Annotated in this window: 46 protein-coding genes; 24 read left to right on the top strand and 22 right to left on the bottom strand. The window is 44.8% G+C overall.

Going from position 1 to position 53,688, the window contains the following annotated elements; genetic code table 11:
• Positions 1–219: 219 nt before the first annotated feature.
• The gene (locus AYK67_RS01805) at positions 220–1,137 is read right to left on the bottom strand and encodes a DMT family transporter (RefSeq protein ID WP_173645091.1); all 918 of its coding nucleotides are present in this window, start codon (positions 1,135–1,137) and stop codon (positions 220–222) included.
• 281 nt (positions 1,138–1,418) lie between these two features.
• On the opposite strand from AYK67_RS01805, the gene AYK67_RS01800 reads away from it, so the two are divergent.
• Positions 1,419–3,599, top strand: coding sequence for a malate synthase G (locus tag AYK67_RS01800; RefSeq protein ID WP_068081500.1), 2,181 nt, complete (start codon positions 1,419–1,421; stop codon positions 3,597–3,599).
• A gap of 57 nt (positions 3,600–3,656) precedes the next feature.
• Here the strand turns inward: AYK67_RS01800 and AYK67_RS01795 are convergent, their stop codons facing one another.
• The 3 genes from AYK67_RS01795 to AYK67_RS01785 all read right to left on the bottom strand — a co-directional run bounded on the left by AYK67_RS01795 (position 3,657) and on the right by AYK67_RS01785 (position 6,706).
• Entirely contained in the window at positions 3,657–4,373 is a 717-nt protein-coding gene (locus AYK67_RS01795) for a DUF1906 domain-containing protein (RefSeq protein WP_068081497.1), read from the bottom strand.
• 102 nt (positions 4,374–4,475) lie between these two features.
• Complete coding sequence (locus AYK67_RS01790) at positions 4,476–5,981, bottom strand: ATP-binding protein (protein WP_068081494.1); 1,506 nt, start codon at positions 5,979–5,981, stop codon at positions 4,476–4,478.
• Complete coding sequence (locus AYK67_RS01785; protein ID WP_068081492.1) at positions 5,978–6,706, bottom strand: response regulator; 729 nt, start codon at positions 6,704–6,706, stop codon at positions 5,978–5,980. The genes AYK67_RS01790 and AYK67_RS01785 overlap by 4 nt, the downstream gene beginning before the upstream one ends.
• Before the next feature lie 269 nt (positions 6,707–6,975).
• Here AYK67_RS01785 and AYK67_RS01780 point away from each other — a divergent pair, with 269 nt between their 5' ends.
• Complete coding sequence (locus tag AYK67_RS01780; protein WP_068081489.1) at positions 6,976–7,848, top strand: EF-hand domain-containing protein; 873 nt, start codon at positions 6,976–6,978, stop codon at positions 7,846–7,848.
• Between the two features lie 89 nt (positions 7,849–7,937).
• Here the strand turns inward: AYK67_RS01780 and AYK67_RS01775 are convergent, their stop codons facing one another.
• Together AYK67_RS01775 and AYK67_RS01770 are read right to left on the bottom strand one after the other, a co-directional pair.
• Positions 7,938–9,746: an adenylate/guanylate cyclase domain-containing protein gene (locus AYK67_RS01775; RefSeq protein WP_068081486.1), complete on the bottom strand. Its 1,809-nt coding sequence runs from the start codon at positions 9,744–9,746 to the stop codon at positions 7,938–7,940.
• Between the two features lie 128 nt (positions 9,747–9,874).
• A complete protein-coding gene (locus tag AYK67_RS01770) occupies positions 9,875–11,464 on the bottom strand; it encodes a SulP family inorganic anion transporter (protein ID WP_068081483.1) in 1,590 nt (529 codons plus the stop codon).
• A 385-nt stretch (positions 11,465–11,849) separates the two neighbouring features.
• Between AYK67_RS01770 and AYK67_RS01765 the strand changes: the two genes are divergently transcribed.
• Positions 11,850–13,079, top strand: a complete 1,230-nt coding sequence (locus AYK67_RS01765; RefSeq protein WP_068081480.1) for an aminotransferase — start codon at positions 11,850–11,852, stop codon at positions 13,077–13,079.
• A gap of 41 nt (positions 13,080–13,120) precedes the next feature.
• On the top strand, positions 13,121–14,143 hold the full coding sequence (locus AYK67_RS01760; RefSeq protein WP_068081475.1) for an asparaginase: 1,023 nt from the start codon (positions 13,121–13,123) through the stop codon (positions 14,141–14,143).
• Here AYK67_RS01760 and meaB read toward each other — a convergent pair.
• The 3 genes from meaB to AYK67_RS01745 all read right to left on the bottom strand — a co-directional run bounded on the left by meaB (position 14,135) and on the right by AYK67_RS01745 (position 16,403).
• Positions 14,135–15,160, bottom strand: a complete 1,026-nt coding sequence (gene meaB, locus AYK67_RS01755; protein WP_420800591.1) for a methylmalonyl Co-A mutase-associated GTPase MeaB — start codon at positions 15,158–15,160, stop codon at positions 14,135–14,137. The two genes, AYK67_RS01760 and meaB, sit on opposite strands and share 9 nt — an antisense overlap.
• Positions 15,161–15,255: 95 nt before the next feature.
• Positions 15,256–15,822: a DUF1131 family protein gene (locus AYK67_RS01750; protein WP_162265066.1), complete on the bottom strand. Its 567-nt coding sequence runs from the start codon at positions 15,820–15,822 to the stop codon at positions 15,256–15,258.
• 260 nt (positions 15,823–16,082) lie between these two features.
• Complete coding sequence (locus tag AYK67_RS01745) at positions 16,083–16,403, bottom strand: heavy metal-binding domain-containing protein (RefSeq protein ID WP_068081469.1); 321 nt, start codon at positions 16,401–16,403, stop codon at positions 16,083–16,085.
• Between the two features lie 229 nt (positions 16,404–16,632).
• On the opposite strand from AYK67_RS01745, the gene AYK67_RS01740 reads away from it, so the two are divergent.
• The 3 genes from AYK67_RS01740 (at position 16,633) to AYK67_RS17035 (ending at position 21,376) form a co-directional block, all read left to right on the top strand.
• Positions 16,633–17,181, top strand: coding sequence for a TetR/AcrR family transcriptional regulator (locus AYK67_RS01740; protein ID WP_068081466.1), 549 nt, complete (start codon positions 16,633–16,635; stop codon positions 17,179–17,181).
• 385 nt (positions 17,182–17,566) lie between these two features.
• Complete coding sequence (locus AYK67_RS01735; RefSeq protein WP_068081463.1) at positions 17,567–19,933, top strand: S8 family peptidase; 2,367 nt, start codon at positions 17,567–17,569, stop codon at positions 19,931–19,933.
• A 546-nt stretch (positions 19,934–20,479) separates the two neighbouring features.
• Entirely contained in the window at positions 20,480–21,376 is an 897-nt protein-coding gene (locus AYK67_RS17035; RefSeq protein ID WP_156453020.1) for a hypothetical protein, read from the top strand.
• A gap of 59 nt (positions 21,377–21,435) precedes the next feature.
• Here AYK67_RS17035 and AYK67_RS01720 read toward each other — a convergent pair whose 3' ends face one another.
• The 3 genes from AYK67_RS01720 to AYK67_RS01710 form a co-directional block, all read right to left on the bottom strand.
• A complete protein-coding gene (locus AYK67_RS01720) occupies positions 21,436–22,587 on the bottom strand; it encodes an ISAs1 family transposase (protein ID WP_244266860.1) in 1,152 nt (383 codons plus the stop codon).
• A 363-nt stretch (positions 22,588–22,950) separates the two neighbouring features.
• Positions 22,951–25,107, bottom strand: coding sequence for a methylmalonyl-CoA mutase (scpA, locus tag AYK67_RS01715; RefSeq protein ID WP_068081456.1), 2,157 nt, complete (start codon positions 25,105–25,107; stop codon positions 22,951–22,953).
• Complete coding sequence (locus tag AYK67_RS01710; RefSeq protein ID WP_068081453.1) at positions 25,107–27,107, bottom strand: methylmalonyl-CoA mutase family protein; 2,001 nt, start codon at positions 27,105–27,107, stop codon at positions 25,107–25,109. Before AYK67_RS01710 ends, scpA begins: the two co-directional genes overlap by 1 nt.
• A gap of 470 nt (positions 27,108–27,577) precedes the next feature.
• Here AYK67_RS01710 and AYK67_RS17505 point away from each other — a divergent pair, with 470 nt between their 5' ends.
• A complete protein-coding gene (locus AYK67_RS17505) occupies positions 27,578–28,279 on the top strand; it encodes a response regulator transcription factor (RefSeq protein ID WP_068081450.1) in 702 nt (233 codons plus the stop codon).
• A gap of 297 nt (positions 28,280–28,576) precedes the next feature.
• On the opposite strand, the gene AYK67_RS01700 is transcribed toward AYK67_RS17505, so the two are convergent.
• On the bottom strand, positions 28,577–28,966 hold the full coding sequence (locus AYK67_RS01700) for a DUF2780 domain-containing protein (protein WP_068081447.1): 390 nt from the start codon (positions 28,964–28,966) through the stop codon (positions 28,577–28,579).
• Positions 28,967–29,538: 572 nt separating this feature from the next.
• Between AYK67_RS01700 and AYK67_RS01695 the strand changes: the two genes are divergently transcribed.
• On the top strand, positions 29,539–30,927 hold the full coding sequence (locus AYK67_RS01695; RefSeq protein ID WP_068081443.1) for a dipeptidase: 1,389 nt from the start codon (positions 29,539–29,541) through the stop codon (positions 30,925–30,927).
• Positions 30,928–31,031: 104 nt separating this feature from the next.
• Complete coding sequence (locus tag AYK67_RS01690) at positions 31,032–31,613, top strand: LOG family protein (RefSeq protein WP_156453019.1); 582 nt, start codon at positions 31,032–31,034, stop codon at positions 31,611–31,613.
• Here AYK67_RS01690 and AYK67_RS01685 read toward each other — a convergent pair.
• Entirely contained in the window at positions 31,610–32,551 is a 942-nt protein-coding gene (locus AYK67_RS01685; protein WP_068081438.1) for a DMT family transporter, read from the bottom strand. The two genes, AYK67_RS01690 and AYK67_RS01685, sit on opposite strands and share 4 nt — an antisense overlap.
• Before the next feature lie 266 nt (positions 32,552–32,817).
• Positions 32,818–33,477, bottom strand: a complete 660-nt coding sequence (locus AYK67_RS01680; RefSeq protein ID WP_068081505.1) for a haloacid dehalogenase type II — start codon at positions 33,475–33,477, stop codon at positions 32,818–32,820.
• Between the two features lie 396 nt (positions 33,478–33,873).
• Between AYK67_RS01680 and AYK67_RS01675 the strand changes: the two genes are divergently transcribed.
• Together AYK67_RS01675 and AYK67_RS01670 are read left to right on the top strand one after the other, a co-directional pair.
• The gene (locus AYK67_RS01675; RefSeq protein ID WP_068081435.1) at positions 33,874–34,731 is read left to right on the top strand and encodes a branched-chain amino acid aminotransferase; all 858 of its coding nucleotides are present in this window, start codon (positions 33,874–33,876) and stop codon (positions 34,729–34,731) included.
• Between the two features lie 342 nt (positions 34,732–35,073).
• Positions 35,074–35,673, top strand: a complete 600-nt coding sequence (locus AYK67_RS01670) for a superoxide dismutase (protein WP_068081433.1) — start codon at positions 35,074–35,076, stop codon at positions 35,671–35,673.
• Positions 35,674–35,722: 49 nt separating this feature from the next.
• Here the strand turns inward: AYK67_RS01670 and AYK67_RS01665 are convergent, their stop codons facing one another.
• From AYK67_RS01665 to msrB, 5 genes are all read right to left on the bottom strand, one after another.
• Complete coding sequence (locus AYK67_RS01665; RefSeq protein ID WP_068081430.1) at positions 35,723–36,352, bottom strand: hypothetical protein; 630 nt, start codon at positions 36,350–36,352, stop codon at positions 35,723–35,725.
• Positions 36,353–36,411: 59 nt separating this feature from the next.
• Entirely contained in the window at positions 36,412–36,771 is a 360-nt protein-coding gene (locus tag AYK67_RS01660; protein WP_068081427.1) for a hypothetical protein, read from the bottom strand.
• A gap of 106 nt (positions 36,772–36,877) precedes the next feature.
• Positions 36,878–37,252, bottom strand: coding sequence for a hypothetical protein (locus tag AYK67_RS17405; RefSeq protein WP_208976188.1), 375 nt, complete (start codon positions 37,250–37,252; stop codon positions 36,878–36,880).
• Between the two features lie 247 nt (positions 37,253–37,499).
• A complete protein-coding gene (locus AYK67_RS01650; RefSeq protein WP_156453018.1) occupies positions 37,500–39,605 on the bottom strand; it encodes a S9 family peptidase in 2,106 nt (701 codons plus the stop codon).
• A gap of 197 nt (positions 39,606–39,802) precedes the next feature.
• A complete protein-coding gene (gene msrB / locus AYK67_RS01645; RefSeq protein WP_068081421.1) occupies positions 39,803–40,216 on the bottom strand; it encodes a peptide-methionine (R)-S-oxide reductase MsrB in 414 nt (137 codons plus the stop codon).
• 259 nt (positions 40,217–40,475) lie between these two features.
• Here msrB and AYK67_RS01640 point away from each other — a divergent pair, with 259 nt between their 5' ends.
• The 10 genes from AYK67_RS01640 to AYK67_RS01595 all read left to right on the top strand — a co-directional run bounded on the left by AYK67_RS01640 (position 40,476) and on the right by AYK67_RS01595 (position 49,235).
• The gene (locus tag AYK67_RS01640; RefSeq protein ID WP_068081418.1) at positions 40,476–42,848 is read left to right on the top strand and encodes a putative monovalent cation/H+ antiporter subunit A; all 2,373 of its coding nucleotides are present in this window, start codon (positions 40,476–40,478) and stop codon (positions 42,846–42,848) included.
• Complete coding sequence (locus tag AYK67_RS01635) at positions 42,845–43,264, top strand: Na+/H+ antiporter subunit B (protein WP_068081415.1); 420 nt, start codon at positions 42,845–42,847, stop codon at positions 43,262–43,264. The genes AYK67_RS01640 and AYK67_RS01635 overlap by 4 nt, the downstream gene beginning before the upstream one ends.
• The gene (locus tag AYK67_RS01630) at positions 43,264–43,641 is read left to right on the top strand and encodes a Na+/H+ antiporter subunit C (protein ID WP_068081412.1); all 378 of its coding nucleotides are present in this window, start codon (positions 43,264–43,266) and stop codon (positions 43,639–43,641) included. Before AYK67_RS01635 ends, AYK67_RS01630 begins: the two co-directional genes overlap by 1 nt.
• Positions 43,642–43,644: 3 nt before the next feature.
• Positions 43,645–45,222 carry a Na+/H+ antiporter subunit D gene (locus AYK67_RS01625; RefSeq protein ID WP_068081409.1) on the top strand — a complete coding sequence of 526 codons (1,578 nt, stop codon included), beginning with the start codon at positions 43,645–43,647 and terminating at the stop codon, positions 45,220–45,222.
• A complete protein-coding gene (locus AYK67_RS01620) occupies positions 45,219–45,701 on the top strand; it encodes a Na+/H+ antiporter subunit E (protein WP_068081406.1) in 483 nt (160 codons plus the stop codon). Before AYK67_RS01625 ends, AYK67_RS01620 begins: the two co-directional genes overlap by 4 nt.
• Complete coding sequence (locus AYK67_RS01615) at positions 45,698–46,057, top strand: cation:proton antiporter (RefSeq protein WP_068081401.1); 360 nt, start codon at positions 45,698–45,700, stop codon at positions 46,055–46,057. The genes AYK67_RS01620 and AYK67_RS01615 overlap by 4 nt, the downstream gene beginning before the upstream one ends.
• On the top strand, positions 46,054–46,410 hold the full coding sequence (gene mnhG, locus AYK67_RS01610) for a monovalent cation/H(+) antiporter subunit G (protein WP_068081398.1): 357 nt from the start codon (positions 46,054–46,056) through the stop codon (positions 46,408–46,410). The genes AYK67_RS01615 and mnhG overlap by 4 nt, the downstream gene beginning before the upstream one ends.
• A 793-nt stretch (positions 46,411–47,203) precedes the next feature.
• Positions 47,204–47,620, top strand: a complete 417-nt coding sequence (locus tag AYK67_RS01605; protein ID WP_068081396.1) for a Ros/MucR family transcriptional regulator — start codon at positions 47,204–47,206, stop codon at positions 47,618–47,620.
• 389 nt (positions 47,621–48,009) lie between these two features.
• Positions 48,010–48,462: a helix-turn-helix domain-containing protein gene (locus tag AYK67_RS01600; protein ID WP_068081393.1), complete on the top strand. Its 453-nt coding sequence runs from the start codon at positions 48,010–48,012 to the stop codon at positions 48,460–48,462.
• Positions 48,459–49,235 carry a DUF6456 domain-containing protein gene (locus AYK67_RS01595; protein ID WP_068081390.1) on the top strand — a complete coding sequence of 259 codons (777 nt, stop codon included), beginning with the start codon at positions 48,459–48,461 and terminating at the stop codon, positions 49,233–49,235. The genes AYK67_RS01600 and AYK67_RS01595 overlap by 4 nt, the downstream gene beginning before the upstream one ends.
• A 45-nt stretch (positions 49,236–49,280) precedes the next feature.
• Here the strand turns inward: AYK67_RS01595 and AYK67_RS01590 are convergent, their stop codons facing one another.
• Positions 49,281–49,709, bottom strand: coding sequence for a SufE family protein (locus tag AYK67_RS01590; protein ID WP_068081387.1), 429 nt, complete (start codon positions 49,707–49,709; stop codon positions 49,281–49,283).
• 81 nt (positions 49,710–49,790) lie between these two features.
• On the bottom strand, positions 49,791–50,324 hold the full coding sequence (locus AYK67_RS01585) for a DUF5330 domain-containing protein (RefSeq protein ID WP_068081384.1): 534 nt from the start codon (positions 50,322–50,324) through the stop codon (positions 49,791–49,793).
• Positions 50,325–50,695: 371 nt separating this feature from the next.
• On the opposite strand from AYK67_RS01585, the gene AYK67_RS01580 reads away from it, so the two are divergent.
• Together AYK67_RS01580 and AYK67_RS01575 are read left to right on the top strand one after the other, a co-directional pair.
• Positions 50,696–52,462 (top strand): sensor histidine kinase, encoded by a 1,767-nt coding sequence (locus AYK67_RS01580; protein ID WP_156453017.1) that lies wholly within the window; start codon positions 50,696–50,698, stop codon positions 52,460–52,462.
• 177 nt (positions 52,463–52,639) lie between these two features.
• On the top strand, positions 52,640–53,494 hold the full coding sequence (locus AYK67_RS01575) for a peptidoglycan-binding domain-containing protein (RefSeq protein WP_068081378.1): 855 nt from the start codon (positions 52,640–52,642) through the stop codon (positions 53,492–53,494).
• Positions 53,495–53,688 lie beyond the last annotated feature (194 nt).

Genomic DNA, 53,688 nt, shown 5'->3' with positions numbered 1-53,688 from the left:
GATGAAATCGGAATACGCATCCAGCCCGTGTTCCTGATTTGGTCCAGAAATCTCTACCTCCCGACCGGGGGAAAATTGGGGAGCACATCACATAAGGCGAGAATGCAAATGAGGCTAACATAAACTAAGGGCGCATCTTTTACTACTCTTGCTACCAAGTCTTGGCAATCGCTTTAAGAACGTAAACGAGAAACAGTTTAATTGTTTAAAGTAACCTGACTATAAACGACGCTGCTTTTTGGGTGCGCTAGCTCTTTCAGATACCCATATGCCCCCTAATACCAATGCCAAAGCAAACCCATGGTATAACTCAAAATTCTCGCCCAATAAAACAACCGCAAGTAAGGCACTGAAAATGGGAATGAGGTTAACAAAAACACCAGCACGCCCTGGTCCAATAAGCTCAACGCCACGCATAAAGAATACCTGAGATAAAAATGAGGGGAATAAAGCAATATATATGCATATGAGCCACCCAACCACATTGGGCCACTGCAAAGCGCCAGCAGCACTTTCCCATATTAAAAACGGTATTGAAACCAATGCAGCAATAGTGGATGTCACAGTAAAGAAAACAAGACCGGGGACTTTCGGCCGCTCCCTAAGGGCAAGTGTGTAACCACTATAAAAAACGCAGGCCAACAGCATAAAGCCATCCCCTGCATTAAATTCCAAATTGGCAATTGTGGCCAGATCACCGTTACTTGCAACTGCCAAAACGCCGGTAATCGTAAGCAAAACCCCCACAAATTGTTGCAGGCTTACCGGTGTTTTAAAAACCATAAGTGCACCAATTAGCACCATCATTGGTATTGAACCTTGTAAAATCCCAATGTTGACTGCGGTGGTTTGATGGGCAGCAAAATATAAAAGCGCGTTAAATCCTGTAAACCCGAATGCCGCCATAACAACAATCATCGAGAGTTGGGGGCGCATATCAGCCCAGTGTTTAACGACAGCGCGGCCGTTAATTGTCCACATAAGGGCGCAAACGAGTGACCATCTAATAAAGACAATTGCCATAGGCGAAACGTCACCAACAGCAATTTTGCCTGCAATAGTGTTGCCACTCCAAAATAGCGTGGTCAGACTTAAAAGAAGAATGGGGCGGCTATAAAAACCGGATGGTCTGCTCATAAAAGGTCCATGCTATTATTAAAACAAATGAATTTGAGCCACACGTTATTGAGGCTTATTGTGAGAAGTGTCGAAAGCCCCTTAGTTTGTCAATGAATTTTTTAAAACAGCACGAAAACGACAGCCAAAATTTCATTAGTACAGATAATGGTAATGTATGATTTGGCCAAAACCCCATGAGCTAATTATCTTTTTGTTATACTTGCTTTTTAAAATCATATAATCAAGGATTACCCAAACAAGGCAGGGCACTTTTCGCAAAATACTAATTTGGAGCTTCAATGAAAACCAGTGTTACGGTTGCCGGTATGCAAATTGATGCAAACTTTCATGACTTTGTCGAAAGTAGGCTTTTAAAAAATGCGCAAATAAAGAGTGATTTCTTTTGGCAATCGCTTAATGAAATCCATCGGGATCTCTCACCAATAAACCGACAACTGCTGGAAAAAAGAAGCGAGCTTCAAGGTCAACTAGACGCTTTCTATCAACAAAACACTAGCCCAACACCGCAAGATCAAGCAGAGTTTTTAAATGAAATTGGCTATTTATCACCGAATGGCGGTGATTTTACTATTGATCCGGCCAATGTTGACCCCGAGATTGCGCGTTCCGCTGCGCCCCAACTCGTTGTACCTGTAACCAACGCAAGGTATTTACTGAACGCTGCCAATGCCCGCTGGGGTTCGCTATATGATGCTCTTTACGGAAGCGATGCATTAGGCAGCCTGCCACCAAAAGGGGACTATGATAGCGAGCGCGGCAAGGCGGTTATTACCTATTGCCGCAATTTACTAGATACACACATACCGCTCGATAATGGTAGCTGGCACGACGTTACCGAACTAAGCGTGTTTGGGGCCTCCCTTGCCTTAATGCAAGGCGATGAGCAAATGGCAGGCCTAGAGAATACCCTACAGTTTGTCGGCTATTTCGGTAATACTGAAAACCCTGATCGTATTCTGCTCGAAAAAAATGGTTTGCACATCGAACTGGTTATAGATCGCAAGCATACAATTGGCAGAATCGATCTTGCTGGTATAGCTGATATTCAAATTGAATCGGCGCTAACCACGATAGTTGATTTCGAAGATTCGGTAGCAGTTGTAGATGCAAATGAAAAATTACAAGCCTACGCCAATTGGCTAGGGGTGATGGACGGCACACTACAAGCTGAGTTCGAAAAAACAGGTAAAACGATAAAACGTAGCTTAGCGCAAGATCGCCACTATATCGACGCGCAAGGTGAGCCGCTTGTTATTTCAGGCCGTTCTTTGTTACTTGTCCGTAATATGGGTATTACATCAACAACACCATTGGTTCGTGACGAGAATGGTGAAGAATACTATGAAGGTATTCTGGATGCTGTAATAACCAGCTTGATAGCATTACAGAACCAACATTCTGACGGTCTTGGAAAAACTCAAAAGTCCAACTCGCAAGGACAATCCATTTACATCGTTAAGCCTAAATTACACGGCGCGGATGAAGTGGTATTTGTTGACACGCTTTTTGATCGTGTTGAAAAAATGTTGTCTTTGGCAACCGGCACCATAAAACTTGGCCTGATGGACGAGGAGCGGCGTACTTCACTCAACCTGAAAGAGTGTATCCGCGCAGCCAAGGACAGAATCTGTTTTATCAATACCGGTTTTCTTGACCGCACTGGCGATGAAATACACAGCGCAATGCAATTCGGCCCCTTAGTGGCAAAGGATAAGATGCGCCATGAAAAGTGGTATCAAGCCTATGAGGAAAACAATGTAAGAGTTGGCCTCGAAACAGGTTTTTCCGGTGTGGCGCAAATCGGTAAAGGGATGTGGCCTAAACCCGATAGTATGAAGGCAATGTTGCAAGAAAAGCAAGCACAGGTACTTGCGGGGGCAAGCACCGCTTGGGTACCTTCCCCAACAGCTGCTACATTACACGCGCTGCACTATTTGGAACATAACACCAAAGCAATTCAGGAAAGCCTGGAAAAAGATCAAGGTAAATCAACGCAGTATGACCTTATAACATTACCGGTCATCAGTGATCGTCCCACTCCCGAGGAGATTGAAACAGAGTTGTTCCGCAATGCGCAAAGTATATTGGGCTATGTTGTACGCTGGGTGGATCAAGGTATTGGGTGCTCGAAAATTCCTGATCTGGATGGAACCGGATTGATGGAGGATAGGGCAACACTGCGTATTTCAGCACAAAGCCTAGCAAATTGGTTGTTGCACGGCCTTTGTACGCAAGATCAAATAGAAGCAGCTTTTTTGCAAGCAGCACATTTGGTCGATCAACAAAACATCGATGAAGTCAATTACAGTCCGATCGCTTCAAATCCGCAATCAAATGTTGCCTATCAAACAGCATTAAAATTGGTGCTGAATGGGGCTCAATCGGCCAATGACTATACCGAAAGTGAGTTGTTTGCTGGCCGCAGGCAACGCAAACAGCAGCTGCAAAGCGTCACATAATTGCCAGCTTTTTTACAGGGTCCGCCAACTCCAAAAAAGCTGGCGGGTCTTTAGATGCTAAAAAATCTCGGAGAGCTGTGCCACATCAAGTCGCAATAAGTCCCTGTCAGTTGTGGCCACACTAAACGCACCGTAATACCCATTCCGAGTATTGATCAAATCCGGATCATACTCCAACCCATTGAGATTTTTGGCTGATTGTTGGGCTAGATTCCATTTCAGACTGTTATAAAAAGCATCGTATCCTTGAAATTTGGTGGATTGGGATAGCCAGCTGAATTGGACCAATTCGTCATTCAGAGCGTTGTTGCAAATCAGACCGCTCCCGTAAATACCAGTAGAATAAGGATTACCCCCCGTTTCAAAGGTCGCATTCACACCTTCAAGGTAGGGCTTGATATAGTTATCATAGTCGGATTGGCTGGCATCGTAATCAACGGCAAAATAGATAGCGGATCCCTGCGGTTGGCCAACCCCATGTGCCAAGGTGAGTGCTGTCGTTGCTGCTGACTGACCCGCTTCATAGCTAAAGCTTGAAGGGCTGTTGTTGCTATCTTGGTAGACGACAAAAATCTTAAGACCGGCAGTGCTAAGGTCCAACGCCTCTTGGCGTGTCAGTACCTTCCAACTGCTTTTTGAGTAATAACGCCCAACCGAGCGAAAACCTGCTTGAGCAATGGCTAATGCATAGGCGCTCGTGTTTTGCGCCGTGTCCAAACCATAAACGTTACCTTCAATTTGCGAAGCATTGATGTGTGTTTGTAAAAGGCTCATTCTGGCCTCCTGTATCATGAGTAGACACAGGAGCCGACGCTCCGTTTATAACGCTGTGATCTATGTAATACCAACATAGTTAGGGCAGGGTTTTACAGCTCATTACATTGGTAGAGTTATTTTAACAATCAGCCCTGTCATGTCGCCATCGTTATCATCTGCATTTTTAAGCTCAATGGTGCCACCATGGGCGTGTACAATTGAGCGGCAAATAGAAAGGCCAAGGCCAATACCACCCGTTTCTTCGTTTCGCGATTCTTCCAACCGAACGAACGGCTCAAAAACGTCGCACAACCTATTTTCTGGAATTCCCGGCCCGTCATCACACACGCGAATAACGGCGTTACTACCAACTCTTTCTAAGTGAACGGCAGCTCGAGAACCATAACGAAGCGAATTATCAATCAAGTTACGAAGGGCACGTTTGAAAGCATTGGGGCGTAGTGCACAAACAACGCCGCTATCAACATTTTCTTCAACACGCGCCCCCATTTCCAGATAGTCGTAGCATATACTTGAAATGAGATCACTTAAGCTGACTTTTCTCAGCGCTTCAGATTGGGATTCATCTCTGGCAAAGCGTAAGGTTGCCTCAACCATGCTCTGCATTTCGTCAAGAGTTGCAATCATTTTCGCTCGATCTTCTGCATCCTCGACAAATTCAGCACGTATACGCAGTGAAGTGATAGGTGTACGTAAATCATGACTAATGGCAGCCAGCAATTTAGTTCGATCATTGATAAACCGCGTCAAACGCTCTTGCATCTGGTTGAACGCATTTGTCGCAAAGCGAAGTTCTTTGGGGCCACGTAATGGTATCGGTTCGCTGTTTTCACCGCGTCCAAGCTCTTCGGCGCGTTGAGCCAACACCTGTAGCGGTTTTGTAACCCACATCACAAAAAGGCTCACGACAACAATCAACAAGCCCCCTAGAACAACAAGGGGTAATAGAACCGTCTGAAAGGGCAACGCGGGAGGAATAAAGCTGCTTTGAACATTCAGCCAGTTGCCGTCTTTCAGTTGTATACTGGCATCCAGACAGCCGCCATTTCGTTGTATTGAGTGTAGTTTTTCACGTGCCCTCTGTATTTTCGAAGCATGATGCGAGAATTCGTTTCGCTTGCCATCACGCTCCAGCCGTTCATTATGGCGCCGTTTCTCCCGCCTCTCTTCTTTACTCAAATGGTCATCATCTTCATCCCGGCGGGAGGAAAAGTGTTTCCAATCTTTGTCGTTCAATGTTGAAATTCTAGCATGCACAATACGCCGCTCATCCAGCGCTTTACGTAAGTAACGCGAGATGGATCGCTCGATATCACTGTCTTCCGACTTGGAAATAGTTGCATGACGATCAATGGAAAAACTACTGCTACTATTTGAAATTGTATCAAGAATAGGCTGCTGATAGTCTTTGGGAACACTCTCAAGTAGGCGAATAACCGAAGCAGTACGCCATATGGCATTATCCCTTGCTTGGCCAATAAGCGCACTTCGTCGTTCACCGCTCAGCAGATGAATGCTAACCAGCATTGAGATAAAAAGCGTGATAACCAATAGGGAAATCAGCTGTCCGGCCATTCCCGAAAACCAGCCTTTCAAGCGTTTCATTTCGAACCATCACCTACTTTAGCTGCAAATGTATAACCTCCACCCCACACAGTGACGATTAATTTGGGATCTTTAGGGTTACGTTCCACCTTACGTCTCAGTCTGGATATCTGGTTATCGATAGAACGGTCAAACACAGCCGGTGACCGGCCGCTTGTTAAGTCTAGCAGTTGATCTCGAGAGAGAACGATCCCGGGGCGTTTCAAAAGGGTCAACAGCAATTGATACTCCCCACTGGAAAGGGGGACCTGAACCCCATCAGGGTTTGTTAGTTCCCTTTGGGCAACCTTTAATACCCAGCCGTCAAAAGTAAGCAATTCCTGTGCAGTGGCGTCGCGTTGCTTTGGTACATGGCTGGTCCGTCGAAGTACTGCTTTAATGCGTGCTAAAAGCTCTCTAGGATTAAATGGCTTGGTAACATAATCGTCGGCACCCATTTCTAGGCCGACTATTCTATCTGTATCCTCAGCCATGGCTGTAAGAAGTATAACAGGTGCCCGGCCTGTCTCCACAAGGTGCCGACAGAGTGATAAACCATCCTCGCCTGGCATCATTACATCCAGTACAACCAAATCGATAGCTGCAGCTTTAAGGACCTTTCGTGCCTGGGCCGCACTGTCGGCCACGCTTGTACGAAGGCCGTTCTTTTCAAGGTAACGTGCTAGAGATTCTCGGATATCACGATTATCATCGGTTATCAGAATATGAGCGCTGCTTTCTGTCATTTATTTAGCTCAATAGTTAGATTTTTGCCTAGATAACCAGATGATAGCCAATTTACCAAACGATTACTCTCAAAGCTTCAAGTCAGTTTAGGATTGATAACTGCATTTGGGAATGAGCCGCCAAAGATAAAGTGTAACAAACTGTATCACAGCCCGCTCTTGCCATAAAATCTAACAAAAACAGTCATTCCTTGCCATTCTTATGCGACACCTCATAGCTAGTTTATTCCTATCAACACAGCGCAGAATGAAGTTGAAAGGAATTTATGATGAAAACTCTTAAAGTCGCCGGACATTCAGCAGCCCTCATTGCCCTGTTACTTACAGGGGTAACTGCAGCCAATGCAAAACCGTTTTGGGGAGGCCAAAAAAATGGTGCATCCGCACGTCCTCAAAGCCAAATGATGCAGCAGATGGATTTAAATAAAGACGGATTGGTAACAAAAAGCGAGGCCGCAGAAGCACAGGCTAAGCTATTTGCTCAAATGGATAAAGACAATAACAGTGAAATTACCTTGGCAGAGTTTAAAGCTTCGCCAATGCATAACAAGGCCCCACGACTTGTACGTACATTCCAGCGCTTGGATTTGGATGGAAATGGCAAAATAACAGAAGCTGAGGCTATCAAGGTAATGAATAGTATTTCATACGGTATGGAACGCCGTATGGGACAAAAAAATTATAAAAACCGCGACTCTAAGGGGTATCGGCAGAATTATGATGGCAAAGGCTTTTCTGGTCGTGGCTCCGGGCCTGTCGGCGTCATGGGTATGATGGCAGAAATTGATAGTGACCGGAATGGTAAACTATCCGAGGCTGAAATTCAGGCATTTACGAAGCCACTGTTTGCGAACGGTGATCTCGATTTGAACGCCTTCAAACAAGTAACCGCAAAGTATACGGAGCCTATGCAGGTTAAACGCTTCCAGTCTATGGATGATGATGGCAACTTGGTCATTCCAAAGGAAGAGTTCACTACTCAACATCAAGCAATGTTCAATCGATTAGACCGCAATAGCGATGGCGTTATTTCTTCAGCGGATCGCCAACGCAAAAACTACGATCGTAAGGACAGAAAAGGGAAACACCACTCTAAAGACCGCCACCATTCCCGTAAAGATTGTGGTTGGAACAGAGACTAATACCGCTCAAGTGCAACCAAATGCGATAGGTAGCCTCTGGCTACCTATCGTGGCTTATAACTTATAGCAACATGGCTAAAACTATAAACTCAAATCGAGTTTTCTGGAGCGTGAACAGTGAGGCGGTAAACATCAATCGCCTCATTTTTTCCGTGCAGCCTGTACGCGCCGAGGCTTTCTAACTGGACCGTATTGTCAAGTTGCTCAGCAATTGTGCCAGATAATAAAATAACAATCACCTCATTTAGGGCGACTTCTTTACCAAGCGATTCCAGCCGCGAGGCAATGTTAACTGTATCGCCGATTACCGTGTAATTCCTGCGCTCTGAAGTGCCGATATCCCCCACAACGAGCGGACCAAGATGTATGCCCACGCGTACGCGCACCGGCTCTAAACCTTTCTCTGCACGAAGGATGTTATCTTTATGCAGTGCTGTTGCAATATCTTGTGCCGCTCTTACCGCATGTGCTGAAGGGTTTTCCATTGTTTCTGGAGCCCCCCAAAATGCCATCACACTATCACCGATAAACTTGTCAATAGTGCCTTGGTTGGCGCTTATTGCAGAGCCGATAAGTTCAAGGTGATGATTGATAAACTCTGCGGTTTCTTCCGCATTCATTTTCTCAGATAGACTGGTGAATCCGGCTATATCTGTAAACATAACGGCCAACTGGCGATTTTCCGATTGTGCTCCAATGCGCCTTTCACGAATGAGGCGGGATACCAACTCAACCGGGACATAACGGCCAAAAGACTGAAGCCCACGCAACATTCTGTTAAAGGAAAGGGCAAGCTGGTCAATCTCGGAAAATGAACTGCGCGGCAGTGGACGTACCTCGCGAATATCAAATTTGGATACCTGAGTGACACCGTTCACGGCTCTTCGTACGGGCACAGATATAAAATAGGCCAGGATTACTGCAAAAAGCACACTGGCAAACAGCAGACCAATACCCAGACCAACATTTTGTAGTAGTGCATTTTCACGTTCTTCGACAAGAGCGCTGGGCATCGACCATGCAACGCGGTAGTCCAATGACTTATAAAAATGTTGCGTCGGACCTACAGTGAATAGATAGGATTTTCCTTGATTTTTGATCTGGTAAACGTTGATCTTTTGGTGATCTAAAACATAAAGAGGGTTTTGTTGCTGTATCGCGGAGAGTTGGTCTCGTGCCGGTGCCAATGCTGTAACCGCACGTTCCCCCCACTGATCTAATAGTAATTCTGGGTGTGCTAAAATGCGGTTGTGGCTATCTACCAAAAACACGGTCATTTCATCACTGGAAAGCTCTTGCATCAAGCGGGATAACTCTTTGAGTGAAAGAGAGAAAATCATCATGGTTTTTGGCTGGCTGCCATCAAATACAGGGTAAAGATACTGGATATAACGCCCACCCCATTGTTGTAAATCTTGCATTCCAGTCCATTGGGGATCTTGGGCATGTTGAAGTAGTTTGAGGGCAGCCGAATAAGGGCGCGATTCCCAGCTTCTAAAGGATTTTGCAATTGGTTCGCCGGTGGACTGTGATCTAGTAATTTCGATGACATCTCCTCCATAGGACACAAAGGAGATCTTTGTTAAATAGGGTGTTGCAGCCGTCATCCCGGAAGCATAAGCATCAACTTCCTTAGCGTTTTTTAAATCAATTGCACCGCTTATTATCGCTCTTTCAGTATAAGCCGCTTGATATTCAATCCCTTGAATGGCCTTGTTGATTTCTCTTTGCAGGTGATTAAGTCGTGAATTGGCCAGCACATTCATAGTCAAACGCAAATTACTATGCGCATTTCTGTTGTTTAAAGCAAGAAAGGCAAGGCTTGTTACGATAATTAACCCGATTACCAAAAGGCTTAGAACTGTAACCAGTGGCAGTCGGAAACGCGGTAACTTCATGAAGAGGCTCTTGAATCGATAATCTGAATCCAGAACACTGATAGTACAATTATGAGTATAATAAGAGTAAAAAAATAGGCAGAACCTTTTAAAGGTTCTGCCTGTAAAGCGTTAACAACTGACTGCAACTAGGTGTTTTTCGCAGCAGCTGGTACATCAATATCGCCATGATAGTCGACAGCAATACCGTAGTTCGGGTCTTCCATCACGGTAACCTCCACCAGATCTCCGGCGCGTTTTAACAGGCGTTTACAGTCCGGGGTAAGGTGACGAAGATGCAAGGTTTTGCCTTGCTGCTCATAGCGGGTTGCCAAAGCATCAATCGCCTCGAGTGCGGAGTGGTCCACCACACGTGAGTTGATGAAGTCAACAATGACATCATCAGGGTCGCTAATTGGGTCAAAGATTTCTTGGAAACCTGAAGCGGATCCGAAAAACAGCGGACCTTCCAACCGGTAGATCTTATGCCCTTCCGAGTTAATAGTTGTTTGCGCGTTAATACGCTTGGATGCATTCCATGCATAAGCCAATGCCGAAACAATAACGCCAACAACCACAGCAACTGCCAAGTCTGAATAGACTGTAACGCCGGTTACGAGTGCAATCACAACAGCGTCAGTGCGCGGTATTTTGTGCAAGATTTTGAATGTATTCCAAGCAAATGTTCCAACAACCACCATGAACATAACCCCGACAAGAGCCGCGAGCGGTATTTGCTCGATGAGTGGGGAAGCAAATAAAATGAAACACAGCAGGAATAACGCTGCAGCAATGCCGGCAAGGCGCGTACGGCCACCTGATTTTACGTTAATCATTGATTGGCCGATCATGGCACAACCACCCATACCTCCGAAGAAGCCTGTGACAACATTTGCAGCACCTTGCGCCAGACATTCACGAGAGGCCCCACCACGCTTGCCGGTCATTTCGGAAACGAGGTTTAAGGTCAAAAGACTTTCGATCAAGCCGATGGCAGCGAGGATCAATGAGTATGGGAAAATGATCTTTAGTGTTTCCAGATCAAATGGGACTTGGGGAATATGAAATTCTGGCAGTCCACCAGCAACAGAAGCCATATCGCCAACACTACGCACATCAAGGCCCAAACCGATGACAACAGCAGATACAACCAAAATCCCGGCTAATGGTGCTGGTACAATATTGGTTAGTTTTGGCAGTAGCCAGATAACAACCATTGTAAGTGCTACCAGACCAAGCATCAGCATCATATCGGCTCCTTGAAGCCATTGAGATGCCCCACTTGCTGGATCAATGATTTTAAACTGCCCAAGCTGTGCAAGAAAAATAACAATTGCGAGGCCATTCACAAACCCCAGCATAACCGGGTGTGGGACCATGCGAATGAATTTGCCCCAACGCAACAGGCCAAATGCGACTTGTAAAAGTCCCATCAAAACGACTGTCGCAAAAAGATATTCAACGCCATGGGTAACCACAAGTGAAACCATAACCACAGCGAGAGCACCGGTGGCACCAGAAATCATACCCGGGCGGCCACCAAAAACAGCGGTGATCAAGCCAACGATGAAAGCAGCATAAAGGCCAACCAGCGGGTCAACATGGGCTACAAAAGCAAAAGCAACAGCCTCGGGAACCAATGCCAGGGCAACGGTCAGGCCAGATAGTACTTCAGTTTTAATAGTTGCGGCTGAAAAGCCGTCTTTTGGGCGCGCAACGGCGTCTCCGGAAGAATGCAAGTGGCATCTCCTGTTTCTTACAGTGTTAAATTGCAGGCAAAATAACTGCTTTATATGTAGCTCAAATGAAGCAGAATTCTTGTATAAGGAAGCCTTATTTAGTTGCGTTCTTATATCAGACTTACCTAGAAACGATATGCATTTTTTACATAAATGCTATGCAACAATGTGGGGAAACCCGTGCATCGCATAAGCTTGAGGTTTTTAAACGGGAATTTGCAGTAATACACTAGACTATTAGTCAGGAATTACCGCATATTCGAGTTGTTAGCCGTGGAAAAGTTATCACTAAGAAATATTCATTGGCCTCCAACATGTTTGGGCCGCATTTTTGATTATTAAGCGCTATTGAGTTGCATTACCGTTTTGCTGGAGTGATTTGTCGATGAAGCCTATGAACCCCGTTTTTGCCGAGGCTAAAACCACTATATTTGAGCAAATTACCCGCCTTGCAATCGCGCATGATGCAATCAATTTGGGGCAGGGCTTTCCAGAGGAAGACGGCCCCTATGAACTGCGGGAAATTGCATCAAAAGCAATATTGAAAGCTTCTAACCAATATCCTCCGATGCTCGGAATCAAAGAATTGCGCTCGGCAGTGAGTGAGCACATGTCGCGGTTCTATGATTTAAACTTTGATCCTGATTGCGAGGTTCTGGTGACATCAGGCGCAACGGAGGCTCTGGCCGATACTTTATTAGCGCTGATCGAACCAGGCGATGAGGTCATACTTATCGAACCTCTTTATGATTGTTATCTTCCCCTTGTATTTCGCGCAGGCGGTATTCCCAAACGTGTTCGATTGTCGCCGCCCAATTGGCAGTTATCGGAAAATGATTTGGCAGCTGCATTTAGCGAGAACACAAAAGCAGTATTATTAAACAATCCTATGAATCCTTCAGCTAAAGTGTTCACAAAACAAGAGCTGGAATTGATAGCAAAGCTGGCGATTGAAAATGATTGCTATGTTATTTGCGATGAAGTTTATGAGCATATTGTTTTTGAGGATAAAAAACACATACCGTTGATTTCACTCAAAGGCATGGCTGATCGCACAGTAAAAATCGGTTCTGCGGGTAAAACGTTTTCAATGACCGGCTGGAAAATCGGATATGTGGTTGCAGAAAAAAACATATTGTCGACCATTTCAAAGGCACATCAGTTTGTAACTTTCACATCGCCACCAGCTTTGCAGCACGCAGTTGCCGCGGGACTGTCATTGCCCGACAAATTCTACCATAGCTTAAGCGAGGATATGCAGTGCAAACGTGATTTATTGGCGAGTGGTCTACAAAAGCTGGGCTTTATTGTGGATGTTTGTGAAGGTAGTTACTTCCTCAATTGTGACATTGAGCAACTCCTGCCACACGTTATCGAAAAAAATGCCGCACGGAGCGAACAAAGCAGCCAAGACCTACAATTTATTATGGCGATGATAACTCAAGCCGGTGTGGCTGCTGTACCTCTTTCGGCTTTTTATATTAGTAATGCACCGCAAACCCACATACGCTTTTGCTTTTGTAAGTCAGAAGAAACATTGAATGCAGCTCTCGAGCGCTTGCGTCAATGGTTGACAAGCCATACGCAATGGGCGCATGCGGTACATTCACAGTAGAATTCAATAATAGCATACAATCATCAGGAAAGTTTCGGGCAATGAGCAATCCCGTTTTAGTGGACGTTACAAGAGGTAATATTATCGAGAGTAGGCACACGGGTGCCATTTCAATAATGGATGAAAGCGGGTCATCAGTTTTCAGTATTGGTAACGTGCAACAACGGGTTTTTCCTCGTTCGGCAATTAAAGCGCTGCAAGCAATACCATTGGTTGAAAGCGGTGCTGCTGAGGCTTTAGATTTTGATGATGCAGAACTTGCGCTTGCCTGTGCCTCACATAATGGCGAGTCGGTACATGTAAATACCGCGCGGGTCATGTTGATGAAAGCCGGTTTAAGTGAAGAAGATTTAATGTGCGGGTCTCATTGGCCACGCCACTTGGACGATTCAATCGAGCTGGCAAAAACGGATAGTAGCCCATGCCCGCTGCATAACAATTGCTCGGGTAAGCATGCCGGTTTTTTAGGATTGGCAAAGGTGGTTGGTGTTCCGACTGCGAACTATATTGATTACGATCACCCAATACAGCAAGAAATCAGAAATATTCTGGAAGACCTTACAGGTGCAAAGCTGAGTCAGGAACAAGCAGGTATTGATGGTTGCTCCATTCCGACCTATGCGATTGAGCTCGACAAATTGGCCTTCGCATTTGCAAAGTTTGGGACTGGTGAAAATATGGCGCAAGAACGGGGGCAAGCCTGCGAGACCCTGTACGAAGCTTGTGTCAATGAACCGTATATGGTCGCTGGTAAAGAGCGCTTTTGCACCAGCATCATGGATATATTTCAAGGGCGGGTCTTTGTAAAAGTGGGAGCGGAAGGCGTGTTTTGCGCTTCACTTCCAGAGCTGGGTTACGGTATTGCTTTAAAATGCGACGATGGCACAACCCGCGGGGCCGAAGTGATGATGGCAACTGTCCTGAAGAAGCTGTTGCAGCTCAACAAAAGCGAATACAAACAACTTATGCCTTGGGCTACACAACCTCTAAAGAACCGCCGCGCCATTCATGTTGGTGATATCACCGCAAGTGAGGGATTACTTGCAGAGCTAAAGTCAAAATAGCTGTTCCTTTTTTGAACTGAAAAATGCTGCGGCCAACTTGCTGGCTGCAGCAGTAGCAGGCAACTCTCCAGCATACACAGAGGTTTTCAGCTTCGGTATAAGTGATTGAATGCTTGGATCGCCCTGTAAAGCGCTCATAACTTTATCTTGTAATAGGCTCCACATCCAATCGATTTGTTGTTGGCTACGCTTCTTGTCAAACACACCTTCTTTCACCATCACGGCTCGAAACTGCTCGATTTCATCCCACAGAGCATCAAGCCCGATGTTCTTTAATCCTGATATCAAGAGAGTTTTAGCGTTCCAGTGTGGAGATCGCGGGCTCATGATGTTCAGTGCAGCGCGATACTCAGATGCCGCAGCACGAGCCCGTACCTCGTTATCACCATCAGCTTTATTTACAGCAATCAAATCGGCAATCTCCAGAACGCCTTTTTTGATGCCCTGTAAATCATCTCCGGCACCCGGCAGCATAAGAACCAAAAAGAAATCAACCATTTGCGCAACAGTTGTTTCAGATTGTCCGATACCAACTGTTTCGACGATGATAATATCATAACCGGCGGCTTCGCATAATAGCATCGTTTCTCTGGTTTTTGCAGCAACGCCCCCTAATGTACCTGCAGTTGGAGAAGGACGTATGAATGCGTTCTCATCATAGCTCAATCGCTCCATACGTGTTTTATCACCCAAAATAGAACCGCCATGGCGCGTGGAAGAGGGGTCTACAGCCAAAACGGCAACCTTGTGACCCATAGCGGTTAAATTGCTGCCAAAGCTATCAATTGTTGTCGATTTACCCACCCCGGGTACGCCGGTAATCCCCAGGCGAAGTGAGTTGCCGGTTTTTGCCATCAAGTGCGCCAGCAGAGCTTCGGCTTGCTGGCGATGCGCGGCCTTTTTAGACTCAACCAATGTAATTGCCCGTGCTAGAGCCGCACGGTTGCCTTTGGTAAGGTTCGTTGCCAATAAAGCGGTTTGCGCGTTCATTTCCACGGTAATATCTGAAAGATCCATTGGCCTGCCTATACCTCAAAACAATACTTAAACTAGCTGTTTATGATAGATAGCAAGGCAAGCCAAGTTAGGCATTAGAATGGAGCCTGAACCACCTAGGAGTTCTTGACTTTGTCTTTATGTTGGAGGGGCTGGTTGTCATCTTTAGGAACAGGTGGAGACCAGACAATTTTCTTTAAAGTTGATTTCTTTAAAACGTTTTTATTAGGTAGAAAATCTGGATTGCCGTCATAACCGGGAGCTGTAAAGACTAGCTTGATATTCTCATTGGTTTTAACTTTACAAATGAGTAAACGAAACCAGAGGTTTAATCCCGCTTTACATTGATTAACCTGCATTTTCGTAGATTGAAAAGAATCGCCGATTTTCTCACCATTAGGGCCAACAACCTTAGGGCCAATACCTTGAATGCTGTTAATTTGAGTTTTTCCGATAACCAGCAGTTCTTGTTGCCCTTCACGATCAATAAGACTTAGGGCATTGACGCTATGAAGTGGTAAAGTGGTGCGGGTCTTTTCTACCTTGCTGACACTAGGTATCTTACTGAATTGTTCTAGTTGGTAGGGTGTTTGTGCAGTAATATCACCAACATGGTTACTGCCAATTACAAACCCTGAGTTTTTTGGGGGCGGTGTTGCTTCCAAATCCCCTTTGTCAACCATAGGTAAACAACCGCTGATACTAACAAGGATTATGGAGGGAAGGAGCATGCAAGCTAATCTGCGCAAAGTCATTGGCATATTCTTCTTATTGTTAAACAACAGTTTAAATCTTGCACTTATATAAACGAAATTCAATTCCAGAGCCTATTGATAATTACTTTTTTTGGAATAAGAACAAATCTAATAGTCGGCTCTCGGTAGAAAAATCAGCCCATCTTGAATAAATAAGGGCGCTTTTGCACCCTTACTTTGAGTAGGTTTTAGCTATAAGTGACCGCCGTACCTGCTGCAGTGACCATGAGCATAGAGCCACCTTGGCCTACTGTTTCATAGTCGATATCAACCCCGACAATTGCATTCGCACCCAACTGCTGGGCTCTTTCTTGCATCTCGTTTATTGCGATTGTGCGAGCGCGCTCAAGCTCTTCCTCATATGCCCCCGATCTGCCACCAACAATATCGCGAATACTGGCAAAAAGGTCTTTAAAAACATTGGCACCCAAAATAGCTTCACCAACGACAAGCCCTTTGTAACTGGTGATTTTATGACCCTCTAAACTATTTGTTGTTGTAATAAGCATGGTAAACGTCCTTCCAAATAATTGCTTTCAACGGTAGATAATAGGTAGGAAGCCCTGCCTATTTTAAAACCCCGACTTTGAAGCGAAATTATCCGTTATACCACTTAGAATAATAAAATACCGTTTGGTAACCTGTAAAACAATGAGGCAGCTATTGAACTTGCAATTAAAAACACCCATTAATTATGGTATGTGCAATGCACAGTTGTTGCGTGTCTAGGAATAAGTTGTGCCCAAAATTGTCGATCATGATGCCTACAGAATGGAGTTAACCCAAAAGGCAATGCTTGTTTTTCGCCATACAGGCTTTGCTGCAATTGGCATGCGCGAGATTGCAAAGGAACTTGGGGTTTCAAAAAGTTCACTCTATCATTATTTTCCCAGTAAAACCGAAATTTTTGTTTCAGTTTGTAAGTACATCTCTAGCTCTAGGCAGAAATATGTTCAGGAAAAATTTGCAGGTAGACGATTGGATTTTGAAGAAAAGAAAAAGGCATACTTTGAAATATTAATAGATATTGATAGTATATTTCGTAGCCATATAGCTCTATTGCACGACTATATGCGCGAGATAGGAAGTGAAGCCATTTCAAATGATAAAAACATTAAAGATATTCGGGGTTCATATTTATCAATGATTAGCTACCTATTTGGCAAAGAAAAAGCAGAGGCAATACTTTGCTCTATGCTCGGTGGCATGCTATTACGCGCTTTTGGTTCACAATCTCCAAGTATTGAACAGTTGGTACAGCTTGCAGTGGATATCCAAAAGGATTAGGTCTGCAACTTTTCTCCACAATTTAAAAAATAAATATAGTTGGATAGTTATCTTAGGGTCTCCTAATAGACACAATGTACTAATCCTAGTGATTTGTACTTAGAGAAATATAACTGTAGTTTGATTCCTGCTAAATCAAATATTGTTATTAGTCTATTACTTTGGAGTAATGATATTACTATACGAGTTTAAGATGTTTTCACTAGTAAATATCAGTATAGTATATAGTTTTTAGTAAAATTTATTTAAGTTAAATCCGATTAATTTCGGTGCATTTATATGTTATACTTATATGCATAATAGTTGAGTAAACTAAGTTCTTAAAATATTCAAAGTTATAAGTTATATTTTTTATGATTATACATTAGTTGTTGATGGGTTAAACATGAATAAATATTTAATATCTATTTCACTACTGGCTCTTGCTGCTTGCGGTGGCGGCAGTGGCGGCAGTGGCGGCGGAAGTGGTTCTAGTAATAATAGCAAACAGCCGGGAATTTTATATAGCTCCAATGGAACATATGAATATGTAGATAAATTTGATATAGATAAAGTTAGAAAAATTTATGATGACAAAGAGTTTACCTTAGCAATAAAACTAGGTCGCGATTATTATGATCTTAAAAAAGATTCAATAATACATCACATGGATGATATTAATGTAGCATTTGCCTATTCCGTAGGTTTATCAGGTAAAAATCAAATAATAACTATTATAGATAGCTACTTTAATAATAATAACATAGATTTGCTTACGAAGAAAATATATGGTGTTGTAGAAACCAATAGTACCTATTACCACGGTTCAAATGTGGCAGTTGTCGCTGCTGGTGCAAAAAATGGTAAAGGATCACATGGTGTTGCGTATAACTCTGATTTATATTTTATCAAACATGGCGATATCTATGACCTAGATAACAAGATACGAGATGCAGCAAGAAAAGGCTCTGTCGTACAAAATAACTCTTGGGGGATAACAGATGAATTAGGTAATTACCTGTATCGAGGTGAGGTTGATACTTACTTAAATCACTTCACATTAGAAGAAGTGCTCGGTCAGCATATATACGGATTTCCTAAACGAAATATTGCCGCAATTGAAATTAACAATTACTTTAATGCATTAAAAGAATTTAGTAAGCAAGGAGTTATCGTTTTTGCAATTTCTAACAATAACGATGAAACTGAATCAACAATAGAAACTGTTTTACCTGAGTATATATCTGAATTACAAGGTAAGTTTATTTCCGTCGGAAACTTTACTCCCTACGATGATAATGGAGTAAGTAAACTCTCAAGAGCTTCTTCTAAGTGTTTTGACTCAGCTAAGTACTGCCTTGGGGCTACTGGGTTGATGTTCGTAGCTGGTAACGTTGAAAATGATGAAACCAATGTTGGAGGTACCTCCTTTGCAGCACCGCAAGTCTCTGGTGGTGTCGCATTACTCGCCGAAGCTTTTCCTTCGTTAAAACCGAAAGAACTGGTCGATCGTCTGCTCGCATCCGCAAACAATAGGTTTGGTAATTTTGTCAAGGAAGGTCACGTAGACTTTGGAAATGGGGTTACCCACGATTACAGCCGCGAATTCGGCCATGGTATGATGGATTTGCGGGCAGCATTGCTGCCAATAGGTAAAGTAGGCACACCGCAAACAGGCAAGGCGCGCGGTTCAGTCAAAGAGCTATCTCAATCAGTAATGACAGTAGGTCAAGCATACGGTGCCAGCTTAAACAATGCATTAGCGCGAAAGAAAATCGCAGTTTTCGATAGCTTGGGTACGGACTTTAAGTTACAAGCCAATACCTTGTTAAGCCTGAAACAAGATGGCACCACAAAGTTAGCAGGTAAGCTCGGCAGTTTCAAAACAACTAACTTGAATGAGAATTCATCACCAAAAACAGCAAGCTTTGCTTTTTCTTCAAATTCAGCGCCGCTTGAAGTTGGTGCATGGAAGGTAGGCTTTGGAACAACGCAAGAACTTGCTTCTAGTTTTGGTCTTGCTGCGCAACAAAATAGTGTTCTTGCAGAAAATACCTCGGCATTCTCTCTTGCACCAAATGGTATTGCTATGGGAGCAACGCAAAGCTTATCGAATGGTGACACGTTTGCAATGCTCTCTTTTGCAGATGCATCCATAACGAACCGCGAAGTATATGGCCTAAGCGCTGTACGTAACTTCTCGTTTGCTAACGACCTTTCATTCAATATTGGTCTTACAGCAATGCGCGAACAAGGAGCGGTGCTCGGACTATCATTTACAGATACACAGACCGAGCAGGAACAATTCTCAAGCTTGACATCCATGTTGAATATGGGCGTGAGTGCACCTGTCGCTGGAGCAAAGATGTTTGCATCAGCTGAGCTTGGCTTGAGCCGTGGCCATGCCGCGGGGCTGGTAACAGATATGGATGAAACGCTGTTTACCGGTTTTTCTGTGGGAGCAACCTGGCAAGACTTGCTGATGAATAACGATAGTTTCTCTCTTTCAATCAGTCAGCCAATGCGGGTTGAAAGCGGTCAGGCAACTATGCGGGTTGCCACAGGGCGAGATAAGCAGGAAAATGTCATTTTTGAAGAGCTTGAACTGGATTTGGCACCAGAAGCTAGGCAATTTGACTTTGGCGTAGACTACAATACGCAAATAACAGCCGGTACCAGCTTGCGGTTTGGTACAGCAGTGGCTGTTAATGAAGGCCATGAAAAGGGCAAGTTAGGTGCCACAGCGCTAGCGCGTATCACGCATCATTTTTAAGTTTACTTACGAAAGGGCCAGTGGGGAATACTCTCTGGCTCACATTGAAGTTTGTACTCTGCTACTAGATGTGTGGTTTTGATACCAGATAACTTGAGTTAGCAATCAAGCTACTACATTTCTAGATTAATATAGAGCCCTATTAGGGGGTAGGTTCTGAAACCATGATAAAATATAATATTTGGTGTAATAATATTGGCGATCTATTATGACATGCTAGAAAAGCATTTAAGCTTTTTACCTCCTCGGCTCAGATGATAGTTTTATGGGGAGGCTATTGAGGAATTTAAAAAAGGCGGGCAAAAGGTATATAAATAGTCAACGAAAACTAGCAACTTTTCGATAGGGCTTTAAATTGAAGCGTATTGTGTACGACTCTTTTTCATTGGGTCGAGAAGATTTTGATGATGCGACGAAGCATGAAGGGCAAATTAAAGTTAGGCTTGCTCATAGTAAAGGGCGTAGTTATTTAATACCTGATGTACTATTTGCTCCAAATGTAAAACGCTACACATACCAAGTTTTTTCGGGGCTCCTATAATTGCCATGTCTGAGAGACATGAAGAGAGAAAAGCTGTTTTTTCAATCGACGTAAAAGCACCCAAAAGTAGCAAAGCCGAACGGATTAAAGTCGAAATTGTCCCATCAGGTTTTTTGCGCTCATTTCCTGATGGCTCCCAATTATACAACTGCATCTTTTGGGGAGGAAAGAAGTTAACCAGATATGCATCGGGTCTATATCAAGAGCAGGCGGATGGAGATTTCTATATAGAAGTATACCACCACACAAATGCGAAGGCTGCTATCAGCATAAGATCGTGTAGTGAGCTTTGGTCATCAGCTTGGAATCTTGAAGGCACTCAGAAACTCGAAAACGTGTACTACGTATATTTTACTACTTTAAACAAAATCAGAAATGAGAGTGATCTTAGGCGAATAGCTATGTCTACTTCTGGTGAGATTCACATGCAAACGACTTCAGAGCCTTACAATCAAAAAATACTAAAATTGCAAGTTTATCGCGAAAGCACTAATAAAAGAACCTCAACACTTAAGTTTCTTGTGCCATCAAGTTATTTTGCGCCACAACATCTTCTATTTCATCCACCGACAACAAACAATTTTGCTTATTACGAGTGTGTAAGACCTGAGATAATGCGTGTTGGAGTGCACTCAAATGAAAATCTGACTATTGAAAGCAACCAGATTTATGGGCAGCTTAAAAAAATAAAACACTTTAACAATGTTGTATTAGGTGATGCTTCGACGTTATTTGGCCTTGAAGCACCCTTCAAAGAAGAAACAACCGATCAAGTCGCAATTCTTGAAAAACTGGATGACAACATAGATTTATTTGACTTTTGGAAAGAAAATTCTAATACAGATCAAGTTTCTAATCGAACAATTGAACCTAGGGAATTTAAAGTAGATCACGGCCTTTAAGAGGGGTAGAGCGAAGCACTTGAACCTTGCTGGATTGGAACCAGGGCAAACGCATGAAGCTATAATGCGATGATTTTTTGCATATAGTCGTTGTTCCAGCCTGCGGTTTTTCTGCGTCTTTTAATGCTGCCCTTTTTGGTGGTATCAGCCTTCACAAGGTTGATGGCGATTTTCCTCAATACACTCAGGTTTGCCGCAGCATTGCGGTCACGAATGCGGCTATCATCCTCACGAAAGCCGACATCCAACACCCAGTGGAGAGAATTTTCTATGGCCCAATGGTTACGAATAGCAGCAGCAATAACAACTGATGAGGCTTGTGCGCTGGTCAGGAAATAGCGAATATCACTGGTGACCTTTGACGGTCCGCCGCCCTGCGGGTTTTTGAGTGAAGAGATTGTCTCCACTGCCAGTACCTGTGCCAGCTTGGGCCAGTCAGTTAGGCTTGTCAGTGCTTGCACATCTTCGCAGGCAAAGACCCTGCGGCGCACTGTGCGTCCATGCGTTTCATCAAAGGCGTCGGCTATAGCACGCATGTTTGCAGGTACATCAAAAGCATTTTGTTTAAAGTAGCCCTGAACTTCGCGATATGCCTTTTTCTGATTACCTTTCAAGGCAAGCAGGTAGTCTGCTCCTTGGGCCAGAATGATCTCCACTGTTGTCTTGTTACAGTGGAGTGCGTCCAGCGATAGCAGGCTCCCCTGCAACTCCAAACCTTCTAAAAGCTCTGCTAGAACAGTTGTTTCTCCGCTCTTGGCACCTATGACACGCTGTGCCAGTGTCACGCCGCTGCCTGTTGAAAAAGCGCTGACAACATGAAGCGGTGATTGCCCTTTACGTCGATCAAATGAACGGCGTAGCGTTTTGCCGTCAATGGCAATATGTGACAAGGCTTCTTCTTTTGCTGGCAGAGTGGATACGGCACGGGCCCAACCCAAAAAGCAAGCCTCAAAATGCTCCGCATCAATAAGCATAAACACACGCCGAAAAGTATCGTGTGAGGGAATACCGTTGGGCAAAGAGAGAAACTGTCCCAGCCATTCGCGCTTACAATCGCCATAATCGGCAATATCTTCGTAGCTTTCCGCTCCTGCCAACACAGCGCATACCGCTATGGCGAGTATATCTTCAAGGCGATATTCCGTTTTGTGAACCTGGCGCGGGTCAGCAATTTGACCAAAGCTTGTAAGTAGATCTTTAAATATAGTCACATCCTCCTAAACAGAGGAAGCTTCTAACCCACTCGATTCATCATGTGAATCCCCACTGCGACTTCATGCGTTAGCCCTGGGATTGGAACAGATTAATGCCACCCGCTAGCTGCGTTTGTTTTGAGATAGGTTTGCAGCCTCATAAGGGAATTACGCGTAATTGATATATGTTTTGTAACTTTGAATAAGCTGGATACTTTTCTTCGAAAATAAATCGCACAGGGCCAACGACCTGCCACCTCGCTGCGTATATTTATCTAGTTCATGTCGATAATGTATAAGTCTTTCAGTCACTATTTACTGGCCGAGAAAACAGGTGCCCAACTGAGGGCACCTGTTCGTAAGTGAAGACCGTTTCACGGATTATTGAACGTATCCAAGTTTCTCGTTCAACTCGCCAATCAAATTGATGGCAGCTTCGGCAACCACAGTACCAGGCGGGAAGATTGCTGAAGCACCGGCATCATAGAGCGCATCAAAGTCTTGTGGCGGAATAACGCCGCCCACAACAATCATGATATCCTCGCGCCCTTCATCTGCAAGTGCCTTCTTAAGGGCAGGGACCAAAGTCAAATGGCCAGCGGCTAAAGAAGAAACACCGACAATATGAACATCGTTTTCAACCGCCTGGCGTGCAGCTTCATCCGGTGTGGCAAACAACGGACCAATATCCACATCAAAGCCCAGATCTGCAAAGGCACTGGAAATAACTTTCTGGCCACGGTCATGCCCGTCTTGCCCCATCTTGGCAATCAGAATACGTGGGCGGCGTCCCTCGTTATCTTCAAACGCCGTGACAAGTTTTTCAACAGTTTGAACGCTTTCGTTCATGCTACCTACTTCGCGCTTATAGACACCGGCAATAGATTTAATCTCTGCCTTATGACGACCAAACGCATTTTCCATTGCTAGTGATATTTCGCCCACCGAAGCCTTTGCTCGTGCTGCAGCAACAGAAAGAGCCAGTAAATTACCTTCTCCACGTTCCGAGGCAACTTGCAAATCTTGCAGGGCTGCTTGTGTTTGTGCCTCGTCACGCTCCTCACGCAAGCGTTGCAACTTGGCTATCTGCTTGGCACGGACTTCAGCATTATCAACCTTCAAAACGTCAAGCGGTGGATCATTTTCGGGACGGAATTTATTCACCCCGATAACACTTTGGTGTCCACTATCAATGCGTGCTTGTGTTTTGGCAGCTGCCTCTTCAATACGCAGCTTAGGAATGCCACGTTCAATGGCTTTTGCCATGCCACCAAGGGCTTCCACTTCTTCAATGTGGCTAAGGGCTTTAAGCGCAAGCTCATTGGTAAGAGCTTCAACGTAATACGAGCCGCCCCACGGGTCGATTGTCCGTGTGGTACCAGATTCTTGTTGCAAAAATAGCTGCGTGTTTCGCGCAATTCGAGCTGAAAAATCGGTAGGCAGGGCCAATGCCTCATCCAGCGCATTGGTATGCAAAGATTGTGTATGCCCCTGCGTCGCTGCCATAGCTTCAATGCAGGTGCGCGTCACATTGTTGTACACATCTTGTGCCGTCAGCGACCAGCCAGATGTTTGTGAATGGGTGCGAAGGGATAGGCTTTTGGGGTTAGCAGGGCTGAAATTTTCCCGCATCAGTTTTGCCCAAATCAATCGACCCGCACGCATTTTGGCAACTTCCATAAAGAAGTTCATACCAATCGCCCAAAAGAACGAAAGTCGTGGCGCAAAGCGATCAATCTCCATGCCCGCAGCCACACCGGCACGCGCATATTCAATGCCATCGGCGATTGTGTAGGCCAGCTCAAGATCAGCTGTCGCACCAGCCTCTTGCATGTGATAGCCCGAAATGGAGATACTGTTAAATTTGGGCATGTTCTGTGCAGTATAGGAAAAAATATCCGAGATAATGCGCATAGATGCTTCAGGTGGATAAATATAGGTGTTCCGCACCATAAACTCTTTCAGGATATCATTTTGAATGGTTCCCGAAAGTTTTTCAGAGCTAACGCCTTGCTCTTCGGCGGCCGCGATATAAAGCGCCATCACCGGAAGCACGGCACCGTTCATGGTCATGGACACGCTCATTTTATCCAGCGGAATACCATCGAAGAGTGTGCGCATGTCATAGATGGAATCAATCGCCACGCCAGCCATGCCCACATCCCCGGCAACGCGGGGGTGGTCACTGTCATAACCACGGTGGGTTGCCAAATCAAAGGCGATGGAAAGGCCTTTTTGACCAGCTGCCAAGTTGCGCCTGTAAAAAGCATTAGAATCTTCAGCAGTGGAAAAACCGGCATACTGGCGAATAGTCCAGGGCTGCTGAACATACATGGTAGGGTAGGGGCCACGCATGAATGGCGCAAGCCCTGGCCAGGTGTCTAAATGTTGAATGCCCTCCAGATCATCAGATCCGTAATTGCCGCGAATGGCAATGCCTTCGGGGCTTTGCCAGTCTGCTTCATTATTGTTGGTTAAATCAGCGTGCGGGGCACTCGTTTTAAAATCTACCTTAGAGAAATCAGGGAAACGGCTCATTAAGTAGTCTCCAATTCACAGGCCGCACATGCGGTGAAGTAAGTGTAACAGTGGTGTAATTCCCTAAGAATATCGCAGCCTTCAAATACTTGTGCTGTGAGGCCAGCCTCGTCCCAATCTTCTCGATCATCTCGCAGGCGACCAGCAAGGCTAACTCTTTTTGCGCCCGCTTCTTGTAGGGCACGCAGTGTGTTTAGGCCTAAAGATTTGTAATCTTCATCTTGGCCGCAAATACAGGCAATTTCAGAGCCACTTTCTTTAAAGGCCTTTTGTAGGGCTTCAAGATTTGTGTATTCTTCGCCGCCACAAGCTTCAATACCACCAACAGCGTAGAAGTTGCTGGCAAATGTTGCTCGTCCAGTGAAAGCGCTCACATTGCCAAGTGTTGCCAAAAACACTTTGGGCCGTGATCCCGTGACATCTTTGATACAATCTGAGCTGTCACGCAAAGCCTCAAACGGTTTAGAAAGGCGAACCGCACTAATAGGTGGGCAAAGAATACCTTCAGCTTGTTTACCAAGCCGTATTTGGTCTGTTGTGTTTGCCCCTTCCCGAATGGCCTCCGCCAACTGCTTCATTTGTGAGCCTTGGGCATCCGGTTGGCGTAGATACCGCGCAAACTGACCACTTTCAGGTACTTGTGTATTATACCTTTTCACTGTCTGCGGTTCTTCGTTCAAGTTTGGAAATGCGCTGGTACCTGTAATTTTGCTATGGCCAAATCGAACCAGTTTATCCTCGTGGGCACGACAATCTTCGATCAAAGAAAAGATTAGCTTATTCTCTAAAGCCGACATTATCCCACCGGCTTGCTCTATTTTCTGGAATAGTTGCCAAGCTTGAGCTGCCAAGTCATGAGTACGCTGCTCAATTAGCCCGCTACCGGCGGATGGATCACCAACTTTTGCAATATGGGATTCCTCTTGCAAAATAAGCTGCATATTTCTTGCAAACCTGCGGGACATGCTGTCTGGGCAGCCATAGGCACTGGTATGTGGCAGAGCGCTCACACTATTGGCCCCACCAATACCAGCGGCAAAGCAGGCGGTGGTTGAGCGAAGCAAGTTAACCCAAGGATCGTGCTTGGTCATCATGCGATAAGAGCTCTCCATGTGTAAAGCAATGGAGTGCTGCTTCAAACCAGAGGCTTCGAGCAATTGTGCCCACAACAAACGCAGTGCCCGCGCTTTGGCAATAGTTGTGAATTGGTCACTAGTGGCAGAAAGCACACTACAAACCCAGCGGCCAAGGTCATCTTCTTGGCAGCCAGCTTCTTCAAGTGAGCGCAGATAATAAATAAGGCCAGATAATACAATTGCGAGCTCTAATGCAGGGCTGGCACCGCTATCATGAAAAAGTCTGCCATCCGCGCGAAAGACTGGCCCCTTAAGCGCTTTTTCCTGCATAAACGCTTTTATATCCGCCATATAACGCGGTAATCGTTCATTCGTCAGATACATAGCCCCACTTGAGGCAAAATAGCTGGGTAAATCCGTTGTACCTGTTATTTTGAGCTTGTCAGCACTCACGCCAAGCCTGGCGGCGGCTTCGAGTACCACAACCAATGTGGAGCTTCCCAACCGCCCCGCATCAATCATTAGTTCCACAAGATCGAGCCTGACACCCTCAAACAGTTTGAGCGCATTATCGACATTCAATAGATTCAAACCGCATCCACGTGCGCGCATGCTGCCTGCCAAAACAAGCTCTAATCCTTGTGCCCCACCTTCAAGGTCTTCAAGAATCTGTTTGTTTGCCAACTGCAGATTTGGAAAGTCTGCTCGTGCTGTTATCGTCCAAGGGACAGAACCTTCCCGTAGTTTTAATGGGGCACTATCAAGCACCCTGGAATAAAGGGGGTGGATTTCTAGGGAGTCGAGATCCTTAGATTCTAGTGCTGTTAATTCTCTCCCCCGAAGGGCCTTAAGAGCAGCTTCTTCCCAGTCGTTTTGTGAAAACGATAGAAATTCATTTGCAAGATTAACGTATTGAATAGCCATAGCAAGTCCTTCCGAAGCCGTTATACGTGTGATATGCAAGCCACTTCAAGCTATGCATTAGGACGAGAGCGAAGCCGCTTTAACTTTTGTCCTTTTCCCATCAAATTAAGCCAAGGCATTGTTAGAAAACCTACATTCATGCCTTGGTAAGAAATGCCATTAGAGTAATTTATCCTCTACTTGTTGCGATTGACCCTACGGTAGATAACGCTGTTAGTATTGCCAACAAGCTAAGCAAGATACTGCAAAATCAAAGCATATCTAAAATAGATAACATAACTATGTGTGGGGAAATGGCACTATATAGAATAGTCGCAGTCAGTTCATCTATCAACAGATATGATGACGACTTTTATAAAATGTATAATACTTAGTGTATGTAATACGCATACTACCTAGTGATTACGCAGGGCGACTTTTCTTCATACAACACCAAAGCTCATACATAATTAGGAGTAGTTAAGGTGCAGATGAACGATACGCCAGATATTGATGCCAAACTAGAGGCTATTAGGGATGCAAGGGCCGCTAAACCAGTGTTGGATATCGTTGAATCGTATCTGCGCCGCCTTGGAGCATCACATATACTCATCACTGGTTTACCTATGCCAAACCGCACGATTGAGAGTCTGGTTCACCGGTTGAGGTGGCCCGATGAGCGAAATGGCGGTGTTGAGCGTACCCAGCTACAGGCACATGATGACGTATTGATGCTAGGCTTGTCAGGTCGCCGTCCAGCTATTCGCAACCTTTCAACGATTGATACAACAAACTCCGAATTATTGGCTTGTCTGGGCGATGGAGCCAAAATAATGATAATTCCTGTGGACGCACTCAAGCCTTTTCAAGCAATGGTGGTGGGGGCCGGCAGGCAAATAAATGTCGAACCCTATGATTTGGCTTCGGTCGAAATTGTAGCGGCTGCAGCTTTTCGGCGACTATATGATTTAGGTGTCGTATCTGACCAGCGTCCAGGCGACCTATCTGCAAGGGAGCGGCACGTATTAGAGCTCACAGCTCTTGGAAAAACTGCCCATGAAATTGCTGAGTTGCTGGATATCTCACAGCGAACAGTGCATGCACACCTACAAAACGCCAGTGCAAAACTGAATGCTTCAAACAAAACGCATACAGTTGTTGAAGCTCTACGCTACGGGCAAATTGACATTTAACAAAAGCGAGCAAACAAATACGCACCCGTAAGCCTTGCTTGTTGTTCTTGATATGGCCGTTAGTTATCCAGAATATCTGTGAGCCTCAGTTAAATGGTGAGAAAATTCAATAGCATTGAACCGGTCATAAATGACCGGTTCAAACAACTGCTTTGTATAGACTAATATTAAGCCATGACTTTTGAGTATAAAAATAAATGGCAGTTAGATGGTTAGATTTAAGTGTTCGAACTGCCAATTTATCGTTTTTTATGTCTATAAATGATGACCAGATAAATCTTGGAAGGCTACATCCCCTTAACCAATAGCCTTCAAATCTGGAACTTTATTTAGAATTCGCTCAGTCTTTTCTTCTCCAAGTTTACTCTTGGCATAGCGAATAGTTGTATGCGCAACTTCGTGTATTTGCTCCATTGATAGGCCCTGGGAAGTAAGGCTATCTAATGCTGCCAGTAACGATATGCTGCCGCTCATTGGGCTTGCCAGTCCACCAAGCATTCCTTGGCTTCCAGCTGCCTCTGCTTTGGCCAGCATTACTTTTGCATAAGGAAACATATCAAAAATTTCCTGTAGCTCCTGCGCACTGATATGCTTGGAAATATAATTGAGTATTTCACCAACTGCGGTTTCAGCTTGCTCCTCTGATATTTCCATCGAGTTTACAAGGTTATCGACCAAGTAATGCATGCCATTCTCCAATAGCCTATTTATTATGCCGCAATAGCGCTTAGTTAAAAACACTGCACTATCTTGTAGCATAATAAGTGTGACAGCTTATTCAGCAAAGGCAACTTTCGCATAGTGGGTTAAGTGATTGACAGGGGTCATTATTAAAAAACAATAGTTTATTTTTAAATCATCGTTTCTGTGAAAATCACCTTGCCAAAAATTGCCGAGCACATTTATCAGATTAAAGTGATAAAAAACAATTATTTAAGAAGCTGCTTAAAACCAAATTATTTCAAATATCTTCATTGTCGCCTTTTGCACAAGAAAGTCGAAACGCTGGCCTATGCGTGAATGCACATGGCAGATCAAATTTACGCCAATGAGGCAATACATGAGCCATAAAGCGCCTCTACATACTGTTAGTACACGAGTTACGATATTCACCCATACATCTTCATGAAATTGTACCAGACTGTCATAATACGAGTTGCGAACGGGCCTTGAAAAGCGATAGGACTTAACAAAACACAATTGTGTGTATCATGGCCGTATCTGCCGCCAGTCCAGCTCAAACAATGATAGAGGTATAAATGAGCCAAGTTGAAAATGTTCTTGCCCACGTCGATGCGAACCTAGAGCATAGTCTTTCAAGGTTGTTTGATCTCTTGAAAATCAAAAGCATCTCAACCGATCCTGAATTTAAGGATGATTGCCGCATGGCAGCACATTGGTTGGCAGATGAGCTAACCAATATAGGTATTCCCTCTAGCGTGCGCGATACCTCTGGTCACCCAATGGTTGTCGGTCATAAAACTGGCGAGGGTAAAAAAGGCCCGCATGTTCTGTTTTATGGCCACTATGATGTTCAACCGGTTGATCCAATTGAACTCTGGCATGCCGATCCGTTTGAGCCGAAAGTTGTCACCCGAGATGATGGCACGCAAATGATTGTTGCGCGCGGTGCCAACGATGACAAAGGCCAGCTCATGACCTTTGTAGAGGCAATGCGGGCTTGGATGGCAGTTACTGGCGACCTGCCAATTAACGTCACTGTTTTTCTTGAGGGTGAGGAAGAAAGCGGTTCACCTTCACTCGAGCCATTCTTGGAAGCGAATAAAGAAGAGCTGTCACAAGATGTAGCGCTTGTTTGCGATACCAACATGTGGAATCGCGACACGCCGGCTATCTCAATTATGCTGCGTGGTTTGGTGGGCGAAGAAATAACCCTCAAAGGGCCCAGCAAGGATTTACACTCGGGTATGTATGGCGGAGCGGCACGCAACCCATTACACGTGTTAAGCGAAATGATTGCAGGCCTGCGCGATAAAAATGGGCATATCACGTTACCTGGCTTTTATGATGATGTGCCAGAGCTTCCCCAGGAAATTAAAAGCATGTGGGACAAGCTGGGCTTCAATACCGCAGAGTTTCTGGGGGAAATTGGATTGAAACAAGCTGGTGGTGAGAGCGATCGTAGCGCTCTAGAGCAAATCTGGTCACGCCCTACTTGCGAGGTCAATGGTTTATGGGGTGGCTACACAGGTGCTGGCTTCAAAACGGTAATACCGGCAATAGCTCAGGCAAAAATATCATTTCGCTTGGTGGGAAATCAAAATCCCGATAAAATCCGTAGCGCCTTTCGTGCTTACATGCAGGAAAAATGTCCGGCAGATTTTGAACTAGAGTTCCACCCGCATGGTGGCGATCCGGCATTGCAAATTGATATTAATTCTCCTGTATTGGAAAATGGACGCAAGGCTTTGGCAGATGAGTGGCAAAAAGAAGCTGCCCTCGTTGGTTCAGGCGGCTCGATCCCGGTAGTTGGCAGCTTTAAAGATATCCTCAACATGGATACCATGCTGATTGGTTTTGGTTTGGATGAGGATCAAATCCATTCACCCAATGAAAAATACGAAATGCAAAGCTACCACAAAGGCATTCGCTCTTGGGTGCGTGTATTAGATGAGCTTGCTAAGTAAAAGGCTTGGCAAATTAAATCTGGAGTACGATATGGTGTTGTCGCCCTTAGGGGCGGCAATAGAACAAAACTAGTAAACCTATATGTTTTTATAAGGTAATTTCCATGAGATCGATTTGCGTTTTTTGCGGCTCCAGTGCAGGTGCTAAACCTGCTTATGAGGCAGCGGCACAATCGCTGGGGCATTATTTGGCCAAGCAAAATATAAGCCTGGTCTATGGTGGTGCACGGGTAGGGCTAATGGGTACAATTGCCGATGCCCTGCTTGAAGCCGGGGGTCACGTTACTGGTGTCTTGCCCAAAGCACTACAAGAACTTGAAATAGCTCATCCCGATATACAAAAATTGCATATTGTAAAATCGATGCACGAACGAAAAGCCATGATGGCGCAGCTCTCGGATGGCTTCATAACCTTGCCCGGTGGCATTGGTACTTTGGAAGAGCTATTCGAAGTCTGGACTTGGGGGCAATTAGGCTACCACAACAAACCCCTAGGCTTTTTGAATGTCGAGAACTACTTTGATCCTCTTTTGGAATTTATTGATCACATGGTAACGGAGCGCTTTTTGAAAGCTGAAAACCAAAGCATGCTCGCAATTGCCAAGCAACCCCAAGAGCTTATTGAATTGATGCAAGCTTATAAACCGCCTAGAGTTTCCAAAATCATTCATAAAGAAGAAATCTAGTGCTTGCTTTCAATTACTAGGCCATTTCTCTCTCCCCAAGAAGTGGGAGTTACCCGCGGGCATAAATACAGCGCAATTGCAAGAAGGAGGAGGGCCGATACATTTAGTAAGTGTATTTCCTCTTTCACTGCGAGAAACGCTAGTAAACATCCGCTAGCAAGCTCAATCAGGCTAGTTGTCTTTTCAAGGCCCGTTCCACGCCGGCAAACGCATACCAACAATAAGAAAAAGGGTAGGGCACCAGAGAAGAAAACCACACCGGCAAATACAAAGGGCGTATCAGCCAAATTCAACGTGCTGGTACGAAATAAAAGCTCAGTGGCGAGAAATAAAATGGATGCAACCGTTGCACCTAAAAATAGGCAAGCGGCAGCCGATTTGCCACTTAACAGGCTTAGTTGTGGTTTCGCATGCGCGTTCACAATACTATAAAAGCAAGGGGAAAATAAGCATAATGCCAATGCAAAAAAGCTCCCACTTTGCTCATTGGCGCTTGTTATCGTTATTTTTATAGCAATGAGAACCACAGCTACAAGGTTTAACAAACCGGTGAGTCGTAGCCGAATCCGGTGCTCACTTTGCTCGCTGGGGGACGAAGCGATCCAATAAAACAAGGGAGTACTCATATAAAGGCATAAAGCATTGGTAAGGTCGATTGAGCTAAGCGACAAAAAAAACAAATAAACACCCGTTGCCATGAGTGCGCCCAAAAGTATTTGCCTTAGCGCTTCTCGAGGCACTTTATAGGCTCTGGGCAAGTAATAGGCTAGGAGAAAACCTGGTAGAAAAAAGCGAATAAAAAGCAATAGGGCAGAGGAAATATTGCCTTCTGCGGCGAGTTTTCCGAAAAATCCCAAACTGCCTAGTGAAATGGAAGATAAAATCAACGCTGTAACAGTGAGCAAAAAAGGTGCACTGGGCAGAAAATTTGAAATCAACTTTCAAATACTCACTAGGATTTTGGTCTCAAAAAGCATCGCCCACATTTAAAAATGAGAGATAATTTGCAGTAAAACGCTGACATGAACAGGTTGTAGTACACAGCCTTAGTGCTTCTATGAATAATGAAATTTTCTCCTACTGAGAACTGCCTTTTTTGGGTATGGCCATTCGAATACTAATAAGTAATGGGGAACATAGCGCAGCAAGAAAATCACTCTTACTGACCAGTTCCCTCAAAAAAACGGGGTAAAGCAGACCGCTACTATAAGCTTGTTAGGCCCGTTAAATCAGCAAGGACCGCAGAGGCTGGGTAATCGTGATACTCTTCAGGGTATTGAAAACGATTGAGCCACACGGTTCGAAAACCGAAATTGCTAGCACCAGCAATATCCCAGCGATTGGAAGACTGGAAGGAAACTGCGTTGGGGTACACACGAAAGTGTGTTGTAACCATGTCATAAACCTGAGGATCAGGTTTATAGCGGCCGATCAAATCGACAGAGAATACTTCATCAAATAAATCTTCTATTTCAGCGGCTTTGCAAGCAGCACTGAGCATCTCTGGCGAACCGTTCGACAATATCACCAAGCGGCAGCCAGATTCTTTCAAAGCCTTCAATACCATCGGCACTTCTGGGTAACAGTCCAGATGCCAATAGGCCTCAAGCAATGCATTTCGATGGCTTTTATCAATAGAAGGGCAATGATGGAATGCCGCATCAAGCGCCAACTCGGTCAGATCCCAAAAGTTTTGGTAGCTTCCCATGAGCGAATGCACCCAAGAATACTCAAGTTGTTTGTTTCGCCAGATCTGTGAAAACTGCTGTGCTTCCGGTCCAAGAACATCGCTATAGCGCCGTACAGCAGCATGCACATCAAATAAAGTTCCATAAGCATCAAAGGCATACACAGAATGCTGCATTGGTTTCTCCATGAGAAGGCCTCTTAGTTATGAGTAAGACATGCTTTTTTCCTTCAAAGGTCAAGGCCGTCTCCGATAAATTGCATTGGAAAATCGACTTTCGCACATGCAACCATTGGAGCAATATCTAGATTTTTTCAAAAAAACCTTAGCAATGAAGAATTCACAGTTTACATGCCCTGGTTCAGCTAAAAAACATTGAACACCTATCCCCTTCTATTGAGAATAAAAAAACACATCCTACCCTTTATTGGGGTATTTATACTGTTTGGAGCTATTTTTTTGCACTTGTTTTCTAGCTGGCATAATAAGGCAAGGTAACGGTGAAAAAATACAAAAACCTATAAGTACGAAAACCACAAATGCTCTGGGAGCTTGCATATTCAGGAGAGTATAATGACGGAATGGTCCAAAACGTGGAACTGGATAGATGGTGAATGGTTTGAGGGAAATCCTGCCATTATGGGCCCGAGAACACATGCCGCATGGCTTTCATCAAGCGTTTTCGATGGCGCCCGTGGTTTCGAAGGTGTCCTGCCAGATATCGATTTACACTCAAAGCGTGTGAATAACTCAGCCCTTGCTCTTGGCCTAAGACCAACAATGCGTTGGGAAGAGGTGGTGGAACTTTCAAAAGAAGGGATGACCAAGTTTTCTAAGGATGAGGCTGTGTACATTAAGCCAATGTATTGGGCCGAATCCGATGGTCCTGGCGTAATTGTCGGCGATCCAGCATCAACCAGGTTTTGCCTATGTTTATTCGAAGCACCATTGGCAAGTAAGGACGCCACGTTTAGTGTCACTTTATCGCCTTTCCGCCGCCCGACTGAAGAAACCATGCCAGTCTCAGCAAAGGCCGGTTGTTTGTATCCCAATAATGCACGCGCCATGTCAGAGGCGAAATCACGCGGTTTCGATAATGCGGTTGTTTTGGATGCTTTAGGACATGTGGCAGAATTAACCTCCGCGAATATCTTTATGGTCAAAGATAATGAGGTACATACACCGTTCCCAAATGGCACGTTTCTAAATGGTATAACACGTCAGCGGGTGATAAAACTACTCAAGGATGCAGGCTATAAAGTGCATGAGCGTCTGCTACGCTATAGCGAGCTTATGGAAGCCGACGAGCTGTTTTCAACGGGCAACTATTCTAAGGTTACTGGCATCAATCGTATCGAAACCAAGCAGTTGGAACTTGGCCCGATTACACAAAAAGCCCGTGAACTTTATTGGGACTTTGCTCACTCTTAATTGGCTTTGGTTTTAATGCCAGGTTGTCACGGTAAAAAAGCAAAGCAGTGCTTGTAGGTCTCAGTACTGCTTTTCTGTTCTTAAAACTATAATAGCCATCCATAGTTTCCAAATGCCAAAAAATAACGAACTTCAGGTGTTTATAAAAGTAAAACTATTATATATTGCAATTGGTTAGGATTGTTCCGTTAAAAAAGAAAGAAAAATATTTGTAAATTATGGGTGCGACTCATTGCTCCTCCGTGAAAACACGACTATTTTCACAGCAACAAATCAGTGGTCGTGCCTATTGCTCGACACTAAATTAATAGTTTGCCACCTGAAATAGATGAGGAATTACCTATGTCTTTTGTTCTTGAAGATCTTCCATATGCATACGATGCCTTGGCACCTTACATGTCTGCTGAAACACTCGAGTTCCACCACGACAAGCACCACCAAGCATATGTAACCAACGGCAACAAGTTGCTGGAAGGTTCAGGGCTTGAAGGCAAGTCTTTGGAAGAGATCGTTAAAGAGAGCTTTGGCAAAAATGCTGGTCTATTTAACAATGCAGGCCAGCACTACAATCACCTTCATTTCTGGAAGATGATGAAAAAAGATGGTGGTGGTTCATCACTTCCGGGCGATCTTGCTAAGAAAATTGACGAAGACCTGGGTGGTTTTGACAAGTTTCGTGCAGATTTCATCAATGCTGGTGTAACACAGTTTGGTTCTGGCTGGGCTTGGCTGGCAATGAAAGACGGCAAATTGGTTATTATGAAAACACCTAATGCCGAAAACCCATTGGTTCATGGCGCAGCGCCATTGTTGGGTGTCGATGTTTGGGAACACTCCTACTATATTGACTACCGCAATGCCCGTCCTAAGTACCTGGAAGCTTTCATCGACAACATGGTCAACTGGGAATACGTGGAAGAACTGTTCTCTAAAGCCGGTTAATTGAATTTTGCCTCCCACGTTAAGTGGGAGGCATCTGCTCTATGAACTTTTACTTTGCTCTTAGCGATTCTTTTTTGGCTTTATCTGCAAGTGCTTGTGCAATGAGAGATATGATTTTGTTTGCGGCTTCTGATTTAACAGTCCTTGTCACAGACTTTTTCATGACATTTGGATAATACTTTTTCAGGTGGGCTATACGTTCAGGTGAAGAGCCAATCCCCAATGGTAATACTCTATCATCGCTAAGAAGGTATTTTCCCTTTACCCTAAGCAAATTTACACTACCAAGGTTAACGATTTCATTTTTCTTAACGGTAAAAGTTGGAGCACTCTTTTTCAGCGCTGCATTCGCCTCAGTTGTGCCGTAACTACCAAAGTTAACATACTCATCACCGCATTTGGCATAGTGCACGTAGTAAGTACCAGGTTTTAAGTAGATGAGGTCATATTTAATATTTACATTTTCGTTAGTTCTCAAGTTTACAGCCTGCATATAGCCATAAGCACATTGCTTTCTCTTCATACTAAGGTAAAGCATGGCAACGGCTTTGCCTTGAGACAGAGCTGTGAATGCCTTCTTTTCTTCTTCTAAATCCGGTGCTTTTTCAGGTTTATATACACCCGAGGCACAAGCAGACATAAGTAATCCAGCTAGTATAATTGCAATTTTATTAAACATTCTTGATATCCTGTTGTAAATAACAGGTACTTATAAGTATATATATCCATCAATTTCAATTAGAAAATGCTGTCTTCAAATCCGAGTTGACAACGGGATATGATAATCTGCTCTAGTTTTCCATTCATCAAATACAAAAAGGCTTCACACTCGCTTTGTGTTGCAAAGCATGCTTTTGTACTCACATTATAACTTGGTTCTTCTGTCAATATACGTCCCGAAACATTCGCCTGCCATAATTTGTTAGCTCCAAATTGTTTTACGGCATTTTGGCAATCATAGCGTGTGCCGCGAATCTGGGGTATTTCGCGCCCAGTAGGACGAAACAACTGCCGTTCCAAGGGGTTTCGGCTGGCCTGTGATGCGCAGCCCACTAAAATACACAGGCTGCCAATAGCGCAAAGAAAAATGCGGCTCATATAATGCTCCCAAACTTATAGTATCTATGATTATGGTGGGTAGGGCTGTTTAATTTGCTTATGGGGGGTAAGTAAGCAAAGCACCAAATAACGCGGCTTAAGCTTACTAATCCCAGTTGAACAAACCTGTATAATAGCCTTTTTGGCATGCAGCGCTGTTCACCTGCTGCAAATACCCGCGCATGAAGTAGAGATAAGCCTTGCACTTTTCATGAGTTTTAAAACAGGCAACCGACGAGACATGGCGGGTCGGGTCGCTAAACTGCCCGGAAACAAAAGCTTGGTAAACATTTTTTTTACCATCCTTACGCACTCGGAGCTTACAATCGTATTCACTGCCATGAATACGTGGCGCACTTTCCATATCGTTGGGGAGCAGGTGATTGAAGGGGTATAACTCACGCGCAAAAGTATTGGTAAAAGGTGTTACGCCGAGTACGCAGACAATTATAGCCATTTTTTTTATTGCACGAATTTGCATGCTTGGCCTCCATTATTATTGCAGCCAAGACTAATTAAAAACCAAAACAAAACTCTTAATCAGCTCTGATAATTCGTGAGCAAGGTTAAAACAAACTTATCAGTCTTTTGTGTTCAAAAACTTAGAAAGCGCTAATTCTTGTGATAAGACAAGCGCTTTCAAACAATATTTTGCAAGAATAGACAGATCAAAAATAAGCGACCCACTGGTTAGAAACCATTCGAGCCGCTCATTTGTCCGCCAATATCTATGTGTTCCCAGTGGATTGTGCGACTTTGATTGCAAATGCATAAACCAATGCGACCTCTTTAAGCCGCTCAAACCGGCCAGAGGCACCACCATGTCCGGCGTCCATATTGGTACGCAACATTAACAAGCTGTCACTTGTTTTCTTGGCACGCAATTTCGCAACCCACTTGGCAGGTTCCCAGTAGGTCACTCGCGGATCCGTAAGCCCACCCAGCGCGAATATAGCGGGGTAGTCTTGTGCACTTACATTATCAATGGGAGAATATGAGGCTATGTAGCGGTAATCCCCCTCACTGGTAATAGGGTTGCCCCACTCGGGCCACTCTGGAGGCGTGAGAGGTAAAGTGTCGTCGAGCATTGTACTAAGCACATCTACAAACGGTACTTCCGCGATGATTCCGGAAAACCTATCAGGAGCCATATTGGCAACAGCTCCCATCAACATACCACCGGCAGAGCCACCATGTGCAACAACACGTTCATAGCTGGTATACCCCTTATCGTTTAAGTAGCTACAAGCTGCGATGAAATCATAAAAAGTATTCTTCTTGGTTTCACGGCGTCCCGTTTTATACCACTCAAATCCCTTGTCCTTACCACCGCGTATATGCGCAATTGCATAGACAAAACCACGATCAACAAGTGATAGGGCATTACCTTGGAAACTTGCGGGTATAGAAATACCGTAGGAGCCATAGCCATATAGTAAGCAAGGTGCCTGACCATCAAGCGCTGTATCTTTATGATATAACAAGCTTATCGGCACCAGAGCCCCATCGTGTGAAGGTGCAAATACACGGCGAGTTATATAATCCTCACTGTTATGCCCGCTCGGGATTTCCTGGGTTTTTCGCAGCACCCGCGACCGTGTTGCCATATCATAGTCATAGGTTTGCGTTGGGGTCGTCATTGAAGAATAGGTAAAGCGTAAGTTTGTGGTCTCAAACTCATAACCATCAATCATGCCAAGGCTATAAGCTTCCTCAGCAAATGCTATTTCATGCTCAACATTGCCTTCAAATGCGTGAATAACGATGCGAGGCAAGCCTTCATATGTTTCAAGGCGAACAAAATAGTCCTTGTATACAGTCATAGCCCGTATCAGGCACCCTTGTTGATGCGAGACGACATCTTTCCAAAGATTTGGATCTTTATGTTTGAGCTGGTCATGCACATTGACCGAACTGATTTTAAAATCCTCAGCACCATTGATGTTGCTTAAAATGAACAACTCATCGCCACGGTCTTCCAGCGAATATTCTACACCGACCACTCTTGGCTGAACCACTTCTGGTGTTCCCAAGGGGCTATTTGCTCTAAGAATGCGGACTTCGCTGGTTTCATGATCATGAATATCAATGATGATGTATGCACCAGATTGACTGCGGGAAACCCCCATAAAAAAACCGGCGTCTTTTTCTTCATAAACCAGCGCATCAAGCGCGCTATCCGTGCCGACCTCATGGCGAAACAATTTGGAAGGCCGGTGGTTTTCATCCAGTCGCACGTAAAATATATATTTGCCACAAGATGACCAGACACCACCACTACCCGTATCTGTTATGATTTCATCCATATCCTTGCCAGAGGCAAGGTCTCTGATTTTTAGCGAGTAATACTCGGAGCCTTTATCGTCATAGGCCCATGCTAAAAAACGGTGGTCGTCACTGTGGGAGGCTCCGGCAATCTTGAAGTATGCCTTATCTTTGGCCTCTTTATCACCATCAAGAAGGATCTCTTCGTGATTGTTTTCCAAGAAGAGGCGATAGAAAATAGGGTGCTGTCCACCTTGAATATACTTGAGAGCGTATGCGTAAGTGCCATCATTGCTCGGTACCGAGCTATCGTCCTCTTTAATACGCCCCTTCATTTCTTGGTAGAGTGTCGACTGAAGAGTCTCAGTATCAGCCATTTGCGTATTGGTGTAAGCGTTTTCTGCTTCCAGATACTCGCGTATGTCAGCAGAAAGTACACTCGGGTCTTTCATCACCTCCTGCCAGTTATCAGCGCGTAACCAACTATAGTTATCCATCCGAGTGGTACCATGTTCGGTAAATTGAACAGGCTTGATAGTGGCACAGGGGGGGCAAGAGGTGGCTTTCATATTCATCCTTTGCAATTATCAGCACGAGTATTTTTGTATTAATCTATATCATTCACATAGGGCTAAGTGTGCAATGTTTTTCTCAGTCAATGGAGCAACTTACCCAGGAGACAACTTAAGCTAGTACAATAGCGCGAGTTTAATCCACAGAGCGGCAGGCAATACCCGAGAAAATTTAGTGATAATCTAAGTTTAACTCAATCAGTAATGCTCTTGAAATTCAAGGCCAAGCCATTAAGGCAATACCGCAGCCCGGTAGGGGGGGGACCATCAGGAAAAACATGTCCCAAGTGCCCTTTGCATTTTGCGCATTTTATCTCGGTGCGAACCATGCCGTGAGAAAAATCCTGCAATTCTTCAATTCCATTCTCACTGACAGCTTCAAAAAAACTTGGCCAACCGCAGCCCGCATCAAACTTGTGATCCGAAAGAAATAAAGGGCTGCCACAGCCAGCGCAGCTGTAAACTCCTGGTTTGTCTAGTTTGTTATAGGGGCTGGTAAATGGGCGTTCTGTTGCCCCTTCACGCAGCACTCTATATTGTTCTGCAGTGAGCTTCTCGCGCCACTCTCTATCATTTTGGGGTATTTTTTTGAACTCTTTATGACTCATTTTTATACCTGTTAATGCGATTGGTTATATAACATATTTATCATTGAAAAAGGAAACCGACTACAACTCTGGAAATTTAGTTTGAACACCATACGTAAGGGGAAGTGCATAGCGACATATCGAATTAGTTTGTGCAACTTGCTTGCCCTTTACTGTGGTGAGCGATATTTCATAATCGAAACCAGCGCTGCCGGTAAGAAAGTAATGCAAAGAAGTGCAGAGGCTGGGAACACATTACGATGTAACAACGGAGTGCCAAATGCCGCTATCTGGTAATGAAGCGACAGTGTGGGCCCTTTTACTGCCCTTTGCTGCTGCTGCTCTTGGCCCGGTGCTAACGCACCGTTTAAAGCACAATGCTGCTTGGATTTTGGCGGTTTTTCCCGCTTTTATCTTTATTCATTTCCTTTCCTACGTGCCAATGGTTGCCGCAGGGCAAACATTTACAGTCTCATATGAGTGGATTCCAACCTTTGGAATCACCTTCTCATTTTATATCGATGGGCTATCAACATTATTCGCATTACTGGTATCGGGTATCGGTACGCTTGTTGTCCTATATGCCGGTGGATATCTTAAGGGGCATACGCAGCAAGGTATTTTCTTTACCTACCTATTGCTCTTCATGGGGGCAATGCTGGGGGTCGTAACGGCCGATAATATGATAACCTTGTTTGTGTATTGGGAGCTCACCTCAATCACATCATTTCTGCTTATTGGTTTTGATCACCTGCGAACAGCATCGCGCCGCTCTGCCCTTCAGGCACTGGTTGTAACAGGCGCTGGCGGTATGGCTTTGCTGGCTGGCTTTTTGCTGGTGTACCTTGCAAGCGGTACCTGGCAAATGAGCGAGTTACTGACAAATCCCGATGTACTGCGAAGCTCATCGCTCTACCTGCCAATTTTTATACTGATTTGCTTAGGCGCGTTTACCAAATCGGCTCAATTCCCGTTTCATTTCTGGCTGCCAAACGCGATGGAGGCACCAACACCTGTTTCGGCCTATTTGCACTCCGCAACCATGGTTAAAGCGGGTGTTTACTTGTTAATGCGCATGCAGCCGGTGATGGGAGGTACAGAAATCTGGATGACCGTCCTACCATTCTTTGGTGGGTTAACATTGGTTATCGGGACATACCTTGGCCTGCGCCAAACAGATTTGAAATTGATTTTGGCATATACCACGGTCGCCTCTCTTGGCCTGTTGGTCATGTTAACCGGCTCATCGTCCCCGCATGCGATACAAGGTGCGGTTCTATACTTGTTTGCGCACTCCCTATTCAAGGGAGGATTGTTTATGGCAGCCGGTACGGTTGATCATGAAGCCGGTACACGCGACATCCGCAAACTTGGTGGATTGCGTCACGCTATGCCGATTACTTTTAGCGCAACAGTATTAGCAGCCCTTTCTATGGCAGGGTTGCCGCCATTATTTGGCTTTGTGGCCAAGGAAGTCCTCTACGATGGGTTATGGCATGCGCATTCAGGTGGCATCTTTTGGGCGTTCACCGGCGTTGTTGGTAACTCCATGATGTTTGCATTAGCGGCTATTGTGGCAATTAAGCCGTTTTTAGGTCCAAAGGTGGAAACACCGAAACATGCCCATGAAGGACCATTAATGCTATATGCCGGGCCGGTCGTTCTATCCGTCGCAGGCTTAATAGCTGGCTTGTTTGTTGCAAGTACGGGTGAATGGCTCGTCAACCCGATGACAAGTGCAATTGCAGGCCATAGTGTAACCAAGGAGCTGCATTTAATACCTGCGCATATCAATGCCGCTCTTTTCCTTTCCCTGCTTACCATAGCTTTGGGTTCAACGCTCTTCTACTTCTCAGATCAACTGCGCAGTTTTGTTGATCGCACACTTAAAATAATCGGTTGGGGACCAGATAAGGGCTTTGATCAATTCATCAATGCAACAGTACGGTTGTCAGCTTTTGTCACAAGAACCGTGCAGACGGGCGATATGGTCATGTATATGCGTGCCGCCTTTATTGCATTGATATTCACCCTCTATACGCCAATGATTATCACGGGCAGCTGGCCAAGCTTGAGCCAGTTCGAGCTGGTCACCTTAACAGAGGCAGGTATAATCGCGGTTGCGCTCGTAGGCCTCTATGCCGTTTTGACAGCGAAAAACCGCGTGACAGCAATGGTGTCACTCGGCATCTCTGGTTTTTCCGTTGCCGTCATTTACCTGTTGTTCGGTGCACCGGACTTGTCTTTCACCCAATTTATGGTCGAAACACTTTCGGTTGTTATTTTGGCATTGGTGATGACACGTTTGAACTTGCAGCCATCAGATAGTCGAAGTGTGGCAAGCAAGTTGCTGGATAGCTCCCTGGCGACATTAACAGGACTAGGCTTCGCGCTGACTTTAATGAGCGTGACCCAGCAACCGTTTGATGCCAGCCTCTCCGAGTTCTTTACCGCCTTTAGCCGCACCATCGCCCATGGCCGAAACATCGTGAATGTCATTCTGGTTGACTTCCGTGGCTTCGATACCATCGGTGAAATTTCGGTTGTTATGGTAACAGGGCTGTGTGTATTGGCACTTATTCGGGTTAGGCCGGTGTCCTCTAAAAACAACGAAGAAACAACAACTCAAATCAAGCAGGAGGCAAAGTCATGAATACCGTTATCTTCAGAACGGTAGCGCCGTTTCTAACTGCTTTGATGACACTGTTTTCTATTTTCGTTTTGCTACGTGGACACAATGAACCGGGCGGTGGCTTTATTGGTGGTCTCATCGCGGTATCGGCATTTGCGATCTATGGTATCGCTTACGGTGTTGCAGGTGTGCGCCGTGCATTGCACGTCCACCCAATGAGTATAGCCGCCTCCGGGCTATTGTTGGCTGTGGCCTCGGTGTTGCCAAGCCTATTCTTGGGGCAGCCAACCATGACGAGTCAGTGGTTAGAGTTCTCGCTATTTGGAACACATATCGCACTCTCAACGCCGATGTTTTTTGATATAGGGGTTTATCTGGTTGTCGTTGGAGCCATCACGTCCATTGCCCTATCTCTAGAAGAAAGGGAGAGTGACTGATGGAAACCATTTTCTCCCTATTGGTTGGTGCGTTTTTTGCCGCTTCGATTTACCTGATGCTTTCCAGAAAGCTGGTACGTGTGCTCATGGGCGTAGCTATTTTGGGTAATGCGGTAAACCTGCTGATTTTCACATCAGGCAGATTGCTGCGTGAAATACCGCCGATTATACCGCTTGGTGAATATTTGCCATTGGAAACAACCGCCAACCCGCTGCCTCAGGCACTGGTGTTGACGGCTATTGTGATCTCCTTCTCGTTCTTTGCCTTCTTTTTGGTTTTAGGCTACCGCGCCTATCAAGAGCTGGGCACTGATGACATGCTGGAAATGCGTGTTGCCGAACCTGAGAACGAAGTTGAGCCGCCACTGGGATACTGATCAATGTCATTGGAAAAAACGAGTGTAGATATTGCTGCGGCGATGATAACAGATCCCACTGCCGCAAAAGACTGGTTGTTGGTAACCCCAACATTGCTGACCATGTTGGGTGGAGCCATAGCGCTCATAACCCGTAAGAATGTTAGACTTCAGCCATGGATTGGCATAACAGCTCTGGCTCTGGTGTTTTGCGCGAACATCGCGTTGTTGAACCATGTCTTGAATGATGGTGTTGTCACCATGGTGATGGGCAGCTGGTTACCGCCATTTGGTATTGCTTTTACAGCTGATCCAATGGGAGCCATGTTCGCCACATTTGCTTCCCTAGTGGCGTTATGTACAGGTATATACGCCGCAGGCTCAATACGGCCTGAAGAGCGCCGCTATGGTTTCTATCCTTTTCTGCTTATGTTGCTCTGCGGGGTATCCGGGGCGTTTTTAACTGGAGATATTTTCAATCTCTACGTTTGGTTTGAAGTGCTACTGATTTCCTCATTTGGCCTATTGGTGTTGGGCAACAAGAAGCGGCAAATCGATGGCGCAGTTAAATACTCTTTGCTAAACCTTCTTGGTACAACACTGTTCTTGTTAGCAACGGCATTGCTTTACGGTCTTGTTGGCACCTTGAATATGGCTGATATTGCCATGAAAGCGGCTCACTTGGAAAATCAGGGCCCATTAATGGGTGTGGCTCTGCTATTCTTCCTTGCGTTTGCCATGAAAGCAGCGGCCTTCCCGGTTAACTTCTGGCTACCAGCTTCCTACCATACCCCGCGTATCGTTGTTTCAGCTGTGTTTGCTGGCTTGTTAACCAAGGTTGGTGTCTATGCATTGCTACGTGTTTTACTGTTGCTCTTGCCAGCAGGACACAACTGGATGAACACACTTATTACGCTGGTTGCCATACTCACAATGCTGACAGGCGTAATGGGAGCTCTCGCGCAAACAGATGTACGCCGGACAATCGGTTATTTGGTAATAACCGGCATTGGCTCAATGCTCGCCGGCTTAGCTGTTGCGAGTGAATGGGCCGTGACAGGTGCCATTATGTATGCGGTGCATTCAATGATCGCCATGACAGGTATGTTCTTTGTTTTTGGATACATAGGCAAACTTCAAGGAACGTTCTCCCTACGTGAAATGGGGGGCATGTATAGGCGCTCGCCCATACTTGCGGCGGTTAGCTTGGTCCTGCTCTTTGCAGCTGCGGGTCTACCACCCTTTTCGGGTTTTTGGCCCAAGGTGCTATTGGTTGAAGGCGCATTGGATAAAGGAATGGGCTGGCTTGCAGGCGTTGTTCTGCTAACCAGTATTCTTAGCATCATTTGCGTTGGTAGACTTTGGATTTACGTGTTCTTGCGCGGTGGTTCTCAGTCAATAGCAGATGGCACCATGGTTGCTTTACCGCAAGAAAAGCAAAAGCTTCCTGCAACTGTTTGGCTCTCGGTATTCCCTATTGTGCTTATGGTTGTCTACATTGGTCTACAGCCGGATGCCGTGATGAGTTTTGCTCACAAGGGGGCGCTTACGCTCTTGGACCCTAGCGCTTATGTTGAATCAGTCTTTGGAGTAGCCCCATGAATAAAAGACTTCTTCTCATAAATCTTCTCATGGCGATAGCTTGGGGTGCTGTAACGGGATCCTTTGAAGCGCTGAACCTGATTTTTGGCTTTCTGCTGGCAATGTTTGGTCTCTACCTTATTCGAGAACAGGTACAGTTTAAAGGCTACTTGAGCCGCTCGACAAGAATAGCGGCTCTAGCCTACGGGTTCTTGAGGGAGTTGGTACTTTCTTCCTGGCGTGTGCTGAAAATTGTCATAAGGCCTAAGCTGGGTAATCTGCAGCCAGGTATCATTGCGCTGCCGCTTACTGTGACAGAAGACTATGAAATCACGCTACTAGCGAACATGATAACGCTGACGCCGGGGACACTTTCTGTCGATGTTTCTGACGATCGCCAGTGGATTTATATCCACTGTATCGACGTGCCGGATCCGCAAGAAGTAATCGATGATATTAAAAACGGCTTTGAGCGCCAAATAATGGAGGCATTTAGATGAGCGGTTTTGAAGCATTCGCGCAAACATTCTTGAGTGTTTGTATTCAAATATCATTTGCCTTACTTGCGGTTGGTTTGTTGCTAACGACGTATCGCATCATCAAGGGGCCGGGATTACCCGATAGAATAGTCGGTCTAGATTTATTGGTCGCCATAGCTATTGGTCTCATTGCTGTTGTCGGCGTTCAGTCCAACTATCCCTTATATGTCGATATTGCACTGGCCTTGGGTTTGGTTGGCTTTTTGGCAACAGTCGCATTTGCGCGCTTTATCTTGAATAGGGGCAGGGCGCAGGACCCCGCTATCCTCAGCGAAACAACAACCCAGCAGACACCAGTTAAGGAGGGTAAGCAATGACAGCTATGATTGACATTATCGTAGGTCTGATGATCGTTGCTGGAGCATGCTTTAGTTGTGCAGCTGGCTTGGGCCTTGTGCGCTTAAACGATGTCTATATGCGTATGCATGCGGCTTCTAAAGCAGGTACGTTAGGCTCGGGTGTTCTTTTGTTGGCCTTGGGTTTCTATGCAAGCGACTGGAGTGTTTTAACACGCGCCTTGGCTGGAGTTGTTTTCTTCCTGCTAACAGCACCCGTATCAGCCCATCTGATAGCAAGAGCAGCGCATAAAGTAGGTTACATGCCGTGTAGCGAAACGGTTGTCGATAAATTGGCCGATGCCGAGAAAAAAAGTGAAAACGTTACTTCATAAAAACGGCTAGTATACAAAGAAGCACGTTGATAAGGCCGGTCTATGACTGGCCTTTTTTCTTGTCCTTGTATAAAGCAGGGCCAGAACAATAAATGTGCTGCTAGCGATAAGTATGAAGGACCGCCTGCGTCCGCTGAGTTATTCACAGCAATAAATAAACCAGCTCTTAACGTGCTGCTCAGCACATTTCGAATTATTTTCTTGATCCAAGTTTATTGGGCGCAATTACGACAAGATTCCCATTTAGATAATATGGGTGTCTAACAGTAAGTAGTGATCTTGAAAATACTGTTCAAAGGGAGATTGTTATAAATAATTATGCTTTTGTTACAATTTTAAATAAGTGGGAATAGTTTAATATGAATAACAGGTTGCGGTGCATTTGATGAAGAAATATCAGTAAGATAAGAGTTTCTCTACGAAAGTTATTCACCCTCATAAGGATATTGGTTAATTATCCTAAATCATCATGTTGGGGGCTATTTTTGATTTTTTCCAATAATCGGCTTTTAATACAGCTAACTACTGGTAAAGCATAGTTGTCATCCTATAGTGCTATCTATTTTTATCGTTTTTTTGATATTTTCCTAGTAAAACTGCAATAAGCCATCTATTTTTTCTTGTTATTCAATATTCAAGTCTCTATAAACATCCATTATGGTTATGGCCCTCCCGGAATCAAATAGTTTTCCAGCAACTACTAAGTATGTAAGAGCTGGCTCAATAAAAAAGTGACTATTTACCGTTAGGGTTTCCTAGAAAAACACATATCGCGAAAGATTACGGGTGAAAAATGAGCGAAATCCCTGCAGATAATAATTTGGTAGACCTAACGGCCGACATCGTATCAGCTTACGTTAGTAATAATACTGTAGCTTCCGCTGATTTGCCTGTGCTGATCAACGATGTATTTGCAGCATTACAGCGCACAAGCGGCACAACTGCTGAACCAGAGCCAGAGCCACTGAAGCCTGCTGTTCCAGTTAAAAAGTCCGTTACCAATGATTACATCATTTGTTTGGAAGACGGCAAAAAGTTTAAATCTCTTAAGCGTCACTTGCGTACCCATTACGACATGACACCAGAAGAGTATCGCGAAAAGTGGGGTCTGCCTTCAGACTACCCAATGGTTGCGCCTCACTATGCGGCAGCACGCTCAGAACTAGCTAAAAAAATGGGTCTGGGCCAGCAACGTAAGCGTTCTAAATAAGTTTATTAGACGACTCAAAAGAACTATAACCGTGGGTATAAGTACCCGCGGTTTTTTTTATTCACGAATTTGAAGTCGGTCATGCATTTTTAATGACCGTAAAAAATAAATACTAAAAAATACAGTAGTACTATTTATAGTGTTAGTTAATAAACCCATAAAAATCATAGGTGTATAATTCCTCTAGATATAAGCTAATAAAAACAATTGGTTAACTATTGTTCCGCTGCTGACCTATCTATTCATAGGGGTGTCTCAAGCTGGTGAAAAAAAGAGTTCAAACCATGCTTTAGCTTTAAGTTGAAAAGACTTATCCCCCTCGTGCATTTTTGCCTGACCATAAGAAACCGTAACACCCGTTGATTTCGAAGGAAATGAGGAGTGCTTCAATGCGGCTTCAAAGTGAAATTGCAAAATCACCTCACAATGGAATTCTGATTAAGAAACGAGAACCCAATCCGCCACGTGACAGTTTACAAGCTGTTGGCTGGATAACCACAGCACACGTGGCATTAAGCTTTGGAGTATGTCCAAGCGCGCTCGTACTAACCTCACGCGGTATGGCCAAGGTGGCTTTGGCTCGGCAAGTTGCAATGTATATTTTGCATGTTGCTCTTGGTTATTCACATTCGAATGTTGGGCGCGTGTTCGGACGTGATCGCACAACGGTTTCCCACGCCTGTAAAGTTGTCGAAGAAATGCGGGATCAGTATCACTTTGATTCCCACTTAAGTGCCATGGAGTCTCAGATTCAAAAATCGGTATCCTGTGCCTTATTTCCATTTACTACCGCAAACCTGTCCAAAAAAACAGTTTCTAAAAGTGGAGGCCGTTCGTCATGAAAGCAATGAGTGTTCACGCGATGAAGAGCTGTATGCAGTCAACAGCGGATCATGAAGCAAGCTCGTTGAATGATGATCTGGTATGCTTTTTGAAAAAACTATCTTCTTTAAAAATAGTTGATCTACAATCACCCGTGACTAAGCAGTGTTTCCTGCTAGGTTTGGTACGGCATAATACCAAAGGTGGTTTGATGCTCACAACAAGCGGAAAGACTTTACTAAAAAAATCACTGTCTGCAAAAGGCACTCCTGCACAATCAGCCAATAAGCCCGCCATCCCCCCAAAAAAGCATAAGCAGTCATTACAAAAAGCGAATGAAAAAAATAGGGCTGAAAACGCAAGCCCTGTCGCTAAAGAACCACAAGATAGTCCGCTGCATTGGTTGGCAACGCGGCGGGGCAAATCGGGAGAGCCATTTATTTCGTCAGCGCAGTTTATGGCTGCTGAGCGCCTACACAATGACTTTGTTTATGGTGATATGGCTGCCTATGCAAAGTTGAACCTTACAAACCTGTCAGCACCTTCCACGCGCAACAGGGACTTGGAGAAGATAGAAAGCGTCTCGGATGCAAGAGAGCGCGTCAGAAAAGCATTAAAGTTTGTGGGGCCAGAACTATCAGGAGTTTTGATAGATATCTGCTGTTACTGGAAAGGCCTAAGACAGGTGGAAAAAGAGCATGCATGGCCAGAGCGATCGGCAAAAGTCATTTTGAAGATAGCTTTGGAAAGGTTGGCCAATTACTACGGGACCAAATCAGGTTACTATCAATGAGGGTAAGCATGTCGCGCGGCATTTGCGACATGCTACACGAGAGCATTAAGCTTGCATTTGCACTTGTGCATCATGGCGAATTCGCTGAACCATAGAGGCAAGCCCGTTAGATCGCTGCGGTGTTAAATGCTCATCAAGTCCAATTCTTTTGAAGACATCTTCGATTTTGCATTGAAGGATATTACCGGCAGTTTTACCGGAAAACTGGGCCAAAACAATAGCAATCAACCCGCGCACGATATGGGCATCACTATCCCCCTTATAAACCAATAGGGCGGGGCCATTGGGTTGGTTCACAACCGATTTGGAAAGCCAAACCTGCGAAACACAGCCTTGTACTTTATTTTGTTCATTACGCTCACTGTCGCTTAGGCTCTCCAGCTCTCGCCCAAGCTCAATAAGGTAGCGATAGCGGTCTTCCCAGTCCTCAAGAAATTCAAAGCCTTCGAGAATATCTTCAAGTGTACTTGCCATTTTAGTCTTCCTTGCTCGCTTAAGTCTCTTTTAACAAGCTTCATTTTTGGCGCAAGTAGTCTTGAAGCAAAAAGGCTGAGTCTATGGCAAAGGCTTCGGGAGAGGGACACCGATAGCCGGTTGTAGGTGAGCATTAATTGCCGCCTGTTTGTTGTTTGGGCCAGTAGTTACCAGCGCAGCTGTGGTCGTTGGCTGGCTGAAGGGAATTGCTAAATCCTCTTTGGTGAGGCTGCCCGTGTCCGGTTGTGGTGTGCTGCCGATAGCTTCGGTAGATTCAACATGCCCTTCGTTATTGATTGGTCCATCTGTGGTTTGTGCCACAAGATCATCAATTGATTTGGCTTCAACCGGTTCCTCTTGGATGTAGTCAACAGCTATTTGCGCCGCTTGTTTTGCACGGTAACCAACCACTTCGGCAATTTCAGAGCCGGTCTCGCAAGCGGTGGGGTTGCGTTCACAAAACCCCGAAAAATCACTAAATGCCTCTTGTGCAGCGCTAAGTGCCCTTAGCGGATTGATACTCGGCGCATTTTCATCCGATAATCCCAGTGGAATAATCAGCAGGGCAAGCGATACCCAAATAGTTGTTCTTAATAAAAAGAAAAGCAGCCGCACTTGATTAATCCACTTCTTGCATATTCGTTAACCTTTAATTCGATACGTTTTCCGAACAATTCTACTCTCAAAATACCGGAACTCTGCCATTTTCGGCTTTTATCAATAACTATAATAGATTTGCATTTGGTAAGGAAAGACTCTGGTAAACACCGTTTTTTCTCAGTATGCCAAACCAAAAGTAAACGTGCACAACCTTGTTTGTGACAATCGCTTTAACAATCCTTAAAAACATTGACCTAAATATCCAATAGCTCGGGCAATATAAAAATAAAGGGGCATGTTGCGCAAGCATGAATTACAAGTTCATGCGTGTGTAGCTTGTAAGTTGCGTGATAAATATAAAAAATAATAGTGTCAGTGTGTTAAGGGTGGTGACGCGCGATGTCTCGTCAAGGTTTTTACCAGCTTATTTGAAACAAAGCACCACTTCCTATCGTATCGGTACCACGATCATTAACCATTTGATTTTTGGTTTAATAGCTGCGCTTGTTTCAATTATCTTGCTGTTGGCGATGCTACCGCTGTTGCAAATTGAAAATCGCATTATCAGCATCACGGTGATTTTGTGCCTTCAGTTATTATTTTGGCCGTTGCTGCTGATGTTTCAAACCCAGAAAATTTCATTGCCAGCTGTTCTTGCTCTAATAACTATAATGTTTATAAGTCAGGTTTGGTTATTATCCTCAGCCAATTCATTCTATTGGTTTTTACTACCCAGCGGTGCCATTTTGCCGCTTTGCCTAAAACCATCAGTGCCAAAAGTGCTTTTTCTGAAAACTGTCGCATTTTCCTACATAATTGCGTTGCTTGCCACGCTCATTCAGGGGGATTTACTACCTCTTTTCACCAAAACCCTTCAAATCTATGAATTACCTCTAGTCCTTGTTGTTTTAGTAGCGCCTTTCGCAACCCTATTGACGACAAAGCGCCATCCTAAAACAGATGGGGACAAATCAAAGCTGCTTATTCCTGCTTGGGAGGCAATAGAAAATCTTGCGCATAACTATGCACTGCTAAATAACGAGGGCAAAGTTGTGAGCCTGAACCGTAGTGCTAAAATCTATTACAATTCTTGCTTAGATATTAACGAGAAGGCAATAGCGGGCGCAGGGTTTATGCAATCGCTGGCCACGAGTAGTAAAGCGCCCTTCCGTCACGCTTATTTGCAAGTTCTTCAAACCCGAAAACCGCAAAATCTTCAGGTTTTGCAGCAACGTATGGTTCAACCCTATGCCAACGGTATGGTCAAGTTGAACCTGAATTTATCGTTGTTTAACTGTCGTAGCCTCTCAGCCGATACCCCCTATATACTTATGGAGATTGTTGAGGATACAGCAGGAGATATCCCGGATACGAAGCAAAGCAAAAAACTGGAAGATTTAGCAAGGCAAGTGAGCGAAAAAAACGATTTACTGGCTCACGCTAGCCATGAATTCAAAACGCCGCTCAACGCAATTATTGGGTTTACTGAATTGCTCATAAACGCCAACCACTACAAAATACCTCAAGAAACGCAAAAGGAATACCTGGAACTGATACGTTTTTCAGGGCTTCATTTGAATAGTCTTGTACAAAATTCACTAGATCTTGCGAAAATGTCCGCTGGTAAGCGCGCCCTTAATTTAGCCTACCATGATTTGAGGGAGCTAGTGAAAGGTACTATTGCTTTATTGGGACCTCAATATGCTGGTCCTGAAATCGAAACCGTATTTACTAAAAGTATGCCCCTCAAAAAACTGTTAGTGGATGAGCTGGCTATGCGTCAGATTCTGCTTAATTTATTAGGTAATGCGGCCAAGTTCTCTTCCCCTGAAAGTAAAATACGCCTTGTACTTTCGCAGGAGGAGGATTTGCTCATGATAGAGGTGAAAGACCAAGGTATAGGCATTGCACAAGATCAGCTCGAAAATATCAGCATGCCGTATTATCAGGTAGAGACCTCAAACCATAAAGAGCAAGGGGCAGGGCTGGGCTTGGCGCTGGTAAAACAACTACTAGATTTGCATCAAGGGCATATGCAGATAGAAAGCGAGTTGGGTGTAGGTACAACTGTCCGCGTATTGATACCGGCTCCACCTGTTGAACAAAATGAAAATGCAAACTGCAATAGTCGGCATTTCAGTTATGTTGCTTAAGCCGCTGGAAACCAGCATTTGGTAGATTGACCATTATAATGACAGAACTGGTAAGATAAGCGATTGCAACAAAGCGGTAAATGTGCTTCTACAAATCCTAGCTGCACAACTTAAGAGCGTGTGGTAAAAGCAAAATACAGGGCCGATTGCCAAAATATGTAATGAGGACAGGAGAGTATGGCCAAACGGTCGCAAAAAAATAAACGGCGCAATGCTGGTATAAGCGATGGTGAGGTAGGTGCTACAACTTCTCGGCCCCATAAGAATAACAGCCATAAAATTGCACGGCCACTGCCTGCATTGGCAGCTGCCTTTTTTCTAATTGGCGGCGGGTACATTGCCTACAACGCCATGGTGAAGCAGCCTGCACACCCGGCACCCTTTTTTGTAACCCGCCAAGGTGCTGCAAAGAACAGCCATTTAATTACGAGTGGGCCACAGGAAACGCAAAAAGCGGCACTTCAGCAACAGGATTTGATAAGAGATATACAATGGGAGTTACGGCGTCTCGGTATTTACAGGGGCGTAGTTGATGGCAAGTATGGTCCTGCCACTCTTAAAGCGATACAAACCTATGAGCGTATGCGCGATTATGAGGTCACTGGCCAAGCAACCGCGGGTTTATTGGCTTTACTGACGATGGATCCAGGAAAAGTGCCATTAAAAGGCGCGCAGTTACCAATGCCAAGGCATGCTCCGGGCAATGAGGGGCAACCCCTGCCTATAATTAGTGGCAATGACGAAGCAATCAACACAACAGGCTCCATTCGCCAGCAAGCGAATGAACCTATGGCATTCGTTAAGCAGCAGCTACCAACGCAACACATAAAAATAACAGCAGCCAAGCTTCGTAATGTACAAGAGGTTCTTGCCAGTATGGGCTATGGGCCATTGAAAGTTGATGGTATCGGCGGCCCCAGCACTCAAGACGCAATAGAGCAATTCCAACGCGACAGAGGCTTGCAGCCAACTGGTAAGGTAGATGAAAACTTAATAGAAGAGCTTGAACGTGTCAGCGGCTATAACATTTAATCGCTCTGTCTTAACTAGAGCGTATTCCCGAAAAGTGGACGCCGGTTTTTGGGTAAGAATACGTGTCAAAATAATAGGTTAAAGCAGTTTTAGTGCTTCTATGCACAGTACACGACTCTTTAGTTTATTGAGCGCTTGGGGCAGTTTTTTCGCCATGCCTTAGATGCTCTATCAGGTTTATGGGTAATCCAGTT

It is taken from the genome of Polycladidibacter stylochi, from assembly GCF_001562055.1.
Taxonomy (GTDB): domain Bacteria; phylum Pseudomonadota; class Alphaproteobacteria; order Rhizobiales; family Stappiaceae; genus Pseudovibrio; species Pseudovibrio stylochi.
Note: the sequence above shows the minus strand (reverse complement) of the source record. Positions and strands in the feature narration are given on the sequence as shown.

Excerpts from the sequence above, each read along its gene's own strand:
- AYK67_RS01675 (WP_068081435.1), top strand. The coding sequence starts at position 33,874 with ATGACGGAATGGTCCAAAACGTGGAACTGGATAGATGGTGAATGGTTT.
- AYK67_RS01605 (WP_068081396.1), top strand. The coding sequence starts at position 47,204 with ATGAGCGAAATCCCTGCAGATAATAATTTGGTAGACCTAACGGCCGAC.
- AYK67_RS01765 (WP_068081480.1), top strand. The coding sequence starts at position 11,850 with ATGAAGCCTATGAACCCCGTTTTTGCCGAGGCTAAAACCACTATATTT.
- AYK67_RS01800 (WP_068081500.1), top strand. The coding sequence starts at position 1,419 with ATGAAAACCAGTGTTACGGTTGCCGGTATGCAAATTGATGCAAACTTT.
- AYK67_RS01745 (WP_068081469.1), bottom strand. The coding sequence starts at position 16,403 with ATGCTTATTACAACAACAAATAGTTTAGAGGGTCATAAAATCACCAGT.
- AYK67_RS01735 (WP_068081463.1), top strand. The coding sequence starts at position 17,567 with ATGAATAAATATTTAATATCTATTTCACTACTGGCTCTTGCTGCTTGC.
- AYK67_RS01785 (WP_068081492.1), bottom strand. The coding sequence starts at position 6,706 with ATGACAGAAAGCAGCGCTCATATTCTGATAACCGATGATAATCGTGAT.
- AYK67_RS01790 (WP_068081494.1), bottom strand. The coding sequence starts at position 5,981 with ATGAAACGCTTGAAAGGCTGGTTTTCGGGAATGGCCGGACAGCTGATT.
- AYK67_RS01650 (WP_156453018.1), bottom strand. The coding sequence starts at position 39,605 with ATGAAAGCCACCTCTTGCCCCCCCTGTGCCACTATCAAGCCTGTTCAA.
- AYK67_RS01600 (WP_068081393.1), top strand. The coding sequence starts at position 48,010 with ATGCGGCTTCAAAGTGAAATTGCAAAATCACCTCACAATGGAATTCTG.
- meaB (WP_420800591.1), bottom strand. The coding sequence starts at position 15,160 with ATGGATCTTTCAGATATTACCGTGGAAATGAACGCGCAAACCGCTTTA.
- AYK67_RS01700 (WP_068081447.1), bottom strand. The coding sequence starts at position 28,966 with ATGCATTACTTGGTCGATAACCTTGTAAACTCGATGGAAATATCAGAG.
- AYK67_RS01590 (WP_068081387.1), bottom strand. The coding sequence starts at position 49,709 with ATGGCAAGTACACTTGAAGATATTCTCGAAGGCTTTGAATTTCTTGAG.
- AYK67_RS01665 (WP_068081430.1), bottom strand. The coding sequence starts at position 36,352 with ATGTTTAATAAAATTGCAATTATACTAGCTGGATTACTTATGTCTGCT.
- mnhG (WP_068081398.1), top strand. The coding sequence starts at position 46,054 with ATGACAGCTATGATTGACATTATCGTAGGTCTGATGATCGTTGCTGGA.
- AYK67_RS01615 (WP_068081401.1), top strand. The coding sequence starts at position 45,698 with ATGAGCGGTTTTGAAGCATTCGCGCAAACATTCTTGAGTGTTTGTATT.
- AYK67_RS01620 (WP_068081406.1), top strand. The coding sequence starts at position 45,219 with ATGAATAAAAGACTTCTTCTCATAAATCTTCTCATGGCGATAGCTTGG.
- AYK67_RS01660 (WP_068081427.1), bottom strand. The coding sequence starts at position 36,771 with ATGAGCCGCATTTTTCTTTGCGCTATTGGCAGCCTGTGTATTTTAGTG.
- AYK67_RS01760 (WP_068081475.1), top strand. The coding sequence starts at position 13,121 with ATGAGCAATCCCGTTTTAGTGGACGTTACAAGAGGTAATATTATCGAG.
- AYK67_RS01750 (WP_162265066.1), bottom strand. The coding sequence starts at position 15,822 with ATGGTTGACAAAGGGGATTTGGAAGCAACACCGCCCCCAAAAAACTCA.
- AYK67_RS01695 (WP_068081443.1), top strand. The coding sequence starts at position 29,539 with ATGAGCCAAGTTGAAAATGTTCTTGCCCACGTCGATGCGAACCTAGAG.
- AYK67_RS01795 (WP_068081497.1), bottom strand. The coding sequence starts at position 4,373 with ATGAGCCTTTTACAAACACACATCAATGCTTCGCAAATTGAAGGTAAC.
- AYK67_RS17505 (WP_068081450.1), top strand. The coding sequence starts at position 27,578 with ATGAACGATACGCCAGATATTGATGCCAAACTAGAGGCTATTAGGGAT.
- AYK67_RS01635 (WP_068081415.1), top strand. The coding sequence starts at position 42,845 with ATGAATACCGTTATCTTCAGAACGGTAGCGCCGTTTCTAACTGCTTTG.
- AYK67_RS17405 (WP_208976188.1), bottom strand. The coding sequence starts at position 37,252 with ATGCAAATTCGTGCAATAAAAAAAATGGCTATAATTGTCTGCGTACTC.
- AYK67_RS01680 (WP_068081505.1), bottom strand. The coding sequence starts at position 33,477 with ATGCAGCATTCTGTGTATGCCTTTGATGCTTATGGAACTTTATTTGAT.
- AYK67_RS01640 (WP_068081418.1), top strand. The coding sequence starts at position 40,476 with ATGCCGCTATCTGGTAATGAAGCGACAGTGTGGGCCCTTTTACTGCCC.
- AYK67_RS01710 (WP_068081453.1), bottom strand. The coding sequence starts at position 27,107 with ATGGCTATTCAATACGTTAATCTTGCAAATGAATTTCTATCGTTTTCA.
- msrB (WP_068081421.1), bottom strand. The coding sequence starts at position 40,216 with ATGAGTCATAAAGAGTTCAAAAAAATACCCCAAAATGATAGAGAGTGG.
- AYK67_RS01670 (WP_068081433.1), top strand. The coding sequence starts at position 35,074 with ATGTCTTTTGTTCTTGAAGATCTTCCATATGCATACGATGCCTTGGCA.
- AYK67_RS01595 (WP_068081390.1), top strand. The coding sequence starts at position 48,459 with ATGAAAGCAATGAGTGTTCACGCGATGAAGAGCTGTATGCAGTCAACA.
- AYK67_RS01690 (WP_156453019.1), top strand. The coding sequence starts at position 31,032 with ATGAGATCGATTTGCGTTTTTTGCGGCTCCAGTGCAGGTGCTAAACCT.
- AYK67_RS01805 (WP_173645091.1), bottom strand. The coding sequence starts at position 1,137 with ATGAGCAGACCATCCGGTTTTTATAGCCGCCCCATTCTTCTTTTAAGT.
- AYK67_RS01775 (WP_068081486.1), bottom strand. The coding sequence starts at position 9,746 with ATGAAGTTACCGCGTTTCCGACTGCCACTGGTTACAGTTCTAAGCCTT.
- scpA (WP_068081456.1), bottom strand. The coding sequence starts at position 25,107 with ATGAGCCGTTTCCCTGATTTCTCTAAGGTAGATTTTAAAACGAGTGCC.
- AYK67_RS01625 (WP_068081409.1), top strand. The coding sequence starts at position 43,645 with ATGTCATTGGAAAAAACGAGTGTAGATATTGCTGCGGCGATGATAACA.
- AYK67_RS01630 (WP_068081412.1), top strand. The coding sequence starts at position 43,264 with ATGGAAACCATTTTCTCCCTATTGGTTGGTGCGTTTTTTGCCGCTTCG.
- AYK67_RS01575 (WP_068081378.1), top strand. The coding sequence starts at position 52,640 with ATGGCCAAACGGTCGCAAAAAAATAAACGGCGCAATGCTGGTATAAGC.
- AYK67_RS01780 (WP_068081489.1), top strand. The coding sequence starts at position 6,976 with ATGAAAACTCTTAAAGTCGCCGGACATTCAGCAGCCCTCATTGCCCTG.
- AYK67_RS17035 (WP_156453020.1), top strand. The coding sequence starts at position 20,480 with ATGTCTGAGAGACATGAAGAGAGAAAAGCTGTTTTTTCAATCGACGTA.